52 protein-coding genes and 3 pseudogenes (1 of these 55 running past the window's edge) are annotated in these 56639 nt (G+C 69.2%); 21 read left to right on the top strand and 34 right to left on the bottom strand.

What is annotated here, in order from left to right; translation table 11 throughout:
- A protein-coding gene (locus tag FB457_RS20395; RefSeq protein ID WP_047016739.1) for a GNAT family N-acetyltransferase crosses the window boundary here: on the top strand, positions 1–327 show its 3' portion. Its footprint begins 231 nt before the window's first position; 327 of the gene's 558 nt are visible here — the last part of the coding sequence; its start codon lies off the left edge, out of view; the stop codon is at positions 325–327.
- A 120-nt stretch (positions 328–447) separates the two neighbouring features.
- On the opposite strand, the gene FB457_RS20390 is transcribed toward FB457_RS20395, so the two are convergent.
- The 3 genes from FB457_RS20390 to FB457_RS20380 form a co-directional block, all read right to left on the bottom strand.
- Complete coding sequence (locus tag FB457_RS20390; RefSeq protein ID WP_047020107.1) at positions 448–1119, bottom strand: HAD family hydrolase; 672 nt, start codon at positions 1117–1119, stop codon at positions 448–450.
- Between the two features lie 73 nt (positions 1120–1192).
- Positions 1193–1885: a response regulator transcription factor gene (locus FB457_RS20385; protein WP_047016738.1), complete on the bottom strand. Its 693-nt coding sequence runs from the start codon at positions 1883–1885 to the stop codon at positions 1193–1195.
- Positions 1882–3126, bottom strand: coding sequence for a histidine kinase (locus FB457_RS20380; protein WP_145782735.1), 1245 nt, complete (start codon positions 3124–3126; stop codon positions 1882–1884). Before FB457_RS20380 ends, FB457_RS20385 begins: the two co-directional genes overlap by 4 nt.
- A gap of 143 nt (positions 3127–3269) precedes the next feature.
- Here FB457_RS20380 and FB457_RS20375 point away from each other — a divergent pair, with 143 nt between their 5' ends.
- The 3 genes from FB457_RS20375 to FB457_RS20365 all read left to right on the top strand — a co-directional run bounded on the left by FB457_RS20375 (position 3270) and on the right by FB457_RS20365 (position 6686).
- Positions 3270–4211 (top strand): ABC transporter ATP-binding protein, encoded by a 942-nt coding sequence (locus FB457_RS20375; protein WP_047016736.1) that lies wholly within the window; start codon positions 3270–3272, stop codon positions 4209–4211.
- Between the two features lie 107 nt (positions 4212–4318).
- Entirely contained in the window at positions 4319–5851 is a 1533-nt protein-coding gene (locus FB457_RS20370; protein WP_145782733.1) for a DUF1349 domain-containing protein, read from the top strand.
- The gene (locus FB457_RS20365) at positions 5844–6686 is read left to right on the top strand and encodes an ABC transporter permease subunit (protein ID WP_047016734.1); all 843 of its coding nucleotides are present in this window, start codon (positions 5844–5846) and stop codon (positions 6684–6686) included. The genes FB457_RS20370 and FB457_RS20365 overlap by 8 nt, the downstream gene beginning before the upstream one ends.
- 307 nt (positions 6687–6993) lie before the next feature.
- Here FB457_RS20365 and pdxR read toward each other — a convergent pair whose 3' ends face one another.
- The 4 genes from pdxR to FB457_RS20345 all read right to left on the bottom strand — a co-directional run bounded on the left by pdxR (position 6994) and on the right by FB457_RS20345 (position 11041).
- The gene (pdxR, locus tag FB457_RS20360) at positions 6994–8544 is read right to left on the bottom strand and encodes a MocR-like pyridoxine biosynthesis transcription factor PdxR (protein ID WP_047016733.1); all 1551 of its coding nucleotides are present in this window, start codon (positions 8542–8544) and stop codon (positions 6994–6996) included.
- Between the two features lie 118 nt (positions 8545–8662).
- The gene (locus FB457_RS20355) at positions 8663–9403 is read right to left on the bottom strand and encodes a B3/B4 domain-containing protein (protein ID WP_047016732.1); all 741 of its coding nucleotides are present in this window, start codon (positions 9401–9403) and stop codon (positions 8663–8665) included.
- Between the two features lie 2 nt (positions 9404–9405).
- Entirely contained in the window at positions 9406–10017 is a 612-nt protein-coding gene (locus FB457_RS20350; RefSeq protein WP_047016731.1) for a LysE family translocator, read from the bottom strand.
- A 109-nt stretch (positions 10018–10126) separates the two neighbouring features.
- A complete protein-coding gene (locus FB457_RS20345; RefSeq protein WP_145782731.1) occupies positions 10127–11041 on the bottom strand; it encodes a LysR family transcriptional regulator in 915 nt (304 codons plus the stop codon).
- Between the two features lie 175 nt (positions 11042–11216).
- On the opposite strand from FB457_RS20345, the gene FB457_RS20340 reads away from it, so the two are divergent.
- Positions 11217–11972, top strand: a complete 756-nt coding sequence (locus tag FB457_RS20340) for a sulfite exporter TauE/SafE family protein (RefSeq protein ID WP_145782729.1) — start codon at positions 11217–11219, stop codon at positions 11970–11972.
- A 55-nt stretch (positions 11973–12027) separates the two neighbouring features.
- Here the strand turns inward: FB457_RS20340 and FB457_RS20335 are convergent, their stop codons facing one another.
- The 9 genes from FB457_RS20335 to FB457_RS20295 all read right to left on the bottom strand — a co-directional run bounded on the left by FB457_RS20335 (position 12028) and on the right by FB457_RS20295 (position 22510).
- Complete coding sequence (locus FB457_RS20335) at positions 12028–12837, bottom strand: HAD family hydrolase (RefSeq protein ID WP_047016728.1); 810 nt, start codon at positions 12835–12837, stop codon at positions 12028–12030.
- Positions 12834–14123, bottom strand: coding sequence for a serine--tRNA ligase (gene serS / locus FB457_RS20330; protein WP_078898321.1), 1290 nt, complete (start codon positions 14121–14123; stop codon positions 12834–12836). The genes FB457_RS20335 and serS overlap by 4 nt, the downstream gene beginning before the upstream one ends.
- Before the next feature lie 518 nt (positions 14124–14641).
- Positions 14642–15577 carry a prephenate dehydratase gene (gene pheA, locus FB457_RS20325; protein ID WP_047016726.1) on the bottom strand — a complete coding sequence of 312 codons (936 nt, stop codon included), beginning with the start codon at positions 15575–15577 and terminating at the stop codon, positions 14642–14644.
- A 235-nt stretch (positions 15578–15812) separates the two neighbouring features.
- On the bottom strand, positions 15813–17108 hold the full coding sequence (gene efeB / locus FB457_RS20320; RefSeq protein WP_145782727.1) for an iron uptake transporter deferrochelatase/peroxidase subunit: 1296 nt from the start codon (positions 17106–17108) through the stop codon (positions 15813–15815).
- Positions 17105–19384, bottom strand: a complete 2280-nt coding sequence (locus FB457_RS20315; RefSeq protein ID WP_145782725.1) for a copper resistance protein CopC/CopD — start codon at positions 19382–19384, stop codon at positions 17105–17107. Before FB457_RS20315 ends, efeB begins: the two co-directional genes overlap by 4 nt.
- Before the next feature lie 10 nt (positions 19385–19394).
- On the bottom strand, positions 19395–19907 hold the full coding sequence (locus FB457_RS20310; protein WP_145782723.1) for a copper chaperone PCu(A)C: 513 nt from the start codon (positions 19905–19907) through the stop codon (positions 19395–19397).
- Entirely contained in the window at positions 19904–20566 is a 663-nt protein-coding gene (locus tag FB457_RS20305; RefSeq protein ID WP_145782721.1) for an SCO family protein, read from the bottom strand. Before FB457_RS20305 ends, FB457_RS20310 begins: the two co-directional genes overlap by 4 nt.
- 90 nt (positions 20567–20656) lie before the next feature.
- Positions 20657–21433: a YcnI family protein gene (locus FB457_RS20300; protein WP_145782830.1), complete on the bottom strand. Its 777-nt coding sequence runs from the start codon at positions 21431–21433 to the stop codon at positions 20657–20659.
- Positions 21434–21604: 171 nt separating this feature from the next.
- Positions 21605–22510: a hypothetical protein gene (locus tag FB457_RS20295; protein ID WP_052770624.1), complete on the bottom strand. Its 906-nt coding sequence runs from the start codon at positions 22508–22510 to the stop codon at positions 21605–21607.
- 133 nt (positions 22511–22643) lie between these two features.
- On the opposite strand from FB457_RS20295, the gene FB457_RS20290 reads away from it, so the two are divergent.
- Entirely contained in the window at positions 22644–23099 is a 456-nt protein-coding gene (locus FB457_RS20290; protein ID WP_047016721.1) for an ATP-binding protein, read from the top strand.
- 85 nt (positions 23100–23184) lie between these two features.
- On the opposite strand, the pseudogene FB457_RS20285 reads toward FB457_RS20290, so the two are convergent.
- Both FB457_RS20285 and FB457_RS20280 read right to left on the bottom strand, forming a co-directional pair.
- Positions 23185–24497: pseudogene (locus FB457_RS20285) on the bottom strand (tyrosine-type recombinase/integrase).
- Positions 24490–25008, bottom strand: a complete 519-nt coding sequence (locus FB457_RS20280) for a helix-turn-helix domain-containing protein (RefSeq protein ID WP_145782719.1) — start codon at positions 25006–25008, stop codon at positions 24490–24492. The pseudogene FB457_RS20285 and the gene FB457_RS20280 overlap by 8 nt, the downstream one beginning before the upstream one ends.
- A 283-nt stretch (positions 25009–25291) precedes the next feature.
- Between FB457_RS20280 and FB457_RS20275 the strand changes: the two genes are divergently transcribed.
- The 5 genes from FB457_RS20275 (at position 25292) to FB457_RS20255 (ending at position 30983) form a co-directional block, all read left to right on the top strand.
- A complete protein-coding gene (locus tag FB457_RS20275) occupies positions 25292–25543 on the top strand; it encodes a helix-turn-helix domain-containing protein (RefSeq protein WP_145782717.1) in 252 nt (83 codons plus the stop codon).
- 254 nt (positions 25544–25797) lie between these two features.
- On the top strand, positions 25798–27306 hold the full coding sequence (locus tag FB457_RS20270; RefSeq protein ID WP_145782715.1) for a DUF3631 domain-containing protein: 1509 nt from the start codon (positions 25798–25800) through the stop codon (positions 27304–27306).
- A 243-nt stretch (positions 27307–27549) separates the two neighbouring features.
- Positions 27550–28383, top strand: coding sequence for a DUF2637 domain-containing protein (locus FB457_RS20265; RefSeq protein WP_145782713.1), 834 nt, complete (start codon positions 27550–27552; stop codon positions 28381–28383).
- Positions 28384–28743: 360 nt separating this feature from the next.
- On the top strand, positions 28744–29268 hold the full coding sequence (mobC, locus tag FB457_RS20260; RefSeq protein ID WP_186462019.1) for a plasmid mobilization relaxosome protein MobC: 525 nt from the start codon (positions 28744–28746) through the stop codon (positions 29266–29268).
- Between the two features lie 11 nt (positions 29269–29279).
- A complete protein-coding gene (locus FB457_RS20255) occupies positions 29280–30983 on the top strand; it encodes a relaxase/mobilization nuclease domain-containing protein (protein WP_486589088.1) in 1704 nt (567 codons plus the stop codon).
- 126 nt (positions 30984–31109) lie between these two features.
- Here FB457_RS20255 and FB457_RS20250 read toward each other — a convergent pair whose 3' ends face one another.
- The 9 genes from FB457_RS20250 to FB457_RS20215 all read right to left on the bottom strand — a co-directional run bounded on the left by FB457_RS20250 (position 31110) and on the right by FB457_RS20215 (position 38086).
- A complete protein-coding gene (locus FB457_RS20250) occupies positions 31110–31979 on the bottom strand; it encodes a zinc-dependent metalloprotease (RefSeq protein WP_145782707.1) in 870 nt (289 codons plus the stop codon).
- 206 nt (positions 31980–32185) lie between these two features.
- On the bottom strand, positions 32186–32494 hold the full coding sequence (locus FB457_RS20245) for a hypothetical protein (RefSeq protein ID WP_145782705.1): 309 nt from the start codon (positions 32492–32494) through the stop codon (positions 32186–32188).
- A 77-nt stretch (positions 32495–32571) separates the two neighbouring features.
- On the bottom strand, positions 32572–33375 hold the full coding sequence (locus tag FB457_RS20240; RefSeq protein ID WP_186462018.1) for a class I SAM-dependent methyltransferase: 804 nt from the start codon (positions 33373–33375) through the stop codon (positions 32572–32574).
- A gap of 193 nt (positions 33376–33568) precedes the next feature.
- The gene (locus tag FB457_RS35310; protein ID WP_186462017.1) at positions 33569–33775 is read right to left on the bottom strand and encodes a hypothetical protein; all 207 of its coding nucleotides are present in this window, start codon (positions 33773–33775) and stop codon (positions 33569–33571) included.
- Complete coding sequence (locus tag FB457_RS20235; protein WP_145782702.1) at positions 33772–34644, bottom strand: zinc-dependent metalloprotease; 873 nt, start codon at positions 34642–34644, stop codon at positions 33772–33774. The genes FB457_RS35310 and FB457_RS20235 overlap by 4 nt, the downstream gene beginning before the upstream one ends.
- A 516-nt stretch (positions 34645–35160) precedes the next feature.
- The gene (locus FB457_RS20230) at positions 35161–36270 is read right to left on the bottom strand and encodes a methyltransferase domain-containing protein (RefSeq protein ID WP_145782700.1); all 1110 of its coding nucleotides are present in this window, start codon (positions 36268–36270) and stop codon (positions 35161–35163) included.
- Positions 36267–37262: an ATP-grasp ribosomal peptide maturase gene (gene tgmB, locus FB457_RS20225; protein ID WP_145782698.1), complete on the bottom strand. Its 996-nt coding sequence runs from the start codon at positions 37260–37262 to the stop codon at positions 36267–36269. The genes FB457_RS20230 and tgmB overlap by 4 nt, the downstream gene beginning before the upstream one ends.
- Before the next feature lie 5 nt (positions 37263–37267).
- Positions 37268–37522 (bottom strand): putative ATP-grasp-modified RiPP, encoded by a 255-nt coding sequence (tgmA, locus tag FB457_RS20220; protein WP_145782696.1) that lies wholly within the window; start codon positions 37520–37522, stop codon positions 37268–37270.
- Positions 37523–37840: 318 nt separating this feature from the next.
- Positions 37841–38086, bottom strand: a complete 246-nt coding sequence (locus FB457_RS20215) for a hypothetical protein (RefSeq protein ID WP_145782694.1) — start codon at positions 38084–38086, stop codon at positions 37841–37843.
- A gap of 247 nt (positions 38087–38333) precedes the next feature.
- Here FB457_RS20215 and FB457_RS20210 point away from each other — a divergent pair, with 247 nt between their 5' ends.
- The 8 genes from FB457_RS20210 to FB457_RS20185 all read left to right on the top strand — a co-directional run bounded on the left by FB457_RS20210 (position 38334) and on the right by FB457_RS20185 (position 47169).
- On the top strand, positions 38334–39599 hold the full coding sequence (locus FB457_RS20210; RefSeq protein WP_186462016.1) for an NsdA family TPR-like regulatory protein: 1266 nt from the start codon (positions 38334–38336) through the stop codon (positions 39597–39599).
- Entirely contained in the window at positions 39596–40153 is a 558-nt protein-coding gene (locus FB457_RS20205; RefSeq protein WP_145782692.1) for a GNAT family N-acetyltransferase, read from the top strand. Before FB457_RS20210 ends, FB457_RS20205 begins: the two co-directional genes overlap by 4 nt.
- Before the next feature lie 118 nt (positions 40154–40271).
- Complete coding sequence (locus tag FB457_RS20200) at positions 40272–40976, top strand: FAD-dependent oxidoreductase (RefSeq protein WP_486589087.1); 705 nt, start codon at positions 40272–40274, stop codon at positions 40974–40976.
- On the top strand, positions 40894–41214 hold the full coding sequence (locus FB457_RS36290) for an FAD-dependent oxidoreductase (protein WP_486589086.1): 321 nt from the start codon (positions 40894–40896) through the stop codon (positions 41212–41214). Before FB457_RS20200 ends, FB457_RS36290 begins: the two co-directional genes overlap by 83 nt.
- Before the next feature lie 1106 nt (positions 41215–42320).
- The gene (locus FB457_RS20195) at positions 42321–44417 is read left to right on the top strand and encodes a DEAD/DEAH box helicase family protein (RefSeq protein ID WP_145782691.1); all 2097 of its coding nucleotides are present in this window, start codon (positions 42321–42323) and stop codon (positions 44415–44417) included.
- Positions 44418–44438: 21 nt separating this feature from the next.
- Positions 44439–44603: a hypothetical protein gene (locus FB457_RS35305; protein WP_186462015.1), complete on the top strand. Its 165-nt coding sequence runs from the start codon at positions 44439–44441 to the stop codon at positions 44601–44603.
- Entirely contained in the window at positions 44600–46663 is a 2064-nt protein-coding gene (locus FB457_RS20190; RefSeq protein ID WP_186462014.1) for an AAA family ATPase, read from the top strand. The genes FB457_RS35305 and FB457_RS20190 overlap by 4 nt, the downstream gene beginning before the upstream one ends.
- Positions 46660–47169 carry a DNA phosphorothioation-associated protein 4 gene (locus FB457_RS20185; RefSeq protein ID WP_145782686.1) on the top strand — a complete coding sequence of 170 codons (510 nt, stop codon included), beginning with the start codon at positions 46660–46662 and terminating at the stop codon, positions 47167–47169. Before FB457_RS20190 ends, FB457_RS20185 begins: the two co-directional genes overlap by 4 nt.
- Before the next feature lie 202 nt (positions 47170–47371).
- Here FB457_RS20185 and dndE read toward each other — a convergent pair whose 3' ends face one another.
- Genes dndE through dndB form a run of 4 tightly spaced genes read right to left on the bottom strand, consistent with a single transcriptional unit; the run spans position 47372 to position 52343 of the window.
- On the bottom strand, positions 47372–47755 hold the full coding sequence (dndE, locus tag FB457_RS20180) for a DNA sulfur modification protein DndE (RefSeq protein ID WP_145782684.1): 384 nt from the start codon (positions 47753–47755) through the stop codon (positions 47372–47374).
- A complete protein-coding gene (gene dndD / locus FB457_RS20175; RefSeq protein WP_145782682.1) occupies positions 47745–49739 on the bottom strand; it encodes a DNA sulfur modification protein DndD in 1995 nt (664 codons plus the stop codon). The genes dndE and dndD overlap by 11 nt, the downstream gene beginning before the upstream one ends.
- Complete coding sequence (gene dndC / locus FB457_RS20170) at positions 49726–51216, bottom strand: DNA phosphorothioation system sulfurtransferase DndC (RefSeq protein ID WP_145782680.1); 1491 nt, start codon at positions 51214–51216, stop codon at positions 49726–49728. Before dndC ends, dndD begins: the two co-directional genes overlap by 14 nt.
- On the bottom strand, positions 51213–52343 hold the full coding sequence (gene dndB / locus FB457_RS20165; RefSeq protein ID WP_145782678.1) for a DNA sulfur modification protein DndB: 1131 nt from the start codon (positions 52341–52343) through the stop codon (positions 51213–51215). Before dndB ends, dndC begins: the two co-directional genes overlap by 4 nt.
- A 77-nt stretch (positions 52344–52420) precedes the next feature.
- On the opposite strand from dndB, the gene dndA reads away from it, so the two are divergent.
- Complete coding sequence (gene dndA, locus FB457_RS20160) at positions 52421–53563, top strand: cysteine desulfurase DndA (RefSeq protein ID WP_145782676.1); 1143 nt, start codon at positions 52421–52423, stop codon at positions 53561–53563.
- 3 nt (positions 53564–53566) lie between these two features.
- On the opposite strand, the gene FB457_RS20155 is transcribed toward dndA, so the two are convergent.
- The 3 genes and pseudogenes from FB457_RS20155 to FB457_RS20145 all read right to left on the bottom strand — a co-directional run bounded on the left by FB457_RS20155 (position 53567) and on the right by FB457_RS20145 (position 56286).
- Positions 53567–54994 carry a DNA phosphorothioation-associated putative methyltransferase gene (locus FB457_RS20155; RefSeq protein WP_486589085.1) on the bottom strand — a complete coding sequence of 476 codons (1428 nt, stop codon included), beginning with the start codon at positions 54992–54994 and terminating at the stop codon, positions 53567–53569.
- 362 nt (positions 54995–55356) lie between these two features.
- A pseudogene (locus FB457_RS20150) lies at positions 55357–55491 on the bottom strand (hypothetical protein); the annotation flags it as partial.
- A gap of 183 nt (positions 55492–55674) precedes the next feature.
- The gene (locus FB457_RS20145) at positions 55675–56286 is read right to left on the bottom strand and encodes a hypothetical protein (protein ID WP_145782670.1); all 612 of its coding nucleotides are present in this window, start codon (positions 56284–56286) and stop codon (positions 55675–55677) included.
- Positions 56287–56353: 67 nt separating this feature from the next.
- On the opposite strand from FB457_RS20145, the pseudogene FB457_RS20140 reads away from it, so the two are divergent.
- Positions 56354–56639 (top strand): annotated as a pseudogene (locus tag FB457_RS20140) (hypothetical protein); the annotation flags it as partial.

Genomic DNA, 56639 nt, shown 5'->3' with positions numbered 1-56639 from the left:
CTCGTCGGCGGCGTCCTCTTCCGCGTCTTCGACGCGCGGCAGCGCACCTGCGAGGCGGGTTGCTGGCTGGAACCCGCGGCGGCCGGCCGCGGGCTGGTCACGCGCGCCGCACGCGTGATCATCGACTGGGCGGTGCACGAGCGCGGCGTGGAGCGGGTGGAGTGGCTCGTCTCCGCGGAGAACACCCCGAGCATCAAGGTCGCCCAGCGCCTCGGCATGAGCCGCGAGGCGGTGCTGCGCGCGAAGCACCCCTACCGGGGGGTGCGGCAGGACACGGAGGTGTGGTCGGTGCTGGCGTCCGAGTGGGGCAAGGGGCGGGAGGCGTAGAGGGCTTCCTGCTCGTACGTTCTGCCGTCCGCGCCGTCCGCGCCGTCCGCGCCGTCCGCGCCGTCCGCGCCGTCCGCGCCGTCCGCGCCGTCCGCGCCGTCGGCCTCCGCCCTCGCGCCGTCAGTCCGCCGTGCCCACCGCCTCCAGCAGGACCGGCAGCTTGCGCATGTCGTCGAAGAGCACGGTGTCCGGCCCCGCCAGCCAGTCGGCCGGGGACAGCCCGCCGGTGAAGCCGTACGCGCGCATGCCCGCGGCGCGCGCCGCCTGGACGCCGTAGCGGCTGTCCTCCACCACCGCGCACGCCCGCGGCGCGTAGCCCATCTCCCGGGCCGCGTGCAGGAAGAGGTCGGGCGCGGGTTTGCCGCGGCCGCCGACGTCGGTGGCGGAGTAGATGCGTCCGGCGAAGCGGTCGTACAGCCCGGTCCTGCCGAGGGTGCGGCGCATCCGCTCGTGCCCGCCGCTGGACGCGACGCAGGTGGGCAGGCCGGCGGCGGCGAGCGCGTCGAGCGCGTCGACGACGCCCGGTACGGCTTCGAGGCGGTCGAGGCCGGCGAAGAACTCCTCGTAGTAGCGGGTGCGCCAGGTCTCGTCGGTGCCCGGGCCGAGGCGTTCGACGACCATGGCGCCGACGGATTCCTGGGACTTGCCCATGAAGAGTTCGACGGCGTCGGCTTCGGTGAGCGGCCAGCCGAGTTCCGCCCCCACGGTGACCTGGGCGGCGGCGGCGATGCGCTCGGAGTCGACGAGGACTCCGTCGCAGTCGAATATCACGAGTTCGATGGCTCCGGGCATGGTCACGAGGCTAGCCGAGCCGTGCCCGTACGGGCCGGGCGGCCGGAGCCCCCGGGGCAGTGGCCCGGGGGCGTCAGCGGGCGCCGGGGACGACGAGGCCCGTTTCGTACGCCATGACCACCGCCTGCGTGCGGTCCCGCAGCCCGAGCTTCGCCAGCAGCCGGCTGACGTGCGTCTTCACCGTCTCCTCGCCGACGTGCAGGCGGGCGGCGAGTTCGGGGTTGGACAGGCCCTCGGCGAGGAGCCGCAGCACCTCCGTCTCGCGCGGCGTCAGCGCGGCCAGCGGCGCCGCCGCCCCGTCGCGTTCCGGCCGCGCGGCGCGCAGCCGCGCGAACTCGGCGATCAGCCGCCGCGTGACCCCCGGCGCGAGCAGCGCCTCGCCGGCCGCGACCACGCGCACCGCGTCGAAGAGCCGCTCCGCCGTGACGTCCTTGAGGAGGAAGCCGCTGGCGCCGGCGGCGAGGGCGTCATAGACGTACTCGTCGAGGTCGAAGGTGGTGAGGATCAGCACCTTCGGGTGTGGCGGCTCCGCGGTGAGGCGGGCGGTGGCCTCGATGCCGTCGACGCCGGGCATACGGACGTCCATGAGCACGACGTCGGGCCGCCGGGCGCGGCAGACGCGGACCGCGTCGGCGCCGTCGTGCGCGGTGCCGACGACGTCGAAGTCGGGCTGGGTGGCGAGGAGTCCGGCGAAGCCGGCGCGTACGACCTCGTGATCGTCGGCGACGACGACGCGCACGGTGTCCGTGTCCGCGGTGCCGGTCATGCGGCGGTCTCCTCCCTGCTCGTACGGGTCCGTGCGGGGAGCGTCGCTTCGAGGAGGAAGCCGCCGCCCGCGGCGGGGCCGCTGCGGAGCCGGCCGCCGACGGCGGCGGCGCGTTCGCGCATGCCGGGCAGCCCGTGCCCGCCGCCCGCGAAGCCCGGATCAGGGCCGTGGCCGGGATCCGGACCCGGACCCGGGCCGTTGTCGCGGATGCGCAGGCGCAGGGCGGTGCCGGTGTAGTGGAGTTCGACGTCGACGGCGGCGCCGGGGGCGTGCCGGCGGGCGTTGGTGAGCGCTTCCTGCACGATGCGGTACGCGGTGAGCTCGATGCCCGTGCCGAGGGGGCGCACGGCGCCGCTGACGATGAGCCGGACGGCGGCCCCTGCGGCGTCGCGGGCGCCGTCGAGGAGTTCGTTGAGCTGGGCGAGGCCGGGCGGGGGGCGGCGTTCCGCGGGGGCGGCGCCGGCGTCTTCGCGCAGGACGCCGAGGAGGCGGCGCATCTCGGTGAGGGCGGTGCGGGCGGTGTCGCCGATGTCGCGGAGCCGGCGGGCGCCTTCGTCGGGGAGGCCGGGGGTGGTGAGGCGGGCGGTTTCCGCCTGCACGGAGATCATCGAGATGTGGTGGGCGACGACGTCGTGGAGTTCGCGTGCGATGCGGGCGCGTTCGCCGCGGGCGGCGTGCTCGTAGAGGGCGTGCGCGATGGCGCGTTCGGTGGCGCTGTGCGCGGCGGCGGTGCTGCGGGTGCGGTGGGCGAGGCCGGTGGCGGTGGCGGCGGCGAGGAGGACGGCCGCGGCTACGGCGAGCAGCCGGCCGGCGGCGTCGAGCCGGCCGCCTGCCGCGGTACCGGGGTCGCCGACCGCGTAGCCGGCGAGCGGCAGCACGAGGAGGACGGCGAGGGTGCGGGCGCGGCGGGTGCCGTGGCGGGCGAGGCGGTGCAGGAGGAGCGCCTGGGCGGCGACGCCGGCGGCGACGGGGGCGCCGAGGAGGGCGGCGAGCGGGGCATTCGCGGCGGTCGTGAGGACGGCGGCGGGGGCGGGGTGGGTGCGTAGCAGCGCGACGGGGGCGGCGGCGCCGAAGGCGAGGAGCAGGGCGGCGGTGAGACGGTCGCCTGCGCCTGTGCGCAGGACGGTGTCGACGGCGGCGAGGAGGGTGAGGAGCGCGGCGGCGGCGACGGGCCCGTCGGGGGAGGAGGCGAGGCGGCGCACACCCCTGCCCCCCGCCCACTCCCCCCGTGCTCCCGTCACCCCGTCATTGTCCCTGCGTACGCCCCTTCCGGCGTCCCTCCCGCCCTGGACGATCGTGTCCCCCACACGAGCTACCCCGCCGCCCGCAAGACTCCTCCCCCGCGTGACGACCGGCCCGCCGCCCGGTTCGTAGCCTCCTCACCATGGCAGCGTCAGAAGCAACCATCGAGGTCCGGGAGCTGCGCAAGCGCTTCGGTCCCGTCGCCGCCGTGGACGGCCTGTCGTTCACGGTCGTGCCCGGTCAGGTCACCGGGTTCGTCGGCCCCAACGGGGCCGGGAAGTCCACCACCATGCGCGTCGTCCTGGGCCTCGACGCCCCGGACGCGGGCAGCGCGCTCGTCGGGGGCCGCCCGTACGCGGCGCTGCGCCGCCCGCTGCAGCACGTCGGCGCCGCGCTCGACGCGGCGGCCGTGCACCCCAGCCGGCGCGGGCGCGACCACCTGCTGTGGCTGGCGCACTCGCACGGGCTGCCGCCGCGCCGCGTCGACGAGTTGCTGGAGCAGGTGGGTCTGGCATCGGCGGCGCGGCGGAGGGCCGGCGGCTACTCGCTGGGGATGCGCCAGCGCCTCGGCATCGCCGCCGCGCTCCTCGGCGACCCGCCGGTGCTGCTCTTCGACGAGCCGGTCAACGGCCTGGATCCGGAGGGTATCCGCTGGATACGCGGCTTTCTGCGCCGGCTGGCGGCGGAGGGCCGGGCGGTGCTCGTCTCCAGTCATCTGATGAGCGAACTGGAGGACACCGCGGACCACCTCGTGGTCATCGGACGCGGCCGGCTCGTTGCGGACATGCCGGTGGCCGAGGTGCTGGCGGCGGCGTCCGACAGCAGGGTCGCGCTGCGTACGGGGGCGCGGGAGCGGGCGATGACCGTGCTGGCGGCGGCTGGGGCGACGGTGGCGGCGACGGGCCGTGAGTCGCTGACGGTGTCGGGGCTGCCGGCGGAGCGGGTGGCGGAGCTGCTGGGCGCGGGGGCGGTGCCGTTCTCGGAACTGGCGGCGCACCGGGCGTCGCTGGAGGAGGCGTACATGGAGCTGACGCGCGGTGAGGCGGAGTTCGCCGCCGGCCCGGAGGGGGAGGGTCCGCTGTGAGTACGGGTATCGGTTCCGGTACGGAGACGGGCGCGGGTTCGGGGACGGGCGCGGGCGCGGGTTCGGGCGTAGGCGGCGGTTCGGGGGCGCGGGCGGGTGCCGGGGGTGTGGCTCCGTACCGCTCGAAGCTGCCGCCCGCGCGTGCCGGCTTCTGGCAGTTGCTGCGCGCCGAGTTCACAAAACTGCGCAGTGTCGACCGGTGGCTGCTCACGCTGCTCGCGGGCGTGGTCGTGACGGTACTGGTGTCGCTGGTGTCGGCGGGCGGCAGCGGGACGGCCACGTCCGACGACGGCGGCGGCTCCGGTACGGAAGCGGCGGCACGGGTCGCGGATTCGTTCCGCTTCGTGCACCGGCCGCTGGCCGGCGACGGCAGCGTGACGGCTCGGGTGACGGACCTGACGCTGGGCGAGGGCACGGACGCGCCCTGGGCGAAGGCCGGTGTGATCGTGAAGGCGGGTACGGAGCCGGGGAGTCCGTACGTGGCGCTGATGCGCACGGCCGGGCACGGGGTGCGGCTGCAGTACGGGTTCGAGCACGACGTCGCCGGCGGCGCCGTGGCCGGGGACGCTCCGGTGTGGCTGCGGCTGGTGCGCGAGGGCGACCGGCTGACCGGCTACGAGTCCGCCGACGGTGAACGCTGGCGCGAGGTCGGCAGCGTGCCCGCGGCCGGGCTGCCGGACACGGCGCGGGCGGGGCTGTTCGTGGCGGCGCCGGAGACGGTGCGGGTGGAGCGGTCGTTCGGGTCGCTGAGCATCGGAGCGGGGCCGAGTGCGGCGACGGGGGTTTTCGACAACGTACGCCTCGAAGGGGGCGGTTCCGGCGGCGCGGGGAGCATTGAGGGGCGTACGGACTGGCGGGACGAGGCCGTGGGGCCGGCGTCCGGACCGGCGGCGGGAAACGGACCGGCAGGCGGCACCGAGCGCGCCGGCGGCACGTTCACCGTCACCGGCTCCGGCGACATCGGCCCGCTCCCGCCGGCCGGGGACCTGACGTGGATGAGCCTGGCGGGGGCGCAGGTGGGGCTGATCGCGTTCGCGGCGCTGGGCGTGCTCTTCATCACCGCCGAGTACAAGCGCGGCATGATCCGTACGACGTTCACCGCCGGGCCGCGCCGCGGGCGGGTGCTGGCGGCGAAGGGCGCGGTGCTCGCGGCGGTCGCGTTCGCGGCGGGGCTGGTGGCCGCGGTGGCGTCGTTCCTGGTGGGGCAGCGGGCGTTGCGGGCGGGCGGGCACCGGCCGCCGCAGTTCCCGGAGGTGTCGCTGGCGGACGGTCCCGCGCTGCGGGCGGTGGTGGGCACGGGGCTGCTGCTGGCGCTGGTGGCGCTCTTCGCCCTGGGTCTCGGGGCGCTGCTGCGGCACACGGCGGCGGCGGTGACGATCGTGGTGGTGCTGTTCGTGCTGCCGCTGGTGCTGGGCGGTGGACTGCCGCTGGGGGCGGTGGAGTGGCTGTTCCGGGTGACGCCGGTGGCGGGATTCGGGGTGCAGAGCACGACGCCGCGGTACGAGCAGGTGGGGACGGTGTGCCTGCCGGAGGACGGGTGCATGCCGCAGGGGCCGTGGGCGGGGCTCGGGGTGCTCGCCGCGTGGGCGGCGGTGGCCCTGGCGCTGGCGGCGTGGCGGCTGCGGCGGCGCGATGCGTGAGGGAGGGCTCGGGCGGCGGGGGCGGCGGCATGGGCCCGGTGCGCGGGCGGTGTGCGGGGGCGTACGGGACACGGGGTACGCGGCGCGCGCGGAATGGACCAAGCTGCGTACGGTCCCCAGCACCTGGTGGCTCCTCCTCGCCGTCGCCGCCGTCACCGTGGCGGTCGGCGCGGGTGCGGTCAGCGGGCTGTCCACGGCGCACTGCCCGCCTGCCGGCTGCCGCGAGGACGTCGTGAGGACCAGCCTGGTGGGCGTCTGGGCCGGGCAGGCGGCGGTGGCGGTGCTCGCGTCGCTGGCGTTCACGGCGGAGTACGGCGCGGGTACGATCCGCACGACGTTCACCGCCGTACCCGGCCGGCTGCGGGTACTCGCCGCGAAGTCCGCGGTGGTCGGCGCCGCGGTGCTGGTCGCGGGCGGCGCGGGGGTGCTGGGCGCGCTGCTCGCGGGGCGGGCGCTGGTGCCGGCCGGCTTCACCGCGTACGACCCGGGGGCGGGGCCGGTGCTGCGGGCCGGCTTCGGGACGGCGCTGTACCTGGTGCTGGTCGCGCTGCTGGCGCTGGGCCTGGGCGCGGCGCTGCGCGACACGGCGGGTGCGGTCGCGGCGTGCCTGGGGGTGCTGTACGCGTCGCCGCTGGTCGCGGGGATGCTGTCGGATCCGGAGTGGGTCGAGCGGTTCCAGCGGTACGGGCCGGCGTCGGCGGGTCTCGCGGTGCAGTCGACGGTGGACACGGCGGAGTTGCCGATCGGACCGTGGGCGGGCCTGGGGGTACTGGCGGCGTGGTCGGCGGCGGCGCTGGCACTGGGCGCGGCGGTGCTGCACCGCAGGGACGCGTGAGACGGGACCGGCTCCGGACGCCCGGGACCCGGGCGTCGTCGGCCCCGGCCGCGCGCCCGGTTCACGAGTCCGGCGGCCCGGGGCGTGCGCGCCTGTGGCCCTGGCCGTACGGAGTCCATGGGCGCGTACGAGCCCGGCCGTCATCGACCCGTACGAGCCCGGCCGCCACCCCCACGTCACGCCCGCACCCCTCCAGGAACCCCGTCACCGCCTCCCCGAACTCCGCCGGCGCCGGCGGCCACGGCAGTGCCCGCCCCGGACGGCACCGCCCATCTCCGCACGCTGTCCCCGCCGTTGCCCGGCCCGGTCACCTCCCCCGCAGTGCCCGACCCAGCAGCCGCACCCCCTCGGTCACGGCGTCGGGGTGGCTCGCCGCGTAGCCGAGGACCAGGCCGGGCGGGCCGGTCCTGAGGCGGTGCCAGGAGAGGGGCTGCACCTTGACGCCGCAACTGAGCGCCGCCGCGGCCAGCTCCGTATCGGTCACCCCCGTCAACCCCGCATCGGCTCTCCCCGCCGGCCCCGCGCCGACCGCTTCCGCCGCCGTCTCCCCGCCCGCCCCGTCGAACGTCACCGTCAGATGCAGCCCGGCCGCCGCCCCGTGCACCACCGCGCCCGGCAGATGCTCCGCGATCGCCGCGATCATCGCGTCCCGCCGCCGCCGGTGCCGGCCCCGGAGCAGCCGCAGGTGCCGCTCCAGCTCCCCCGACTCCATCAGCCGCGCCAGCACGAGCTGCGGCAGCACCGCGTTGCCCAGGTCGGTGAAGCGCTTGGCGTTCACCAGCGCGTCCCGGTACCCCGGCGGCGGCACCACCCAGCCCACCCGCAGCGCAGGCGCCAGCAGCTTGGACACGCTGCCCATGTAGCAGACGCGCTCCGCGAGCATCGCCCGCAGCGCGGGCACCGGCGGCCGGTCATAGCGGTGCTCGGCGTCGTAGTCGTCCTCGAGCACGAGCCCGCCGCCGTCCTCCGCCCAGCGCAGCAACTCGCGGCGGCGCTCGCCGCTGAGCACCGCCCCGGTCGGGAACTGGTGCGCCGGGGTGAGCAGCACCGCACGCGCTCCGGTGGCGCGCAGCGCGTCGACACGTATGCCGTCGGCGTCGACCGGCACCGGGACGATGTCCAGCCCGCCGTTCTCCAGATGCTGGCGCGTGCCGAGCGAACCGGGGTCCTCCACCGCCACCGCCCCCACGCCGTCGGTGCGCAGCACCGGGTGGAGCAGGGTGAGCGCCTGGGCGGTGCCGGCGACGATGACGACGTCGTCGGGATCGGCACGGATGCCCCGGTTCCGGGCGAGCCAGCCGGCGACGGCCCGGCGCAGCGCGGGGGTGCCGTGCGGGTCGCCGTAGCCGAGGTCGGCGGCGGAGAGCTCGCCGAGGACGGCCCGCTCGGCGCGCAGCCACGCGGCGCGCGGGAACGCGGCGAGGTCCGGCAGCCCGGGGGTGAGGTCGATCGACGCCGGGGCGGCGCGGAGGACTTCGAACGCCTCGGGCCCGGGCGCGGCGGGAAACAACACGGCCGGCTGCTCCTGCCCGGCCGCCCGGGGGCCGGGCCCCTCGTCCACCGGGGCCGCGACCACCACCGTGCCCCCGCGCCGCCGCCCCTCGACGTGCCCGTCCTCCGTCAGCCGCCGGTACGCCTCCGTGACCACCCCGCGCGACACCCGCAGCTCCGCCGCCAGCACCCGCGTCGGCGGCAGCCGGCCGCCTACCGCCAGCCGGCCGTCCGCGATCGCCTCCCGCAGCCGCCACGCCAGCCAGTCCGCCATCCCGCCCGCCGGTGCGTCCCCGACGTCGAGCTGCAGGAAATCCGACCCGGACGCTTTGGACCTCTCAGAGGTCCATTTCTCCACCCCGTTCATGGAGCCATCGTGCCACGGCCCACTGACAACGGCCCCGCCGAAGCCCGCTGCCCCGGCTCAGACGGCGTTCTTCAGCCGGCGCCGCACGCCGCACTCGCCCCGTGCCCCACTCCGCGCCTCACTCCCCGAACACGAACTCCGGCTCCGCCGCCGTCAGCAGCGCCGCCTTCGGCGCCACGCCCCACAGCCGCTCCAGCTCCCCCTGAACCGCATCCGTCAACTTCGCCACATCCGCCGCGGCCGTCTCGTGCACGCCCTCAGCCACCACCAGCACCCGGCGCGTCGCCTCGCCGACCGCCGAATACCCGCTCTGCCGGTTCGTCCAGCGCCGCGCGTGCGCCCGCCCCGCCGAGTCGGCGAACGTCACCTCCCCCGCCGCCGGATGCTCGCTCCCGCCCCCGAACGTCGTGTACGTCTCGTCGCCCCGCGCCCGGCGCACCTCCAGCCACGGCTCCGCGATCCGGTCCACGTCCAGCACGGCGACCGGAATCGCATACGCCACGGAGACCGCGTTGCAGAGGTCCACCACCGGGTGGATCCGCGGCAGCGACCCCTCCCGCCGCAGCCGCCGCAGCAGCGACTCCGACGCGCACCGGTACTGCGTCGGCCGCAGCCCCAGCCGCGTGTACGTCCGCCGCCAGGCCCGTACCTCGGGGAACTCCCCCTCCGTGCCCGCCGCCAGCCGCTCCCGCGCGACGTCCGTGTACGCCGCGACCCGCGCCTCCAGCTCCGCCCCCGCCGCAGGACCGGGAGCCCCGCCGGCGGGCCCGACGGCGCCGCCGCCGAACTCCCCGTACAGCACCCCCGCCACCAGCTCCGGAAACTCCGCCCGCAGCTCCCGCGCATGCCCGAACCGCATCGTCACGCCACCGCCAGCTTCGCGCCCAGCCCCAGGAAGGACACCGCGAACACCCGCCGGATCCCCGCCATCACCCGCGGCCGCCCCAGCACGTGTCCCCGTACGGCCGCCGCGCACAGCCCGTACGCCACGAACACCGCGAACGTCATCCCCATGAACACCGCGCTCAGCCGCAGCATCGCCGCCACCGACCCCTCCTGGCCCGCGGGCACGAACTGCGGCAGGAAAGCCACGAAGAACATCGTCAGCTTCGGGTTGAGCACGTTGAGCAGCACGCCTGAGACGATCACCCGCCTCACCGGCTGCGGCCCGGCCGCCGCGGCGTCCTCGACGACGAGGGCCTCCTTGGCGCGCAGCGTCGACCACGCCATGTAGAGCAGGTACGCGACCCCCAGGTACTTCACCACCTCGAACGCCACGGCGCTGGCGTGCAGGAGCGCCGCCAGCCCGGTGACGGTCGCGACGACGTGCGGGACGGTGCCGAGCGTGCAGGCGAACGCGGCGACCACGCTCGCCCGCCGCCCGTGGGACAGCCCGGCGGCGAGCGTGTAGACCACGCCGGTGCCCGGCGTGACGACCACGACGAGCGTGGTCAGCAGGAAGGCGATGCTCAAGGAGGGCCTCCGGCGGTGACGATTGCGGCTACGGCGGAACGCCACCCAGCCTTGCCCACCGATGGCCTGTCAGGCAGAGCCAAAGAGGGCCGAGATCATGGGTCCATAACTAGGGCGCCCCTTCGGTCTCCACTTCGGTCTCCACCCCCGCCGCCACCATGTCGGCGAACGCCCGGGCCAGCGGCGACAGCGCCGCCCACCGCCGCACCGCCCACCCCGCCCACAGCGGCGGCAAGTCCGGTACGGGTACCAGCCGCACCCCCGGATGCCGCCCGTCCCGCCACCCCGGCAGCTCCGGTACGACGGCGTAGCCGAGCCCCAGCTCCGCCAGGAGGATCGCCGTGTCCCAGTCCGCGACCGACGTGTCGAACGCCGGCAGCCGCACCCCCGACTCCGCGAACCACGCCTCCAGATGCGCCCGCGAGCTGGAGTTCGCCGGCAGCCCGATGAGCCGCACCGCCGCCAGGTCCGCCGCCCCCACCGCCGACCGCTCCGCCAGCGGATCGCCCCCCCGTACGGCCAGCACCCACCGCAGCTCCGCCGCGCGCCGCAGCTCCACGCCCCGTACCGGCGCGGCGATCGTGATCCACGCCAGGTCGGCGCCGCCCGCGGCCAGCGCGGCGACGCAGCCGCGGCTGGAGTTCTCCGTCTGGAACTCCAGGCTGACCTGCGGATACCGCTCGCGGAACGCGACGACCGCCGCCGACATGAAGTGCCGTACGGTCGTCGCCCCCGTCGTCACCCGCACCGAGCCGCCGTCCCCGCGCGCCAGGTCGCGCAGCCGCCGCAGCGCATGGTCCACGCCGCCGATGCCCTCGGCGGCGGCGCCGCGCAGCAGCTCCCCGGCGTGCGTGGGCACCACGCCGCGCGGATGCCGCTCCACGAGGCTGAGGCCGACCTCCCGCTCCAGCCGCTTGACGTGCTGGCTGACGGCCGACTGCGTACAGCCCAGCTCCCGCGCCACCGCGCTCAGGCTCCCCGCCCGGCACACGGCGACGAACACCCGCAGGTCGTCCAGAGTCATGCGCGTCAAGTTAGCCCTTGGGGACGTGCAAGAACACCCGAGGATTGACTTGGAGGGACCGCCGCGCCCACGATGACCACGATCTTCGCTGTACGCACCATCCGGAACGGGCACCGCCCCGCACCCCGCCGGGAGCACCCCGCCGGAGCCGAACCAACGGAACGAGGACGCCGCCGTGGAACCGCTCGAAGCCGCCGCGCTCGCCGGCGCCGGACTCGCCGCCGGCGGCATGAACGCGGTCGTCGGCTCCGGCACCCTGATCACCTTCCCGACGCTCCTCGCCCTCGGCTACCCGCCGGTCCTCGCGAACGTCTCCAACACCGTCGGCCTCGTCCCCGGCGTCGTCGGCGCCGTGTACGGCTACCGGCGCGAGCTGCGCGGCCAGCGCCGCCGCATACTGCGCTTCGGCACCGCCTCCCTCGCCGGCGGCCTGGCCGGCGCGCTGCTGCTCCTGCAACTGCCCGCCGAGGCGTTCCAGGCCGTGGTCCCCGTGCTGATCCTCACGGCCTGCGCCCTGGTCCTCCTCCAGCCCGTCCTCAGCCGCCGGCTCGCGGAGCGCAGCGAGGACGACGACAAGGACGGCGGCACGCCGATGTGGTTCGGCGTCCTCGGTACGGGCGTCTACGGCGGCTACTTCGGGGCCGCCCAGGGCGTCATCCTCATGGGCCTGTTCGGCACCTTCGTCCGCGACGACCTCCAGCGCCTCAACGCCGTCAAGAACGTCCTCGCCGCCCTCGTCAACGCGGTCGCGTCGATCGTCTTCATCATCGTCACCGACGTGGACTGGACGGCGGCCGGCATCATCGCCATCGGCTCCACACTCGGCGGCTTCCTCGGCGCCCACCTGGGCCGCAAGCTCACCCCGGCCCTGATGCGCACGATCATCGTCACCGTCGGGACCACCGCCGCCCTCACGATGATCATCCGCTGACGACGGGGCCGCCGCTGCCCGGAGGCCACGGGGGCGAAACCCAGCCGGTAAGCGCCTAGCCGAAGAGCCGGTCCAGCACCGTCGCGATGCCGTCCTCGTCGTTCGACCCCGTCACCTCGTCCGCCACCGCGAGCAGCTCCGGGTGCGCTCCCGCCATCGCCACCCCGTGACCGGCCCAGCGGAACATCGGTATGTCGTTGGGCATGTCCCCGAAGGCGATCGTCTCCGCGCCCATCACCCCGAGGCGGCGGGCCGCGAGCGACAGACCCGTGGCCTTGTTCAGCCCGTGGGGCAGCATCTCGACGGTGTCGGCGCCGGCCAGCACCACCTCGACGAGGCCGCCGACCGTGTCGCGGGCCGCGGCCGTCAGCGCGTCGTCGTCCAGCTCCGGGTGCTGGATGTAGAGCTTGCCGATCGGCTGGGCCCACAGCTCGGCGCGCTCCGCCACCCGGCGGACCGGCAGGTCCTCCCGGGCCACCGCGCGGAAGCCGGGGCCGAAGAGCACCTCGCCCGCGAGCCCGTCCGCGCTGGCGGCCACCGCGACCTCGCCGACCTCGGCCTCCAGCTTCGCCACCGCGTCGGCGGCGAGGCGCCGGTCGAGGGTCACGGAGGTCAGCAGCCGGTGCGCGCCCGCGTCGTACACCTGCGCGCCCTGGCCGCAGACCGCCAGACCCTCGTAGCCCAGCCCGTCCAGTATGTGCCGGGTCCAGGCCACGGCGCGGCCGGTGACGACGATGTGCGCGGCGCCCCGGGCGCACGCCGCCTCGATCGCCGCGCGCGTGCGCGGCGAGACCGTCTCGTCGCTGCGCAGCAGCGTGCCGTCGAGGTCGGTGGCGACGAGCCGGTACGGAAGCGCGTCGCTCATTTCGCGACCGGCTCCAGCAGCTCGCGCCCGCCCAGGTACGGCCGCAGCACCTCCGGCACCACCACCGAGCCGTCCGGCTGCTGGTGCGTCTCCAGGATCGCCACGATCGTCCGGGGCACCGCGCACAGCGTCCCGTTCAGCGTCGCCAGCGGGCGGGCCGCCTTCTTCTGGCCCTGTCCGTCGCGCATCCGCACCGACAGCCGCCGCGCCTGGAACTCCCCGCAGTTCGACGTCGACGTCAGCTCGCGGTACTTGCCCTGCGTCGGAATCCACGCCTCGCAGTCGTACTTCCGCGCCGCCGACGCGCCCAGATCGCCCGAGGCCACGTCGATCACCCGGTACGCCAGGCCGAGCGCCGACAGCCACTGCTTCTCCCAGTCCAGCAGCCGCGCGTGCTCCGCCTCCGCGTCCTCCGGGGCCACGTACGAGAACATCTCGACCTTGTCGAACTGGTGCACCCGGATGATGCCGCGGGTGTCCTTGCCGTGCGAGCCCGCTTCGCGGCGGAAGCAGGGCGAGAATCCCGCGTAGCGCAGGGGCAGCCGGTCGGCCTCGATGATCTCGTCCATGTGGTACGCCGCGAGCGTGACCTCCGAGGTGCCGACGAGGTAGAAGTCGTCGCGCTCCAGGTAGTACACGTCCTCGGCGGCCTGGCCGAGGAAGCCCGTTCCCTCCATGGCGCGCGGCTTGACCAGCGCGGGCGTGAGCATCGGGGTGAAGCCGGCGGCGGTGGCCTGGGCGATCGCCGCGTTCACCAGCGCCAGCTCCAGCAGGGCGCCGACGCCCGTCAGGTAGTAGAACCGCGAGCCGGAGACCTTCGCGGCGCGCTCGGTGTCGATGGCGCCGAGGATGCGGCCCAGCTCCAGATGGTCGCGCGGCTCGAAGCCCTCGGCGGCGAAGTCGCGCGGGGTGCCGACGGTCTCCAGCAGCGCGAAGTCGTCCTCGCCGCCCACGGGCACGTCGGGATGCACCACGTTCGCCAGGCGCAGCAGCAGGGCCTGCGTCTCGGCCGCGGCCTCGTCCTGCGCGGCGTCGGCGGCCTTGACGGCGGCGGACAGCTCGCCGGTGCGCCGCAGCAGTTCCTGCTTCTCCTCGCCCTGCGCGCGCGGGATCAGCTTGCCGAGCTGCTTCTGCTCGGCCCGCAGCTCGTCGAAGCGCGTACTGGACGACCTGCGCCGCTCGTCGGCGGAGAGCAGCGCGTCGACCAGGGCGACGTCCTCTCCACGGGCGCGCTGCGACGCGCGCACTCGGTCGGGGTCCTCACGGAGCAGGCGAAGGTCAATCACGCGAGCCAGGTTACCGGGGTACGCGGACCGGCTCGACGCCGATTTCCACCCCTGTGGATTTCTCGGCGCTTTGCGGTGAATAGCCGGTTTCGAGGCCGCTGCTTCCCGGTGCATGGAGAAAAGGTGCGGAAACGTCTATTCTGGACATAAAGGCAACGTACACCCGCGGTGCGCGCGGCAGTTGAGGAATCCTTTTCCACAGGTGGCCGGGGATCCCCCAAGTTATCCACAGGCAAGGGAGGTGGGCTGTGGAAGTAGGGGAAGATCGTTCCGCCAGGCCGGTGCTGGCGCAGGAATTCCCCGATACGTCCCCGGCTACACACCCTTTGGAGCGGAATTGCCTACCGCCTTAGAGTGGATCAAGGGAATTGCCGTGACGAGTAACCATCTGAGCAGTTGGACGCCGGAAATCAGTCACTAGACAGATTTGTCGACATTGCCCGTCCGGGCTCCGGAGTTATACACAGCCGACATCGACAACCTGTGGATAACTTTGCGAACTGTGCACAGACCCCAGGTCAGGCCCGGCCGTCCAGACACCGCGTCAGCCAGTCGGACGCCTCCGCGAAGGCCGTGTCAGACGTCCCCGCCCGCAGCGGCTGCACGTCCGCCGGCGACAGCCCCGCGCGCGGGTACGAACCGAGGAACCGCACCCGCGGGCAGATCCGCTTCAGCCCCATCATCGCCTCGCCCACCCGGCGGTCGGTGATGTGCCCCTCGCAGTCCACCGAGAAGCAGTACCGCCCGATGCCCTCGCCCGTCGGGCGCGACTCGATGCGCAGCAGGTTGACGCCGCGCACCGCGTACTCCTGGAGCAGCTCCATCAGCGCGCCTGGGTGGTCGTCGCCGAGCCAGATCACGACCGACGTCTTGTCCGCGCCCGTCGGCGCCGCCGGCCGCGCCGGGCGGCCGACGAGGACGAACCGTGTCTCCGCGTTCTCCGCGTCGTGGATGTCGGAGACCAGCGGCTCCAGCCCGTACACCGACGCCGCGAACTCGCCCGCGAACGCCCCGTCCACCCGCCCCTCCTGCACCTGCCGCGCGCCGTCCGCGTTCGACGCCGACGACTCCCACACCGCGTCCGGCAGGTGCCCCGCCAGCCAGCGCCGCACCTGCGGCTGCGCCACCGGGTGCCCGGTGACGGTCTTGATGTCCGCCAGCTTCGTCCCCGGCCGCACCAGCAGCGCGAACGCGATCGGCAGCAGCACCTCGCGGTAGATCATCAGCGGCTCGCCGAGCGCCAGCTCGTCGAGCGTGGCGGTCACACCGCCCTCCACCGAGTTCTCGATCGGCACCAGCGCCCCCGCGGCACCCCCGCCGCGCACCGAGTCCAGCACCGCCGGCACCGAGACCATCGGCACCAGCTCGCGCGTCGCCGCCTCCGGGAGGGTGCGCAGCGCGGCCTCGGTGAAGGTGCCCTCGGGGCCGAGATAGGTGAAGCGGCTGGCGGACATGGGGGCGGCTCCTCGTGGGCGGTCGGCGAGACGGCCAGCGTACCCACGGGCGCGGGGCGCCGGGTGCCGGTCCGGGGAACGGACGATCATGGAGCGGGCCCGGCGCGGAAGCCGGCTGCCCGTGCCGTACGGGCCGGGCGTGCCTGCCCGTACGGACCGGGCCCTGCCCGTACGGGACCGGGCCCTGCCCGTAAGGAGCGGGCGCCCCTGCCGTACGCCCCTTACCGGGCCCCGCTCAGCCCTCCAGCAGCCGCTGCCCCACGTACTCGCCCTCCGCCGCCCCGCCCGGCACCGCGAACAGCCCGCTCGCCTCGTGCCGCAGGAAGCGCGACAGCCCGTCGCCCCGGTCGAGCTTGCGCTGCACCGGCACGAACCCCTTCAACGGATCCGCCTGCCAGGCGACGAACAGCAGCCCGGCGTCGGGCACCGGTCCGTCCTTCGTGTCCAGATAGCCGTCGTGGTACGAGAACGAGCGGCGCAGCATCGTCGCCCCGCCGTTCGACTCCGGCGCCGCCACCCGTACGTGCGCGTCCCCCGCGATGGCGAGGGAGCCGTCCGCGAGTTGTTTGTTCATGTCGACAGGCGTCGTCTCCTCCCCGCCCGACAGCGGGGCACCGTCCGACTTGCGGCGCCCGATGACGCGCTCCTGCCGCTCCAGCGACAGGTGGTCCCAGGTGTCGAGCAGCATCCGGATCCGGCGGAACACGGCGTACGAGCCGCCCGCCAGCCACTCCTGCCCGCCGCCCGCGGACGCGGGCACGAAGACGTGCTCGTCGAAGTCCGGGTCCTCGGGCTTCGGGTTGTTGGTGCCGTCGACCTGCCCCATCAGGTTGCGGGCCGTACGCGGTCTGTCGGTGGCCCCGGGGGTGCGGTTGAAGCCGCTCATCTGCCAGCGCAGCACCGCCGCGTCGCCCGCCCGGCGCTGGAGCGTGCGCAGCGCGTCGAACGCCACCAGGGCGTCGTCCGCGCCGATCTGCAGCCACAGGTCGCCGTCGCTGCGCCGCGCGTCCAGCGCGTCGGCGGAGAACGGCGGCAGCGGGGCGAGCCCGTCCGGACGCCGGCCGGTCAGTCCCGTGCGGTCGAAGAACGTGCCCCCGAAGCCGAACGTCACGGTCAGCGCCGCGGGCCCGGCGTCCAGCGCGCTGCCGGTGCCGGCCGCCGCCCCCTTGCCCTCGCTCAGCTCGCGGGCCGTCGCCGACCACCGCTTGAGCAGCGCCGCCGCCTCCTTGCGCCCCGCGCCCGGTGCCAGGTCGAAGGCGGCGAAGTGGCCCGCGGCCTGCAGCGGGGTGGTGATGCCCGCCTGGTGCGTGCCGTGGAACGGCACCCCGGTCGCGCCGATCGACGTCAGCGGCGCGGGGGGCGCGTCCCGCAGCGCCTCGGCGGCGGCCGCGCCGGAGGCGCCGCCGGCGAGGAGCCCCGCCGCCCCGGCGGCCCCCGCCGCGCCGACGAGGCGGCGGCGGGAGACCGGGTGCCGGGGGGCTTCTGCCGTCTCTGACTCCGGTGCGGTACGGGTGGAACGTGTCGAACTCACGGGATCGTCAACTTCTTCTCTTCTGTCACCTGGTCGATGGGCGAGGTGCGCACGGTGATACGGAGTGTCCACTCCCCGGGCATCGGGAGCTGCACGCCGGTGGCGGCCCAGTGCCCGTTCTCGACGGGGGTGGGCGTGACGTCCAGCGGGCCGACGTTCTTCTCCTCCAGGGTGAAGGAGAGTCGTACCTCGGGGACGTTGAGGAGCTGGTTGTTGGCGTCCGTGAGGTAGACGTGCAGTTGGTTGTCGCCGGTACGACCCGGGTCCACGGTGATCTCCGCGGTCCCCGTGCCGCCCTGCCCGCCCGTGTCGTACGGGATCTTCACCTTCACCGGCCCCACCGGCTGCCGCTGCGCCGACTCGGCCGCGGCCTGCTCGGTCTCGGCCCTGCCGGGCTGGGTGCCCGTCAGGAGCGTCACGACGGAGAGTAGGACGACGGCGAGGACGGTCTCGACGAAGACCGACTGGCGCAGTCCCCGGCGCACGGGGTCGGAGTCGCGCTCCTTGCGCGCGCGGGTCGCGTCGACGGCGGCCCGCTGGCGGGCGAGCTGCGCGGCACGGTCGGGGTCGTCGTCCGCGCGGGACCCGGCGTCGCCGCCGTCCCCGGCATCGGCCCCTGGCCCGTCGCCGGAGGCGTCGTCATCCGGTTCGCAGCCGGAGCCGGAGCCGGAGCCGGAACCCGCGCCGGAGCCCTGGGCCGGCACCGAGACGCCGTCAGACGCCCCGCCGGGGGCTATCGCCGTGCCGGAACTCCCCGTACCGCCCGCCTCCGCGGTGGCGCCGGCGGGCACGAGATGCGCCTCCGCCGGCTCGCCCTCCCCCTCCGCGCGCGCCGTGAGCCCCGAACCCGCCAGCCGGTGCGTCCAGCGCCGCGACGTCCAGCCCGCGGTGACGAGCACCGCGACCAGCCCCAGCTTCACCAGCAGCAACTGCCCGTACGAGGTGTCCGTCAGCGCGCCCCAGCTCCCCAGCCCGCGCCACGCCTGGTACAGCCCCGTCGCGGCGAGCAACGACACCGACGTCAGCGCAAGCCGCGAGAAGCGGCGTATGACGTACGACGGGACCCGCGGCCCGAGGCGCAGGCTCAGTGCCAGCGAGGCGAGGCCGCCGAGCCAGACGGCGACGGCCAGCAGGTGCAGCATCGTCATCGGCACGGCCAGCCACGGCTGGATGCCGGTGGAGGCGTGCTCGGCCATGCCCCACGTCGCGGCGAGGCCGACGGCGACCACGCCGCCGCCGAGCCCGAGGCCGATGGCCAGGTCGCGGCTGCGCGCGGCGTCGTCGCCGTCGCCGTCGGCGGCGGGCTCGGCCTGCCCGGTTGCCGGCTCGGCGGCGTCCGGCCCCGTACCCGTACCGGAACCCTCACCGGCATCCGCATCCGCATCCGCATCCGCGCCCGCGTCCGCTTTCGCCTCCGCGCGCGCGCCCTTCGCGCCGGGCGCGGTCTCGCGCCCGTACACCCCGAACAGCACCGCCAGCACCACCGCCGCCGCGCCCAGCAGCAGCAGCCGCGACAGCAGCGCCGTGCCCGGCCGCGTCTCCAGCACATCGCGCAGCGAGTCGAGCCCGAAGTCCGCGCCCGTGTACGGCCCGCGCAGCAGCAGCAGCGCCACGGTGGCGGCGAACAGCAGCGCCCAGCCTCCGGTCGCCACCCGGCGCACGACCCGGTTGCGCCCGCCGCACACGCCCGCGAACACGGCGCCGCCGACGAGCAGCACGAAGCCCGCGTACGCCATGTAGCGCCCGGTGTCGTAGAGCGCCTTGGCGCTGCCGTTGTCCTCGCCCGCCTCGGACACCGTCACCGTCGTCTTCGACGGCTTGCCCACGGAGAACGTGAAGGCGCCGGAGATCGGGTGGCTGTCGGCGGACACGGTCTTCCAGACCACGGTGAACGTGCCGTCCGGCAGCCCGGGGCGCAGCGCGGTCGTCGCCGTCTTGGTGTTGCCGTCGGCGTGGGCGGCGCCGCCCTTGGTGACGTCGTTGCCGTCGGGGTCGAGGACGCGGATGGCGTCGTCGGCCAACTGGACGCCCTCGGAGAAGTCGAGTGTGACGGCCTGCGGCGCCTCCTGGACGACCGAGCCCTCGGCGGGGTCGGTGCCGGTGAGCGCGGCGTGCGCCGCGGCGGGGGTGGCGCCGGGCACGAGGACGCACAGCACGGCGGCGACCGCAGCGCACAGCGCCCCGAGCGCACGCCTGCGATGCGCGCCCCTGCGGTGCATCGACCGCCGGCGGATCGGTGCACGAAGGGCTCGGTGGAGCTGTCCGGTTGGTGTCATGACACGCCTCTCACTCCGCGGGGCGGTACGTCGTCGGCTGCACCGGCACCTCGACCTCGATCGGCTCCGACTCGGCGAAGTGCAGCACGAAGGACACCTTCTCGCCAACCTCCGGTCGGCGATCCAGCCTCTCCAGCATCAGGTGGGCGCCGCCGCGGGCGAGGGTCAGCTCGCCGCCCGCGGGCACGTCGAAGCCGTCGACGGCGCGCATCCGCTCGCCTTCCGTGGTGTGCAGGGTGACGTCGTCGGCGAGGTCGGTGCTGACGGCGGTGAGCCGGTCGTCGGCCGCGCCGTCGTTGCGTACGGTCAGATAGCCGGCGGCGAGGTCCTTCATCACCGGCTGCGGTACGAAGCCGGGCTCGGCGCGCAGCCGGGGCCCGGAGCCGGGTCCTGCGGCACCGCCGCCGTCGCCGGACTCCGCCTTCGTCCGCGTACCGGAGTCGTCACCCGAACACGCGGCCAGGCCGAGGGCGAGGGACAGGGCGGCAGCAGTAACTACTGATGCCCGGTGCCCGCGCCTCACGGGTTCTGCCCCTTCACCAGCTTCGGCATGTCCTTCGCGTACTGATCGGCCGTCACCCCGGCCAGATACAGCACGTGCGCCTTGTCGTCCTTCGGCGAGTACGCCAGCACCTCCGCGCCGTGGCTGACGGTGATGCTGCCGTCCTTCTCCTTCACCGGCTTCTCCAGATGCACGCCCACGCTCCGCGCGGCGTCCTTCACCGCGGCGAAGTCGCCGGTGAGGCCGATGAAGTCCTTGTCCTGGGCGTCGAGCCACTTGCCCATCCGCTTCGGGGTGTCCCGCTCGGGGTCGGTGCTGACCATGACGACCTGGAGTTCGTCCTGCTCGGCGCGGGGCAGCTTCTGCTTGGCGATGGCGATGTCGCTCATCGTCGTGGGGCAGACGTCGGGGCAGTTGGTGTAGCCGAAGAAGAGGAGGGTGGGCTTGCCCGCCGTCTCGGCGACGAGGTCGTACTCCTCGCCCTCCGTGTCGGTGAGGACGAGCTTTGGTTTCTCCTTCGGGGTGTCGAGGACGACACCCGGTTTGCTGCCGCCGGAGATCTCCACGGCGGGTTTGGCGCCGTCGTCGTCGGAGCCGGAGCCGCAGGCGGTGAGGGTGAGGGCCGCGGCGGCGGCGAGGGCCGCGGCGGCGTAGGCGGTGGTCGTACGGGTTGTGCGCATGCTGTGTGTTTCCTCGGGGCTCGCGGGTGGCCCGCCCGGTGCTGCCGGCCGGGCCACCCCTTGCGTATACGTGCCGGGTGCGGGTCGCGCCTACTGCGCCGCGGACGAGCCGCCCGCGCCGCCGCCGCTGCCCGCGCCGCGCCGCGACAGCACGCCGAACGCGACGCCGCCGGCGCCGAGCACGATGCCGACGATGCCCAGCGTGCGGGCCATGGTGTCGGAGGAGCCGTCGTCGTCGGCGGCGCTGTCCTCGGTGCCCTCGCCCTCGGCGGCGGCGGGTTCCGCGTCGTCGCCGTTCCCGGCGTCGTCGGCGTCGTCGTCATCTGCGCCGCCGTGGCCGCCGTCCTCCGCGGGCGTCAGGGCCAGCACGGGCGCCGGGCTCTCCGGCTCCTCCGCGCCCTCCCCGGGGACCTCGATCCAGCGGACGACCTCGTCGTTGTCGTACGTCTGGACCGCCTTGAACACCAACTGGTCGGCGTCCTCGGGCAGCGCGCCCACGGAGACCGGGAACCGCTGGAACGTCCCCGGCTCGACCTTCCCGCCGGACCACGTGACCTTGCTGACCGCCTCGGTGATCTTCTCGCCGTGCGACTCGATGGGGGTGTCGAGCTCGGCCTGCTCCACCTTCACGTCCCAGCCGGGCACGGGCTCGGGCATGACGGACGTCAGCGGGTGGTCGGTCGGCAGGGTGACCTCCAGCTTGATCGTGGAGGCGTTGTCGCGCTCGTTGGGCACCTTGAAGCTGACGGTGGCGTACCCGCCCTGCTCCGCCTCGCCGGGGTCGACGCTGACGTGCGCGGCGGCCGGCCCGGCGAGGATCAGGACGGTGCCGGCGGCGACGGCGGTGCTGACGGACATTCGCCGCATACGGGATGACTTCATGACTGACACACTCCGGTGGGTGTGGATGGATTGGGGGTTGGCGCGCGTGCGGCAGCGGCGCGACCACCCGCTCACCCGAAGCCCTGCGCCCGCGTTCGCCCGTGTCACAGGGGGCGTGCGGCGCGTGGGCCGTAAGCCGGAAGGGGTGCCGTCGCGTCAGGCCGCGAGGGCGAAGGCCGGGGGCCCGCGGCGTACGACGGTGTGCTGCAGTTCGCGTACGGTACGGGCGCTCCGCTCGTCGTACGCGGTCGCCGCCCCGGGGCGCGCGGCCGGGCGGCCCGCGCCGTCGAACCCGGCGTCGAGGGCCCGCCGGTAGCGCACGGCGGCCCGCAGCGGGGCGAGGCCGGCGCCGGTGGCGAGGTGCAGCAGGGTCGTGATGGCCGCGTCGCCGCGGCGCAGCAGCCACCCGGCGGTGAGGGCGGCGAGGAGGTGGCCCAGGACCATCGGCAGGGAGTACGTGGACAGGTCGAACGCGGCGCCGAGTCCTTCGCCGATCCCGCCGCCGTGCGCGGGGTGCGCGGCGTCCGTACCGCTGCCCGTGCCGGCGTCCGGGTCGAGCCCGGCGTTGGTGACGATCTCCCGGGCGCGGCCCTCGGTGAGGTTCATCGCGGCGTCGTTGCAGAGCAGCCGCCGGGCGAGATCGACGGCGGCACTGCCGCCCTCGCCCCCGGAGCCGCCCGCGTGCGCACCGCCGTGGCCCCCGGCGGCGGCGCCGACGGCGCAGTGCTGCCCGAGTCCGAAGACCCCGTGCAGCCCGATCTGCCCCACCGCCAGCAGTGCCGCGATCCCGGGCAGCGACCGCTCCCGCCCGGCCAGCGGCACGGCCACCGCGAACACCAGCGCCGCGGCGATGCCGAGCGTCCACAGCGGCACCGTCTCGTTCGAGGCCAGCACGTGCCCGCCCGCGGACAGCACGACGCAGACCGCGGTGAACACCGCGGCCCGCAGAAGGCGCAGCTCCACGGTGGCGGGAGCGGGAGGGGCAGCCATGGCGGGCGCCATCATCTCACCGCGCGCCCGTACGGACCCCGCCGGGGCGGCGATCGGCCGGACCCGGGCCAGGACATCTCCCACCCCGAAAGGCGGAAGAAACCCCTCCGCCGAATGAGGGTTCTCACGCAACTCGCGTGCTTACGGTGCCGACACAAGGGTTATACGTACCGTATGTCGGGGTGGCGGCCAGGAGGCTGAACGCATGAGCATGTGGTGGTCCCTGCGACTGCGCCGGGAGGCGGCCAGCGTTCCGCTCGCCCGCCGCCTGCTGGTCGGCGTGATGGAGACGGCCGGGGTGGACCCGGACGTCGCCTTCGACCTCTCCCTCGCCCTCACCGAAGCCTGCGCCAACGCCGTCGAACACGGCGGCGCGGCCCCCGGCGAGGACTACCGCGTCACCGCCTGCTTCGACGGCGACCGCTGCCACATCGAGGTCATCGACTCCGGCCCCGGCTTCGCCACCCCCGACCCGGCCCCCGGCTCCCCCGCCCCTTCCCCGCCCCTGACCGACACGGGCGCGGAGGGCGGCCGCGGCCTGTTCCTCATCGCGGAGCTGAGCGACCACGTCGACATCCGCGACCGCCCGGGCCGGGGAGCGGTGGTGAGCTTCGACAAGATTCTCAAATGGCGCGAGGACGCGCCGCTGCAGGCGGCGTGACTGACAGGCTGTCGCTCTGACCTGCTATTTCAGCCGGATCGGGTCGTGAAATCTGGGGCTTCGGGGCGCCGTGAACGACCCGGAATCAGGCCGCCAGGGCACATTGAGGGCACAGGTGTGCGTGATCTTGCTTCGCTGTGCCCCCGCCCGGTGGCGATGCGAAGGCCGCGTCGATGGCCTGGCGGGTGCGGGCCTCGCTCTGCGGCATGAGATGGGTGTACGTCCGGAGGGTGAAGCCCGGATCGGAGTGCCCGAGGTACTCGGACAGAGCCTTGATGCTCTCCCCGGCGTCGAGGAGCACGGAGGCGTAGGCGTGACGCAGAGCGTGCATGCCGTCCTCCGGCGCCGCGGCGTAGCGCGGTGAGCCCTTCTCCCGCGGCGGTATGACGCCGGCCGCGGCGAGGGCCGCCTTCCAGTCGTACTGGTTGAAGACGCTGCGGTGGTACGCCTTGCCCTCGTCCGTGGTGAAGAGCAGCCGGTACGTACGCTCCTCGCCATCCGGGACCCGCCACGGCAGGGCGACCCGCCGCGGCGGGAACTCCTTGATGTGCTCCTTCAGCACCTTGGTCAACTCGTCCGGCAGCGGGATCGAGCGCAGTCTCTCGCCCTTGGGCAGCGCGAAGACCATCGTCGACCGAACCAGCTTGACCTGCCGGTTCACGTGCAGCAGTCGACGCTTGAAGTCGATGTCTTCCACCGCGATGCCGAAGACCTCGCCCTGTCGCAGCCCGCAGCCGAAGGTCAGCTTGCCGCCCGCCCGGAAACGCTCGGGCAGGCCGGCGATGACGGCGTGCACCGATCGACGCTCCATGGGATGACCTTCTTCTTGGGTCGTGTGGGCACCTTGACCGAGCTGGACTTGCACGGATTCTTGACGATCAGCCCGTCCTCGACCGCGGAGTCGAGGATCGCGGTCAGGATGGAGTGCACCCAACTGATCGTGGACGCTTCCAGATCAGCATCCTGGAGCGTCTTCAGCCATCCCTGGATCAGCGACGGCTGCATGATCGATCGCAACTGGCGCCCGCCGAGGTGCGGCTTGATGTGGTTGCGCACCACGCCTTCATACAGGTCGACCGTGCCCATGCCCGCCGTCGCCGCTTGGAGCCACTGCTCCGCGTACGTGGCGAGGGTGACTTTCCCGGCGTTCGGGTCCACGAAGGTGCCACGCTGCAACTCGGTCTCGACCGAGGCCGCGCGGGCTTCGGCCCTCGCCTTGATCTCGAAGTTCTCTTTGCGCTGGTGGCCATTCAGGTCGCGATAGCGGACCTGCCAGCGCTTGCCTGTGCCGTGATCCTTGGTGGGCACCAGACGCCGGGTGCGGCTCTTGTGCTTGCCGCACTCCTCGTCGTCCTTCTTCGGGTGGGATTTGTGCCAGCGGTCGTAGACGTCAGCCATCGAGAAGAACCTCCTTGAGGTCGTCCAGAAGGTGGATGAGTTCGGTCTTGGTCAGACGGCCGAGCGGCGTCGGGGCTGACGCATCACCTCCCTTCGCGACGAGGTGGTCGGTGCGCCGGCCTTCGGGGCGGGTGCGGATGGCGTGGTCGAGCGCGCTGTCGTCCTCGCGCGGGAGCAGGGTGCGGATGCCGTCGGCCCAGTCCCAGGCGTCCGCAGTGGTGACCTCGCCGGCGCCGGTGACGGTGGTGGTGGTCTCGTCGGCGACCGGGGGCAGCAGCAGGGTGGCGGGGGAGACACCGAGGGCGATGGCAATGGCGACGAGGTCGTCGACGTCGCAGCGGCGGTCACCACGCTCGATCTTGCTCAGCGCGGTTGAGGGGATGGGGCGGCCCAAGTCGGTCAGGCGCTCGGCGAGTTCACGCTGGGAGATGCCCAGCAGGGAGCGGATGCGTTCGATGTTGGTGGCGGTCTGACGGCCGGTAGGGCCGATCTCCACGGGGCGGGTGGCCATGACCGCGATGTTGACCTAGTGCACGGCGCTTGGGCAAGTCCCGGTCCATGCCTTCGGGGCGTGGGCTGGCGGCGCCACGCGGCGGCGCGCCGGGCAACATAGACGGCGATCGCCGGTTAGGCAAACCGGCGTTTCTGCGGATCATTTGAGGAGTCGCCTTACACCAGTCGACGTCGTTTGGAGGTGTTACATGGTTTCCGCGACAATGCCGCTGGATGTGTCCCCGATCGTGTGGCACTCTTCGTGCCCCGCGGCGTCGCCTAGTCATGATGGAGAGTGTTGGATGCGTTCATCCCGTACCGCCCAGTCCGCTGACGTGACATCCCGTACCGCCTCGTCCAGCTCCGAGCGCAGCCCGCTGGCCTCCCCGGAGGAGCTGTCCGCCTACCTCGGCATCCCGCTCGGCACCCTCTACTCCTGGAACCACCGCGGTATCGGCCCGAAGGCCACCAAGGTCGGCCGCCACCTGCGCTACCGCTGGCAGGAGGTGGAGGCATGGCTCGACGCCCAGACGACGGATCACGACGTGGCCTGACCACGGGTACGAAGCGGCCCCCGGTGCGTCAACACCAGGGGCCGAAGACACCTCAAGAAACCGCCCTGTAAGCGATCTGCCACACGGTGAGGGTCGGGTTGCAGCCCGGCCCTCGCCGGAGAGGACTGTCTATGGACCCACAGACTAGGGCTTCCTCCGCCCCCGGTGCATCCCCACCCGCAGCCGATCGGCCGGGGCAGCATCTACTCGATGCGGCTGCGGCCAGCAACCACCGGCAGAGCCACGTGGCGCCCATGTCCCGCAAGGAGAAGCGACAGCATGTGCGCGCCCAGGCGCTGACTGAGCGAGCGGCGGCTAATGCGCGCCGTGCGGCAGCCCAGCAGCCCGATTCCGCCGAACCGTCCGGGGCCGCGTCAGCGGCCGGCGACGGGCCACGACTGGGAGACGCAGATGAGCCGGAGGACCGAGAACCTGCCGAGGCCGACGACCCCAGGACCGCGGCGGTCCCGGCCGACGAGAGCCCGGCGTCGCTGACCGCCTCCGGGGAAGGAAGCGCTCGCGAAAGCGCAGATGAGCCAGCGCAGAACGGAGACGAGGTACTGGCCGAGCTGCGGTCGGTGATCGCGAAGTTCGTGGTGCTGCCCGATGAGCAGGCACTGACCGCGGTCACCCTGTGGGTGGCGGCCACCCACCTACAGCCCGTCTGGCAGCACGCTCCCCGCCTCGCGGTGGTCGGCCCGGCCAAACGGTGCGGCAAGTCCCGCCTGCTGGACGTGATCACCGAGACGGTTCACGACCCCGTCATCACGGTCAACGCCTCCCCGGCAGCGATCTTCCGCTCCATTGGCGAGAAGGAGCCGCCGACCCTTCTGGTTGACGAGGCGGACACACTCTTCGGCACGCTGAAGATGGCCGAGAAGAACGAGGAGCTACGCGGCCTGCTCAACGCCGGACACCAGCGCAACCGCCCCACCCTGCGCGCGAGCGGCCCGGAGAACGGGGTACAGAAGTTCGCCACCTTCGCCATGGCGGCTCTCGCCGGGATCGGCGATCTGCCGGACACCATCATGGACCGCGCGGTGGTGATCCGGATGCGACGCCGGGGGCAGGGCGAGAAGGTCTCCGACTTCCGCTCCAGCCGCGACATCCCGCCCCTGCACCAATTGCGCGGACACCTGGCCCGATGGATGCACGCCCAGCGCAAGGACGCAGCCTCGTACGCTCCGACGATGCCGGTGGCCGACCGGGCGGCGGACACCTGGGAGCCCCTGGTCGCGGTGGCCGACCTCGCCGGTGGACCGTGGCCCACCCTGGCCCGTAGCGCGTGCAAGACGATGTGCGAACGGGAGGCCGGACGGGATGAGGACAGCGGACTGAAGACCCGCATCCTGCTCGACATCCGCGCCGCCTTCGCACAGCACGACGACCCCGAGGCGCTGTCGACCGCCACCCTGCTCCGCACCCTGAAAGCCGACCCCGAGGCGCCCTGGGCGGAGTACGGCACGAGCGGGCTGAGCCCGCGCGGACTGCAACTGCTGCTGCGGGACTACGGCATCTCCTCCGCCAACCGTCGCTTCCGCGACGGAAGCCAGGCCAAGGGCTTCACCCGAGCCCAGTTCGTCGACGCCTGGGACCGCTACACCCCCACCTCACCCCAGCCCGGGCAGGAACCGACGGCCGCCACCGAGCCGATCCCGATCGTCCGGCAACCTGCTCCGCCGCCACCGCCCGCCCTGCTGCCACGACCACCCGCACCGCCGCCGAAGCCGACGGGAGGAGCGGGATCGGCGCGCGGCCGGTAGGCCCGCTTCTGGCCGCGGCCCTGCACCCGTAGCCACTCGTCCCACCCGTCCCTGCGCAGCTCACACCGGGGCCGGGTGGCGTGGCCGGGACGAGTCAACCCGTCCCGCGTCTATCACCCGTACCACGCTGACCAGCCGTGCAACGAGTGGGACGAGTGGGACGGCATACGGCCCACATGCTCTCTCCAGCCACCTCACATCGTCGGCACCAGCCGCCCGCCTTACCCGTGGAGTCCTGCTTTGATGACCGAAGCCCAGCTCGCCGCTACCCACTTCGTGCCCGGCAGCGTCGCCATCCGGCTCAGCGTGGCCGCCCTTGGCGCCATCGGCTTCGCCCTGTCGTACGACGCCCTGCGCCAGATGGCCGTCGCCGTCCACATCGCCGGGCCGCTGACCTACCTTTTCCCCCTCCTCATCGACGGCTTCATCGCGATCGGCGTCTGCGCACTGATCATCCTGCGCACCGCCCCGACCCGGGCTCGTCTGTACGTATGGGCACTGGTCGGCACCGCCACGGCCACCAGCATCTGGGCCAACGCTCTGCATGCCGTACGCCTGAACCAACTCCCCACCGGCCAGCGCGGCCTGCAACTCGGGGACCTTCCGGTGGGGCTGCTCTCCGCGGTCGCCCCGCTCGCCCTCGCCGGAGCCGTACACCTCTACATCCACATCGCCCGCCACAGCCGCACCGCCCACCCGAACGAAACTTCCGCGCAGCACCCGTCGGATCCCGCCGCATCCAACGCAACTCCGCGCACGGGCTCGGCCCCCTCCGAGCACGCGAACCAAACCACAGGCGCCCCGACAGCGCCCAACACCGGCCACCCCGATAAGCCAGCCCTTCCGCCCTCCGATCAGGCGCGACAGCGCCGCACGGGCCGCCCACCGGGGGCCGACCTCGACCGGCTCCTGAAGATCGCCCGCAACGCAGTCGCCAGCCAAGGCAAGGTCTCCCGCTCGGTGGTCGAAACCGCCATCCGCGCCGAAGGGCTGCCCCTCGGCGGCGAATGCCTCACCGAGATCATGAAGATCGTGCGCGCCGAGGCCGACACCCCTTCCGACCACCTCGTCGGTTGACCTCCGCCTGCCCATCGCCGAACCGACCAGGGACGACCGGAGCCGTTGCGACCAGCCCGTGAGAGATCACGATGCAGCTACCGCTGGCCTCGTACCACGCCTGGGGCGTCGGAGCTGACAGCACACCTCGCCACCGACGCCGCCCCTTCCGCCCGACCCAATCCTTCCGGCATCTCTGAGGAGCGCAGAACCATGCCCGATCCCAAGCCCGGTCGCGAGACCTTCGGACTCGAACCGGCAGCCGATACGCCATCGCCCCAGAGCGCTCTGCAAGCCTCCCACCTGGGCGACCACCGGCCAGCAAGGTATCCCCCTGGACCGTCCAAGATCGGCTCCAGCGGGGGTGTCTTCACCCCGGGGGTGGCGGAGACAGTGGCCCGGCTCCAGGGGGAGCCGGGCCAGAACAGGACGGGCAGCGAGTCCGCCGAGCCGCTGCCGATCCGCGCTGCGATTGCCGCCGCCGTGCACCGCGCTGCTCGCCGCCGGCGTCGCGATACCCGTCAGCGCACCCGGCGGTTGACGGTCCGCTTCAGCCGTGCCGAGGAAGCCCAGATCAAGACGCGGGCCAGGGAGCTGAACATCGCGGTCGCGCACCTGATGGCGGACGCCACCATGGCCGTGGTCGACGACACCATCCCGCTCGTGGGGCAGCGCACCGCCACCGACGACCTGATCGACGAACTCGCGGCCCTGCGCACCGCCCTATCCCGGGTCGGCAAGAACGTCAACCAGATCGCCAAGCGCCTGAACTCCCGCGGCCCCACCCACCCCACGGACGCGGCTGTGCTGGCCGCCGCAGTGCAGGCCATCACGCTCATCCAGGAAGTTCTGGAGTCCGTGGACGCCTCGGCCCACCGGGCCGCCACCGGCCGGGCCCGCCGGTGATCGCGAAGATCATGAAGCCGGGTCACAGCACCCGCAACACGATCGCCTACCTGTACAAGACCGGCCGCAGCCACGACCACACCGACCCGCACCTCGTCGTCGCCTGGGACGAGCTGGTCCCCGACCCCGGCCGCACCGACAACCCCCAGCAAGCCCTCGGCCAGTTGGTGCAGGCCCTTGATCTGCGGGTGAAACAGGCCGGCGACCGCGCACCGAAGGGCCACGTGTGGCACTGCGCGATCCGGGCCGCACCGGAAGACCCGATCCTTACCGACGAGCAGTGGGCCCAGGTCGCCCGCCGCATCGTGCACGCCACCGGCATCGCCCCTACCGGAGACCCGGACGGCTGCCGCTGGATCGCCGCCCGCCACGCCGACGATCACATCCACATCGTCGCCACCAAGATGCGCGGCGACCTGCGCCGCCCCCGCCACTGGAACGACTACCACCGCGCCGACACCGAACTGACGAAGATAGAGACCGAGTGGGGGCTGCGTGTCTACGACCGCGGCGACCGCACCGCCGCCAAACGCCCCACCCGCGCCGAAACCGAGAAAGCCACCCGCCGCACCGGCAGCCCCGTCACACCACGGGAGAAGCTACGCGCCACCGTCCGCACCGCCGCCGCCCACGCCCAGAACGAAGACCACTTCTTCGCCCTCCTGGTCGGCGCCGATGTCCTCGTCGACAAACGCATCGCCCCCTCCGGAGACACCACCGGCTACAAAGTCGCCCTCGCTGGAGACACCAACGCCGCCGGAGAGCCGATCTGGTTCCCGGGCGGCAAGCTCGCCCCCGACCTGTCCTTGCCGAAGATCCGCGCCCGTCTCACGGGACCGTCCTCTGACACCCCCACCACCCGCCAGGTCCAGCCCGCCGAGCGCTGGCGCCAGGCAACCTCAGTGCTCCGCAACGCCCTCCGCACCCTGCACGAGAACGGCAACCCCTCTGCTGCCCAAGCCGAGCTGGCCGCCGCCGGCGAGCTGCTGGACATCCTGTCCGCCCTCACCACCGGCCCCGCCCGCCGCGAACTGTTCACCGCCGCCCAGACCTTCGAACGCGCCACCCGCTCGGCCATCCGCTTCGACTACGCCCAAGCCGCCGAACTCCGCACCTCCGCCAAACACCTCCTGCGCACCGCAGGCCAACCCATCCCCGACGCCACCGCCCTCGACCTCCTGCTCACCCTCACCCTCCTGACCATCGCCGCCGCCCGCTGGCACCGCGCCCAACGCCACACCCAGCAAGCCGCCGCAGCCCGCGCCAGCCTGTCCCATCTCCGTGCCGCTTACCGCCACACTGCCGCCCCGGCCCTGAACACCCTCGCCCAGCGGGCCCCGACACCCGAGTCCGTCGACCGCTACGCCGTCCTCGTCCGCGGGGCCCTCCCAGAGCGCGCCGAGCAGATCCTCACCGACCCCGCCTGGCCAGCCCTGGCCACCACCCTCCACGAGGCCGAGGCGGACGGTCACCGTCCGGCGGAGGTTCTGACCAAGGCCGTCGACGGCCGCGAGCTCGACACCGCCGATTCCGTCGTCGAGGTCCTCGTCTGGCGTATACACAACACCGCCGATCGACAGCCCCGACCCGCCGAAGGCGCACAGACCCGCACCGCCACCCGCAGCCGCACCAGCCAGCAGCCCGTGCAGGCCCCCGGTAGCCCGCGCTCGATGGCGCCGCATCACCGTCCGGACAACCCCCGGCGGCAGCGATGACAGCTTCGCTGCCTCCACCTATCTGCCCGGACGTACCGAAGCCGCGCCCGGCCCTGTCCTGACGGTGAGGGGCGGCCCCTCGGGCTGTTCTGCATGGGTGAGCCCGGGTGCCGCTGGGCCAGCGCGTCAGTTGAACCGCGGGGTCGGTCGTGCCGAAAAGGGTTCACGCACGGGGTCGCCGGCTGCGAGCAGGGGGTAGATGCGCGTGACCCACTGGATCGGAGTGCCCAGTTCGTCGTGGGTCGGGGCAAGGTCGAGGTGCTGCCACAGCCTGTTGAAGAGAGCGGTCCCCAACTGGCCCATCACGTAGGTGACGAAGTCCTCTGCTCGGTGGGCGACCGCTTCTGCTGCCGGCCAGGTCCGCGTCTCGTGCCTGCGATACGCCCAGGAGGTCTTCGGGGTGGCTGGCTCGGTCAGCGGGGTGCGCAGGAAGGTGGTCTGCACCCGCCGTCCGGCCCACATGGCGTGCCCCGCGGTCAGGTCCTCTAGGGCGAGGCCGTCAACGCCTCGCGCATGCGGAAACGGTGTGTCGATCAGAACGAGTGCCGTCCCTTGGGAAGCGCGGTGTTGGGCTGGCCGGCACAGCGCCTGAGCAAGGGTCAGGTGCAGCCAACTGTCGTCCTCGTCGCGTCTAGCGCGGCGTATGGCCTTCGGAGTCATCAGGATTTCGGCGCCGCCGTCGGCGGTGAGGATCGTCTGCGCAGTTACTCCCGGTCGGCGTGCGGGGCCATCCTTTTGCTGCTGCGTCTGCTTGCGTGCCGCGTGGACGTGGGGTGCGCGCGGGAGGAGTTCCCGTACTTCGGCGGTGAGCAGCCGCTCGTAGTGCGCCTGGCGGGCGGCGCGGAGTTCGGCGGGAGCGACCAAGCGGATGACTACCCGCGGGGGGAGCAGCAGGCCGGTGATGTCCTCGACGTGTGGGGCGCACGCAGTGGCTATGTGCTCGATGCGGTGGGCGAGGGCATGGTGGCGGCGGCCGGCTTCGTTCTCTACGTGCATATAGCTGGGGGGTGGCATGAGGGATGGATGCTCCGGTTGAAAGCTCGGTCGTGGATTGGCGGTTGGCGGATGCCCCCTGCACGGTTCGAACGGCCGAGCACATCGGGCCCCAGACCGCTGCCCGCCGTGGGCGGGCAGGGCGTGGTCCGGGCGGCATGGCCGCGCAGGGGCAGGACGGTGCCGGTGGAACAGCGGCTGGTGGTCGGTTACGGGTTCTGGGTGCTGGTGAACGCGGGTTCGGCGGTGTGCTGGCCGCCCCGGCCGTCGTAGACCAGTCCGTGTTTGCGCAGGCGACATACGAACTTCGGCACCACGCGTTCGTGGGACTCGGAGACGGTCATGGAGAAGGTGAGCCTCACCAGGCACGTGGGGCACTGCAGGTAGATGTGATCGCCCCGGGTCGCCCCCAGTTCGAAGCCCTGTTCTCTGGCGGTTTTGGCGACCTTGCGCAGGCCCTTGTGGCGTATCGATTGCAGGACCTTCTGCGGTGAGATCGTTTTGCGCTTCTTGGGCACGTGCGTGCGCCTTCACTCTCGTGGGTCATGGGCTTGCTTCGGCCCGGGGGCGGTCGGGTCCTACTGCTGGTGGCAGATCACCGGGCGTCGCCGCGGCGCGCGATGAGCAGGTGGGCCTGGCTGACTTCGCGGAACCGTCCGGTCGGCTGCCAGGCGCGCAGCAGGGTGCGAAGGTCGGCCTCGTAGGCCGCCAGTCCTTCCCCCAGCAGCGGCAGTGAGGAGTGGGCCTGGGAGACCTGCCAGGTGATGAGGCGGTCGAGGTCGACGTCGATCGTGTAGTCGGTGGTGATCCGGGTCAGGTGCCCGAACGCCGAGTCGCGGAAGACGCGTTCGTGATCGGCTTGCGGCCGGGTGAATTCGCCGGTCGGTCCTGCGTGCCGGTTCGGGCCCAGGTGCCGGCTGCGGACCTGCTCAAGGAGGGGGGTCCACGACGGCTTGGGGTAGCCGGGCCAGCGGTGCGACAGCAGCGCGATGCACCCGTCCGGCGTGATGAGCTGGAGCAGGACGCGCAGCACCCGGTCGCGGTCCATCCAGTGGAAGGCGTCCCCGATCACGGCCAGGGCGACCGGCCCCAGGCTGCTCGGCAGCTCTTCGGCGGTCCCTTCCCGCCACTCGATGGAGTCGTGGCCGCTGGCCGCCGCCAGGCGGCGGGCTTCCTCCAGCATCTCGCGGCAGGGGTCGACCGCGAGCACGTCCAGGCCGCGGGCGGCCAGCGCACGTGCGACGACGCCGGTACCGGTGCCGAGGTCGAGCACCCGGGCGCCGGGCCCGCCGGCGAGGCGGGCGATGCGGTCCAGCAGCTCGTCCGGGTAGCCCGGCCGGGCGGAGTAGAAGCTGGCGGTGCCGGTAAAGATCTCACCCGGATCGGCATATAACGACACGATATTTCCCCTATTCGTGGTGCAGTTGATGGCCGCGGCCCGCGGTGTTGGGGCGGGCCGCGGCCGTGACGTGGTGCTCAGGGCCGGGCCGCCGGCTGGTACGAGCCGGCGGCCCGGCGTTCCGCCGTCGCGACCGCCCCAGGAACGAACGGCGGAGTCTGGGTGCCCACCACGGGTAGGCGCGGGCGGTGCGCTACCAGCTATCGGCCGTGTTCTCGACGGCGGGCGCGGCGCTGGTGCAGGTGGCGGCGGGCTCGGCGCCGCGGGCCGGGTCTCCGAAGACGAAGACGGGGATGGCGATGACGATCGCGGTGAGCCACAGGAGCGGCCACAGGCCCAGTCCCGGCAGATCATGGGATTCGCCCTGCTCCTGGTCTGGGACGCGCTTGTGGCGGCTCACCGCTCGTCTCCCGGGCGGGTGTCGGCCAGCAGCGGGCGGACGCGCTTGAGCCACTGGCGCGGGTTCGACATCTCCTCGGTGGTGGGGAAGCACTCGATGTCCGACCAGACTCCGTTGAAGCGCTCGATCCCCAGTCCCGGCTCTGCGTCGGTGCCTTCGATGACCTGGTCGAAGAACCGCAGCGGGTCCTCGAAGCGGGCCTTCCGCTCCTGGCCGAACACCTTTCCCCAGAAGCGGGACTGCAACGATTGGCCCTGGCGGGCCTTGCCGTCCGCGTGGGGGGTGTGGCCGAGGATCTTGGTGGCGATCCGCGTGCCGCCCCAGGTGGCGTGCCCCCCGGCGAACGGTACGGCCGCGCGGCCGGCCCAGCCCCGCTCGTGCTGGAAAGGGGAATCGACGGTCGCCAGGAGCGGTGAGCGAAGCTGCTGCGCGTGACCGATCAATCCGAAGGCGAAGCACAGCGTCAGCTCGTCTTCGTCGTGGTAGAGACCGGTGTGGCGAAGGGATTCCGGCGCGAGCCAGATCTCGGCAGCGCCCTCCGGCAGCCGCACCGCCCGGGGCCCGAGCTGCATCCACACCAGGCGCAGTGCGAAAGGCTGGAGCGCCGCCTGAAGGTTTGCCTTCTTCACCGCGCCAGCGTCCGGCGCGAGATCGCGAACCTCCGCGGCAATCCGCTCTCGCGTGTTGCCCACGACGCGCTTGCGCCAGGCGGGCGGGGTGAGCAACCGGATCGTCAGGGCGGAGGGCAACTCCATCCCCACGGCCCCGGCCACCTCGGGCACGCACCGGTCGACGATCGTCTGCACCCGGCCGGCCAGCTCGCCGTGGTGTAACCCGGCCTTGTTGTCGATGTGGATGTCGGTGGACATCGAAGAAGTGCTCCTTGCAAGTACAGGGGTTCTTGCGAGTACGGGGTTCTGCGGGCGCAGGGGTGCGCCGATGTGCCCGTGCGGCTGCACAGGAATTCCTCGTTCTCTCCTCGGCGGCCGTGCCCCGCCCCGGGGCCTGCCCTTCGCCAGGGCTCGCGATGGCAGGTGCGTCCCGGGTCGCGTGATCTCGTCGGACCCGGTGAGCGGGGCGCCGCCACGGGTCGATCACGAACCCGGCATGTGCCGGCAGATCCGAGGCGGAAGGGCACCCAGAGGACCTGGCGATGGGGCAGGCCGCCGGAGCCGACTGAACGGCGACCCGCCCCGCCCGACCGGCCCGCACGCGCGAAGTCAGGGCGCCGGGTCGGTCGGGGGCTTATATGGCGGTCACGGGCAGCGGGTGGAGGTGCCGCGCCATCAGATGGACTGACCTTGCCGACCGAAGTAGTCGGAGGTTCGGACTGGGCCACCCCGTACTCGCTGCCGTCAGGCTCGTAGTCCGCCCTTCGGCATTGATCACGTTGGCAGGCGGTTTTCGCGCGGGAGGTGCCAGTGCGGGCCGTCTGGGGTCTTGAACCACACGCATTGGCTGTCGCGTGTTGCCGTGAGGCCGAAGTCGTCGCGGTCCGGGGGTGCGGCGCCGAAGAGGTCGTGGATTTCTTCGGCGGTGCGCCAGAGTTGACGGGGGCCAGCTTGGCGTACGGTCCCGTTTGTCTCGGCGCGAACCACGGAGCCGTCGGGAGTCCAGATGCCGATGGCTTCGAGTTCGCCTGTGGCGTCGCTTGTCCAGGTGCAAGAGGAGTAGCCGCCCAGCGCCAGGGACAGGGGGAAACCCAGATGGTCGAGGACGTTAGCGACGGGAATCTCGGTATGGCTCGGAGTGGCTGTGCTCAGCTCCCCGAATCGGGGAGCGGTGGTGGCTTCGGCGGCGGGGGCCTGGCGGCGGGGCATGAACTGGACGCCTCCCGCCTGGAAGCGTCCTTCTGCGCGTTGCCCGTGCACAGCCAGGCGAGCGAGGCCCCAGCCGATCGGCACGACGATGACCGCGCCCTCAGCCGCTTGTCCCAGCCAGGCGTGCGGCACACTGCTGAGCTGGCAGGTGGCGATGATCCGGTCGAACGGCGCTCTTTGTGGCACGCCTACGGCGCCGTCGCCGGTGTAGACGGCGGGACGGTATCGGCTCTGGGCGAGTCGGGCTTCGGCCAGGCCGGTCAGTTCGGGGTCTACGTCGATGGTGGCGATCTGGCGGTCACCAATCCGATGGCAGAGCAGGGCGGCGTTGTAGCCCGTGCCGGTGCCGATCTCCAGCACGCGCTGTCCGTCGTGGATGTCGAGGGCGTTCAGCATGGTCAGCATGACGCTGGGCTGGCTGGTCGAGGAGGTCGGTTCCCCGCCGTCGAGCTGTGTCGTCAGAGCCTGGTCCGAGTAGATCTCCTCCAGGTAGCCCGGGGCGCTGGCGCCGACTGGCTGCCACGTCCGTTGGCGGTTCTGCTTCCAGAAGGTGGGGACGAAGAGATGCCGGGGCACCTCGGCGAACGCCAGGCGCCAGGGATCGCCGCTTTCGGTGATCGTCTCTGCCATAGCCTGCCGCAGTCGGCTGGCGGTAGCGGGATCGGCGACGGTCATGCGTGGCTCCTAGCGGTGGTCGGTCCGGCGAGAAGTTCTGCGTGGGCCTGGGCGATGGGTAAGCCGGTGGCAGCGGCGATGAACTGCCACTGCCCGGCAGGGTTGATCTCGTAGAAGCGCCATCGGCCGTCTGGGGTGACGCCGAAGTCGATGGCGCCGTAGTTGAGCTGGTAGTGAGCCATCAGCCGTCGTACGGCCGCGGCCACAGGCACGGGAAGGAAGGTCGGCTCGTAGGTCAGGGCGTCGTAGTCAGCCCGCCAGTCGGTGCGGGCCGCGTCGCTGTGCGCGTGGATCGCCACGGGGAACATCGTGTCGCCGACGACGGTCAGCCGGACCTCGTAGGCGGTCTCGACCCACTCCTGAAGCAGGTGGCAGGTCAGTTCCAAGGTGTCGTCGAGGTCGTCCGCACCGATGCGGCGGGTGGGTAACAGTGTCGGCCGCTGGTGCGGCAGGGTGATGGTTCCGGCGGTGACCGGCTTGCACGCCAGCGGGCCGCCGATGGTCTCGGCCCAGGCGCGGGCTTCCGACAGACTGTTGGTGATCAACGTGCGTGGAACGCTCAGGCCGGCGGCTGCGGCGGCGGCCAACTGGCCGGGCTTGTGCGCGGCGGCCCGATACAGGTCGGGATGGTGCATCCACGCCACCGGCAGGCTGGACAGCACCTGCACCATGCCGACGAGCGCCTGGGCGCGAGCCCAGTCTCGGTACTCCTCGGCGACCACTGGAGAGAGCCGGGGAAGGCCGGGCCGCCGGTAGTAGACGGCCCGGACCTCCTCCAGCCGGGTGCTGCGGCCCGCGGTCGCCCGGAGCGTCCCTTGCCAGCCAGAGGCGTTTCCGGCGTGCATGGCAGCGAGGGTGATGTGCTGAGGGAAGTCCGCCAGGTCGAACCGGATCACAGGCACTTCCCGTTCGGCGAGGGCGGCCACGACCAGATCCGCGGTCGCATCCAACTCCTCGGCTACGACCAGGACACTGCCAGGCGAGGCGGGCACGGCTGCTACCTCTCCTCGTCGCCCGGGAAGGCGTAGGGGTCGGAGTCCTCGTCCGGCGGAACACCGGGCTGGGTGTCGTTGTTTGTGGCGGTGCTGGACGCAGCCACGGCCGTCTCGGCCCACAGCTCGCCGTCCGGCATCACGTTGACCTGCCGCTCGGAGTCGTAGGTGAACTCGTCCGGATTGATGTGCACGGTGTAGGCCGGCTGGAGCCCACGGGCGCCGAAAGGCACCCGTTCGGCCTTGAGCGTTGCTGTCATGAAACTGCCTCCTCACTGAGTGGTGCACGGTCGTTCTCCCCGTCCGCCGGGCAGATGGACGGCCTCGTGAACGTCGAGGCAGGCCCACCGAGACGGCGGCGGGAGCTCTACTTCGGCCGAGGAAGGGGCCCTCACGGGCGCCGTCCTCGGCCGACGCGCTATCCGGTGCGTACACCGACGGCACAGGCCCACCGCGGGCCTCCGCACCGACGACGAGGACGGCTGCCGGGGCGTCGGCTCCGAGGACGCCGAGCGGCGCGACCTGGCGCCATACGCCTAATCGGATGGGCTCAGCAGGACGTGCATGCCGTGGCGGTGTCACTGGGCTGCCTCCTGGATCGCGGTGAGGCTCGTGGTCCACTCGCGGCCGCCGCCGTGCTCTGGAGCCAGCCATGCGACCGGCGGCGTGCTCGGCACCGCCACGACGGGCTCCGTGCGAATGTCGTTCACATCGGGCGCGACGGCCCGTAGAACGCCCACGCGGTCGCCGTGTTCGGTGTCGACTACGCGGCGGCCCAGCCATGGATGCGATCGATGGCCCATCCCCAGGTCTCTGGCGCTCATTGGCATCTCCGCCTCTGCGGTTGGTACGAGGTGTGCCAGCGCCCAGCACGCACGGGTGAGCCGATGACACCGCGGGCAGGCGGTATCTCTGCTCCCGCTTCGGTGCGTGGGGGACTGGCACCACCTAGACAACTGGGCAGAGATGGTTGTGAACAGGTCGAAGTGCCTCGCGGTAGAGCCCGCAACACCGGACGACTTGACGTTCTCTTTACTATTGCCGCAGGCCGCGAAGTCCTAGCGTGGAGCTATGGCCCTGAACACGGCCTTAGCCACTTATCTCGCCGAAACCGGCATGACCGAGACCGAGTTCGCCGAGGACGTCAACGACGCCATCGGCCAGCTAGCCGGTCGTCGGGGAATGCTGACTGACCGCAGCGTGCGCCGTTGGCTGCGCGGCGAGGTCTCCTGGCCCCAAGCCAAACAGCGCGTCGCTTTGGAGATAGTGACGGGCAAGTCACCCGAGGACCTGGGATTCGTCCGGCGAGGGAAAGACACCCGCCCTGCACCACCGGAGGGTCCCGTGCGGCGACGCACCTTCATCACCGCCAGCGCCGGCACAGCGGCCGTGCCCTTGGCAACCACGAGCAGCCCTATACCGCGCATCGGAAGCTCGGACGTGGACCGTCTCACCGCCAAACTCGCCGATCTTGTGGCCTCGGACAACCGTCACGGAGGCACCCAGGCCGTGGAAGCTCGGGCCGCCCGCCTGGCCGCCCAGACCCTGGACCTTCAGCAGAACAGCATCGCCAGCCAGCGCGTACGCGGTGAGCTGTACTCCCTCGCTGCCGCCTTCACCTCATCCGCCATGTGGGCCGCTATCGACGGCCGACGCCTGGACGAGGCCACACAGCACCTGAACAAGGCCGTGACCCTCGCCGGGCTGTCCGCCGATCCTGCGGTGCAGTTCCGCGTCTGGGGCCACGCAGGAGCGCTGTACCGCCAGCTCGGTCGCAGCACAGACGCTCTCGCCGCGGACGACGCCGCTCGCAGCACCCCCATTACCCGCCGCGATCCGCTGTACGCCTCCCTCGCCCACGCCCGCACCGCCGTCCACCGTGCCGACGACGGCAACACTCCCGCCGCCCGCCGCTCACTGGACCACGCACAGCACGCCTTGGACCGCGCTGACCCCGACGCCCACCGACCACCCTGGATGGCGTTCTACGACCAGGCCGAGCTGGAACTGCTGGCGCTGACCACCCATCTGACCCTGGGTCGCTGGGCGGAAGCCGAAGCACACGCCCACCGCCACCTCACCCTGCTGCGGTCGGGCTTCCAGCGAAACCGAGCCCTCGCACTCGCCCACCTCGCGCACGCCCAGCTCGGACAGGACGACCTGGAACCCGCTGTCGCCACGGCCCTAAAGGTGCCCGCAGAGACCCGGCACGGCCGCGTTTCCGGTCTGCTGGATGCCTTCGGCAAACGGCTGACCAAGGTGGCACCCCACGCCGCCGAAACCCGCCAGTGGCTCGAAGCGAAAGCCGCCCGAACGGAAAAGAGCACAAGCCCGTGACCGTCGAATTCCAGCGCTACGACCAGAGCCGCATCGAGGACGTACGCCAGACGATCTGCGACATCCACATCGAAGTCCGGGCCGGCGACCTCGGTCTGACCGGACCGTTCTACTCCCGCGAACGCTTCAACGAACGCCTCACGGGCCATGCATCAGCTCCCGGCTGGGAGGCGGTCATCGGCTATGAAGGCGACACCCCAGTCGGCTTCGCGTACTGCGTCCCACTCGCGCCGGGCACAAGGTGGTGGACGGCCATGACCACCCCGCTGCCGGACGGCTACACCACCGAGGACGGCCACCGCACCCTGGCCCTGAACGAGATCGTCGTCCGCAAGTCCTGGCGGGGCACCGGCACCGCCAAGGCCCTCCACGAACACCTCCTCGCCCCTCGCGCCGAACAGCGCGTCACTCTGCTGGTCAACCCGAAAGCCGGTGGCGGGAAGGTCCAAGCCGTGTACGAACGGTGGGGCTACGAGAAGATCGGCGAACAACAACCCTTCCCCGACTCCCCGGTCTTCACCGCCATGATGCGCGCCCCCCTGCACAGGGCGTGAACTGCCCTCCTCTGCCTCTACATTCCGCCGGCCCTCGCAACCTTAGTTCCTCGTCTTGAAAACAGGCCCCCATTTCCAATACAACTCGACCGTCTTCGCGATCAGTTAGAGCACAAAAATGACACTCCAAGGCGACAATGTTGTACTTGACGCTGGGGTCGTTGGCCTCACCACGGCCGTCGTCCTGGCCGAGGCAGGTCTGGCCGTGCGAATTATTGCGGAAGAGATCCCCGGCGTGACCTCAATGGCCGCTGGGGCGATGTGGGGCCCGTACCTCGTAGAGCCCAAGGAACTGGTAGACCAGTGGAGCCAGTACTCGCTGGAGACTTTTCGCGGTCTTGCAGCCGACTCGGCAACTGGAGTCCGGGCAGCGTCCGGCATCGAGGCGTCCCGCAGCGCTGACGAGGCACCAGACTGGGCAACCGCGCTACCATGCTTCCAGCCGGTCCCGCGCGCCGAACTCCCGTCCGGCTTCGCCTCCGGCTACCGCTTCACAGTCCCGCTGATCGACACGCCTACGTACCTGCGGTACCTGGAGCACCGCCTGCGAACGGCCGGCAGCGCGATCGAGCAACAGACGGTACCCACACTCGATGACGCCCCCCAGGCGTCAACGATCATCAACTGCACGGGCATGGGCGCGGCGCACCTAGCCTCCGACGCGACCATGCGACCCCTCCGGGGCCAACACGCCGGGCCTGCCCGACTTCTTCTCCGAAGACACCGGCCCATCACCGGACTTGCTCTGCATCTACCCCCACGGCGACACCGTGGTCCTCGGCGGCACCGCCCTCGATGGCGACGGCAGCTTGGAGCCGGATGAGAAGGCCGCAGCCGACATCCTCGCCCGCTGCACTGCCGTGGAGCCCCGGCTGGCCCAGTCCACGGTTGTCGACCACCGCGTCGGTCTCCGGCCGACCAGGCCCAGAGTACGAGTGACGGTCGATCGCCGAACCGACGGGACTCCGGTGATCCACAACTACGGCCACGGCGGCGCCGGCGCCACCCTGTCCTGGGGATGCGCTCGGGAAGTCCACCGTCTGCTCGCGAACGAGCAGTAGCCTCCTCCACTCGCGTGATCGCGAACCGCAACTGCAAGGATCGGGTGAGGACGTAACCAGGCTGAAGCTGGAGGCGCACTTCGGGGTGCCGGATGCCAACATCCCCACAGCTGCGAAGCCGTGGTCAGTCCCCACGCTCGACCCGATGGCCGACGAGCTGCGGTTGATCGAAAATCTCCGTCCCGTCGGCGTCCCACGTCCGCGCAGAGTGGTCACCTCGTACAAGGCGCGCGCCACCATGGCAGCGAACGCCCCTACCGCGCGGCTTACTACGGCGGCGTCACCGGATCCACTACACCCCGGTTCTCGCGTTGGACCGTCAGATATCTGATCTCGCTCAGAGCAGGCCAGGCGCGGAGGTGAACGTTGGCCACCTACAGGGGCGAGTTCGAGTCGCAAGAAGCGGATCCGGGGCTCGGAGGAGCGGGCTGCGTCGAACAGCAAGAACCGAACTGACGTCCATGTTGCCCGCGAGACTTGGCCGCCCAACTGACCTCTACGGCAAGTAGCAGGGAGCGAACGTGCCCTGACCCGCAGCCACCAGACGGCTCATCAAGACGGGCCCCCCGTTGCTACCCTGGTCACGCAGGACTGCGTGGCCAATGCGGAGTCAGGACTGGGGGCGGCCAGTTGGAAGGATTGAGCCTGGAAGCAGGGTCACCTGTGTCCGCACTCGTGAAGACAACCTCCACCTCGGGGCGCAGATCTCTGGCGCGCTCCATAGCAGAACAGCTCACCCCCATAGAGAGGGATGAACCGATCAAGAGGTTACTCGGTGTCGGGTCGGCACCGGCCCTCGACGTGCGTACCTATTGTGAAACCCCCAGGGCTCAATCCGTTCTTACTGTGAACGGGTTGTGGGGCACGAGGGCACTGCTCCAAAGCTCAATTCCCGATCTCAGCAACCTTCATCGGTGTGGGCCTATCACGGTTCGGGACATTCTAACTGCGCTTCTAGTGGGACTCACGGAGCCTACAGCCCAAGAGTGTCTGCCGCTCAACGACGAAGACGAGAAACGACTTTCCGTTCGATACGTGCCATCCTGTCGCGAGCCGCTGACGGCCCAAGGTTTCATGGCTGCGATCAGAGGAAGAGGGTCTCCCTCGTGAAAAATCTTCGCTTAGTTTCCATCGCCGACCGCTATCGCAGCAATACACATGATGTCGCGGATGACTTCTACAACCCATGCCTTCAGCAAGCGGTTCGCTACGATCGGGCGGTTGGGTATTTCACCAGCGGATCCCTCGCCATAGCGTCCCAGGGGATCACTGAACTTGAAGCGTCGCAAGGCCAGATACGACTCATTGCCAGCCCTCACCTCAATGCAACAGACGTACGGGCGATTGAAAAGGGCTATGAGTACCGCAAGGTAGTGCAGGGAGCCGTCACGCGAGAACTGGAGGACCTTGAGGGCCTTCCTGACAGCGATTTAGTGCGGCTCGGTGCTCTCGGACGACTGATCGCTAAGGGCCAGTTGGACATCAAGATCGCCATCGTCAAATCCAAAGGTGGCATCGGTATCTACCACGAGAAGATTGGAACTATCACAGACGCGCTCGGAAACCAGCTCGCGTTTACGGGATCTCTCAACGAAACCGCCTCGGCTATGCTGGACAATTTTGAGTCTATTCAAGTGTTCTGCTCCTGGGAAGACGGGGACGTCAGACGGGTTCGATCGATTCAACAAGATTTCGATCAGCTTTGGGAAGAGAAGACACACGGGCTGCAGATACTCGAATTTCCGGAGGCGGCCCGCCGGAAACTCATCGAAATAGGCCAGGGGGCATCTAAAGGAACTGGTACCAACAAGCTGGAGACCTCCAGCTCAGGATGGCTATCTCTTCCGAGAGAAATCAATCTCCACGGCTACCAGAAGAAGGCAGTTGAGCAATGGCTCGCCGCCGAGGGCCGTGGTATCTACCAGATGGCGACAGGCACCGGAAAGACAATCACGGCTCTCGCGGCTGGCGACCAGCTCGGTCGACAGCTACGGGCTGCGGGTAGCCCATTGGTCACGGTAGTCATCGTTCCGTTGCTCGGAGTGGCAGACCAATGGACAGATGAGCTTAGGCGATTCGGCGTAACCCCTATCCAATGTAGAGATTCATGGCAGGTCTGGGAGCCAGAGCTGCTTGACGGCCTGGCTGCACTGGGTGGGGATGACCAGGCGCGCCATCTCGCAATCGTCGTAACCAACGCTACCCTAGCGAGCGAACGATTCCAGAACATCCTGAGCAGTATCGAATGGCCGCTATTCGCAATCGGCGACGAGATGCACAACCTCGGCGCGTCGCGGCTATTGAGATGCCTCCCAGGAAATGCAACATTTCGACTTGGGCTCTCTGCAACACCCGTACGGCATCTCGATCCAGACGGAACCGATGCTCTCGTCGACTTCTTCGGTGAAGTCTGCATCGATTTGGGGATCAAGGAGGCCATCGAAATGGGTTCCCTTACTCCATATCGCTACTTTCCGATCCTGGTTCCTCTCACAGAAGACGAAGCAGACTTCTATGCGGAACTCACGAGCGAGATTAGCCGTCTGTACGCGAGGGGTGAAGCAGGGGGCGATGTCGAGGAGAGGATGAGTCAGCTACTGGGCAAGCGCGCCAAAGTACTTGGCCACGCGGAAGGGAAGATCGCGGCCCTGGCAACGCAGCTGAGCAAGCGCAGGAACTCGACGCACCAGCTCATCTACTGCGCAGAGGGCGCACGCCCGACGCGGCAGGGAGTTAGCGAGGTTCGTCAGATCGATGAAGTTACCGCACTGGCTGGATCTGTGCTCGCAATCCCAACGCATCCGTACACCGCAACAGAAAACGCTGCTACCCGCCGTGAAGTTCTACGGAGTTTTGCTAACGGACAGGAAATCCGCGTTCTCACCTCCATGCGCTGCTTGGATGAAGGCGTCGACCTCCCGGATGCGCGAATTGCCTACATGTTGGCCAGCAGCACCAATCCACGACAATTCATCCAAAGAAGAGGGCGCGTGCTTAGACGCACGGACGGAAAGACTCGGGCCGATATCGTCGACTTCGTCGCCGTGCCCCCGGGCACACCCGAGTTGCGGAAGGTCGAGAGACGATTGTTTCGTCGAGAGCTAGAACGATGCATAGAATTCGCTCGCCACGCAGAAAACCAAGGGTTCGCACTTGCTGAGCTACGCGATCTCCGCGAGCAGTACGAACTAATGGATGTCTAGTCTGAAGGGAGATCGCAAGCCATGGACGAATCTGAGGAGATTACGAAGATCTTTGAAGAGCTGAGCGAGGAAGCGCGGCTCCTCCTCAGTCGTGTTCTCGAGATCGAGCACGAACATCTGAATCTAGAGAAGCCAGAAGGTATCGCCAACGAGATCGTATCAGCAGTGGAAGGAATCGTGAAGTGAAGCTGCTAGACATCGAGCTCGTCAACTTCAGGACCTACGGTGGTACGCAATCAGCGGAATTCTCGACGTCAGCCGACAGGAACGTAACTACGTTCTATGGGACAAATGGCGGAGGGAAGACCACCCTGCTTAATGCCTGCCTCTGGGGGCTGTATGGAAAGACCAGCCCCGACTTCGAGGACGCCGAAGTCCTTATCAACTCCGAGGCTTGGAGCACCGCTACAGAAGGTGCAGAAGTTGAAGCGTGCGTAGCTTTACGCTTTGAGCATCGTGGACGGATCTATCGAGCTACCCGAAGGCGGCAGGTTAGTAAACAAGGGCAAGAGCAAGGCACAGGAAAAGATCAGTTCGATCTCTTCATGGAGGATGGTTCCGGCGCTTGGAAGAAGGTGCCCAATGCATCCAGCACCATTGACAAGGCGCTGCCCAGCCAACTTAGGGACTTCTTCTTCATCAACGGTGAGCGCATCGAGCGCCTTGCGAAGCAAGAGGCATACGCTGAGATTCAGTCTGCGATCAAGACGGTGCTCGGCATCGAGCCTCTCGTACGAGCAACGCGTCACTTGCCGGCAGCGATTAAAAGGATGCGTCACAAGCTCAAGTCGGAGGGCGGGGCTGGTAGCGACATTGAGCAGGTGAACGCCAAAATCGACTCCCTGGAATCCAGGAAGAAGGACCTGCAGGAGGAACGAGGCGAACTCAAAACGAACATCGGCCACCTCAATGACGAAATCGCCAGCATCGAGTCAAGGCTGCGCACTCTGGACGGCACTGCTGCGATCCAAAAAGACCGAGATCGCGCGGTGAGGGACAGAGATGAGGCCGAGGCCCAGCTGGACTCCGACGTCAAGGCGCAAAATGCGCTGGTTCGCCAAAAGGGCTATCTCACGCTGCTGCCCGAGATGCCTGCGCAGGTTACTGCAGCCTGCGCCAGTCTGCACGAGCGTGGGGATCTCCCCGCTCCGTTGAAGAGGACCTTCGTTAAGGACCTACTCGACGCTGCAGAGTGCATTTGCGGGACGCACCTTGGGAACGGCAGCCCTGAGCGTGGCCGTATCGAGTCATGGATGCAGAGGGCTGGACTAGCCGAAGTTGAAAGCGCCTGGGCCCACCTTGAGGGTGCCCAGCCCGGAATAGAAGACCGCTACAAGACGACCATTACAGAGCTAGCGGCTCTCGACTCCTCCATCGCGACGAACAGGCAGAAGCTTCGTGAGCTGAACGCCAAGTTGGACGAACTCAGCGCCAAGCTAAAGGACGCGCCCGGTGAAGACCCCGCCAAACTTGAGTCGCGGCGTGATGAGTTGACTCTCGCAGTTGGGGATGGGAACCGGAAGCTAGGTGGTGTTGAAGCCAAGATCAGTCAGCTGACCAGTGAGCTGCGTCAGAAGATCGAGGAGCTCGACACACTTGAGATGAAGGATAAGAGTAATCAACTTGTCCTCAGGCGAATTCGTGTGTTGCAGGATGCGGAAGAAGCTCTCCGGCGTTCACTCGATCTGCTCTCTGAGCGTACGCGCAGGAGCCTTGACGCCAGGATTAAGAAGGTGTTTGAGGAGGCATCGTTCAAGGATTACGTTCCTGAACTGACGTCAGACTTTGTGCTGGAGCTCTGGGTAGGCAGCGGAGATGAGCGGCGCCGTCCTCCGAAGTCTACCGGTGAGAATATGCTGCTGGCGCTGGCGTTCGTGGCTGCACTCGCAGAAGAATGCCGGAGTGTCGCTCAATACGACGAGTTGGCCATGAGTGACATGTCTGATTTTCCAGTCGTCCTCGATGCCGCATTCGGAAATCTAGATGCGGATTATCGACGTCGCGTCGCTACGTTCCTTCCTGACATGACATCACAGGTGGTTGTCCTGACGCACAAGGCGCAGATTGAGGGTGCTGCGGAAGATCACCTGGCTCCGCGAGTAGGTCGTGAGTACGTGATCACAACTCATTCGCGAAAGAAGGTCCAGGATATCACCGGCGAGATCACTGTCGGAGGTCGGGAATACGCATATCAGGTTGATGAAGCCGAGTTCGATGGGGCTCAGCTAACGGAGGTGGAGCAATGACAACCGAGGGCGAAGTTGAAGTCTCGGGTGACCCGCGTGTCCGACGCCCACGTGCTCATGAACCTCTCATCGAACAGCTACTAGCCGGCAATGATGGAGTCTTTGAGAGCAAGGCAGAGGTTATGCTCTTCGCCGCGGCTCTGGGTTGGTCCCATGAGCGAAGTGAACCCTTTGAGCGAGGCATTGACCCGATCCGGTTCAGTGTCTTCGAAAAGATGTACCAGGCGGAGACGTTCATCGAGAGTCTTGCTGTACTTAATGAGCCGGGCAACCCCGAAGTCTTGAGTGAGGAGAGCCTGCCCGATCGCATTAAGATCTTCGAGGAGTACGCCAACGGTGGATTGATAATTCTTCAGGGCAAGATTAACGCAAGCAGATCAACGGTTCGAGACGTGCTTGTGAGTCTCGTGCGTGAAGCGGCGAACGCCGGCAAAGAGAAAACAAGTAAGGTTCATCCCGACATCCGGAAGTTGCTCACGGTACCCGACTGGTCATCGTCGGAATGACGCGAACCGATGGCGATTTGAAGAACGGTCTGCTGGTAAGAATGGTTTCAACGTGAAACCAAGGCGAGCCCTTAGATGACGGCCGTTTGGTCGACACCAGATTGGCGATCAACCTGGGTGATCGCAGCATACGCCCTCACAAGTTCGACCTTGCAAAGACCGGGAGGGAGAGGTCCGCTTCTCCCTCCCGGTCTTTGCCTCATCAGGATGCCTCGACCGCTTCCGCCACCAAGTCCTGGATGGTACGAAGATCTTTCCTCCCTGCGAGATAGCCAACGCCACGCTGGAGGTGGATCATAAGCACTCGGCTTACTCCTTCTTCGGTGGGTGAGTCGCCATCACTCGCGCAGCGTTGCTTCAGCAAGGCGAGGTAGAGGTCACCGTAGGAACCGGTGAGCGTCTTCCAAGTCATCTCCACATTGGAGTCAGAATGTACTTCCTTAACCAGCGGCGGTGATGGATCTTGGAGCGATATGGCGAGGGCCCATCGGCACAAAATGTTCCAGTTCTTAATGCCCGTGGTGCGCTTTAGCCGAATCAGTTGATCCTTCGACTGCTGCGAGAGGCGAACTGTGTCAAGCGACATGCGCCGAACCTCCAGCCCACCAGTAGCCTGGCTTCACGGACGTGGTGAACGAGTCGTCGTCGTGCACGAGCATGTACGTGTGCGCGATCCGCGGCTTCAGTCGCTTAAGAAGCCTTTCATCGATCTCTTCGTCGGTCGAGAGCAGCAAGACTTGATGGCTCGCCTGGGGGAAGTATCTGTCAACAAGATGTTCACGATGTTTGCTGTCGAGGCGGCCTAGCGGAGTATCGATGACGGTGGGCAGCCAGTTGCCGGCTACCCGGGCTAGACCCCATAGGAGTGAGATGGCCAGCAGCTGCCGCTCACCGGCGCTCAGCCGTCCAGGGTCGAGGTCATTGCCCTCTCCGTCGATGAGTGTGAGACGAAACTTGTCAATGTCGATCTGAAGGTCGTGGACGAGTCCGTTCTTCCGCATCAAACGGTTGAAGCTATCCAAGACAGCAACTTCCAACCTGCTGATATGTCGTTTCAGTACTGCATCTGCGAACTTCTCTAGCGTGCTCCTAGTCTTGTCGGAGTATGCGATCAGCCGGGCCGAGTTCTCTACCTTTTCCAGACTCTGCACACGGCCTCGATGGGCGCGTTCAAGGTCTGCCTTGAGGCTCTCTTCTCGGCGCAGGCTAGTACCGAACTGGTCCGCCGCTGCTGCTACCCGGGCGTCGAGGAGGGCGACGTTCCGTAGCGCTCGATCGCGACGCTCGAGACGCTGGGCGATGGCGTCCTCATCCGGGACGCTGGCGAGCATGCGATCGATGGCTTCCAGCCGCCTCGAATGCGCTCTGGTCTCTTCAAGGAGGCGGCGGGCACGCTCCTGTTCCTGAGCGAGGACATCTTCGAGTTGCTTGATCTGGTCCATCGCCGGTGCCGGAAGATCGAGGATCCGCTCAAGGCCGGCGGCCGCCTCCCGTTGTGCCCGGTCCTCGGCGAGTCGCTTGATGATCGAGTCGCGGCTTCGTTGGGACAGGGTGGTGGGCAGGAGATCGACCAGCCATTGATCGCGTTCGTCGAGAACAGCGACGACCTGTGCTGCCTCCGCAGCTGTGTGCTCGTGGTTGGCCTGCTCGAGTACGGCAGCCAGTTGCTCTCGGAGCAGGCGTAGGGGCAGGGGACCTGCTGCGACATCGTGACGCAGGGCATCTGTAGCTTCGGCGAGTTGCGCGGATACTGTCTTACGCTCCTCTTCGAGTGCTCCTTGGCGGCGGAAGAGGTCGCCCCCGTCTTTCTCGAATGCGTGGTCAGCGTCGGCCAGCTCCTTCATTGCCGCGTCGAGTTGACTCTGCGTGGCCGCTCGCTCCTGAGCTGCCTTGGCAGCATGCTGGCCGGCTTCCTCGATGTCGGCTTGGAGCTTACCGATCCGGTCGAGCACCTTCTGGTCTTCGTTCGAGAGTTTGTGTCGCCGCTGGAGTCCAAGCAGATCGGACCGAAGCTGCTCAATCGTGTTCACGCCCAGCAACGAGTGCACGGCGGACTCGATGACGGCAGCTGCGCGGTCGGGATCCGCGAGTGACTCAATCCTCTCACCATCAAAGAAGAAGAGTGAAGCTACTTCGAGAGGCAAGAGATCTTCGACGTAGTCTGCCCAATTCTGACCAGCAACAGGATCAAGTTTTCCATCAACGAAGACGCTGACAAACTCGTTGAGAGATTTTCCGCTTGCTTTCCAGCTCCGATGAACGTCAAACATTCTCTCCTCGCCCTCGACGGTGATCGAAAACTCAAGGGCGATGCTGGCCCCCTTGCTAGGGGACGCTCGTCGGTTAATGCTCTCTCGGAGGTAGGTCTCGTATGGACGTGTTCCGCGTCCGCTGCATCGGGCTCGCGCGCCGTAAAGCACCAGCTGGATAGCGTCCAAGAGCGTCGTCTTCCCGCAACCGTTGAGCCCGCCAATGAGGATGATGGGTCGGCTGGGCTGGGTAGCGAGCTCAAGCGTATGAGTGCCCCGATAGGCTCCGAAGTCGTTAAGTGTGAGGTTATGTAGAAGCATCGGTGCTCGCTTCGCTGGCGGTGAACAGGGGGTTGTCGCGGCGCTGACGTCGGCGGCGCGCGTACTCTACGGCGTCTTCTTCATCTTCATAGAAGCCCTTCTCAATCGCGGACTCCAGAGCTTCAAAGAGTCCGGAGCGTCGAGTCATTGTTCGGAATCGGCGTTCGACAGCCAGCAGCTCCCGGACTGTGGAGAAATGAAGATCGTCGTTCTCGCAGACTTCTCGGAGCAGGTCGATTTCATCGGCTCCGATGGCCAGGTGTTCATCGAGCGGTCGCCCAGGGAATTCCTCTCCGGTTTTCTCTTTGTAGATACGCGGGAGCGAGTCTTCTACCTCGTGTTTCTCGAACACCCATAGGCGCCGGATCTCGTGCAATTCCTCCATTGTGATGAGCTCGATGCTGCGCACGTGCTCAGGCACCTTGGGATTGCGCCGGATGTATGTTTGCGCTTCGAGGAGCTTGCGAAGCCAGTTCTCCCGCGACTCCTGGGTGTACGGACCTGGCACGTTCCGATCGTTGAACAATTGGATCGTGCCGTTCATTTTGCGGAAATCCCGGAGATGACGATCATCTGCAACGTCCAGTTCATTTCGGAGCTTGAGGAGGGGGCGCATCCAAACCTTCTCCTCGTCATTCTGGATCATTGCAGACATTGACTTGTCTTGCTCAACAAGTGTGCAGGTCCAACATCCGAAGCGACTGTCGCCACAGGATGGGGTTGTGTCGTCGACAACCAAGGGGCACTCGCCATCCCCGGAGGCCCCTTGGTACATCGTGAGCAGGTCCTCGTTTGGGGGGCCCCACGGATTGTCCTGCTGCATCAGGAACATCCATACGTCATCGTTCGTCCAGTCCTCAACCGGGCTGTAGACGAGTGAGTTCGGCAGATTACCGTTGGGTGAAAGGCGATCTCGCACCCGGCGCTGCTCGTGCTTTGCCATGGTCTTGGCCCGGGCTTGGCTCTCGGCCTTGCGAATGCCCAGAACGAGGATCGCCTCTCCGTGCTTGCGTACGACGCGCCGGATGAAGCTGTTTGAAGGCCTGATCTTCAGCCGCTCAGTGCACCACCGGAACTTGGGCCGAGGAGCGGGGTAACCCCGCCCGATCAGGCCCACCCAGAAGGTGTCCTTTACATCTGGAATGAGGCGATGGGGTTCGATTGGCAGCCCTTGTGCCTGGGCAGCCGTGCGCATCGTCTCCAGGGATTGGGTGACCCAACGTGCGACGATGGGGTTCTCGACGAGGGTGTCGGTGCTGATCACATGCACTGGCTTGGTGAGCTGATCCTCTGGCATTCCCTGCAAGGCGAGCCATACCAGCTGAAGTACAGCTGTGGAATCCTTGCCGCCGCTATAGCCGACTACCCACGGGACCTCATCGGCAGTGTATAGCTCGCGGATCTCTGTGGTGAGTTCGCTAACGACTTTGGCGAGGCTGCGGCCCTGGAATGGCTTGTGCCGCGTCGGGGTGCTCATGACTCTCCTCGTAGGTGGGCGTCCTCAGCCTTCTGCTCGTCAGCCGAGAGCGGGAGCCCGAGATGGTTGCGCAAATAGTTCACTGTCAGCGTGATGTGCCGCTCACTCTTCTGAACTCTGCCGGCTGTCATGGCCCGACCTTCCCAGTGCGAATTGCTGCGGGACCAGTCGACCATGCGGAGCTGCCTGAGGCTGCTACGCCACCGGACTGGACTACTCGACTCCTTGATCAGTGTGTTGCCCAGGCGTCCCAACGCGTGCAACGCGATGCCGTGGCTGTGGATGTAGTCCTGGCGGATGTCTGGGGCAGACAACGTGCGCTGACGGACCAATCTCCAGTCCGGTATCTGTGCATCGACTACTTCCCAGTAGGCGCTCGCGATCGCGGCGGCCTGCTCCTTCTCGAGCTCGAGACCTTGAAGTAGGCATCGGGTGCCGGAGTGCAACGCGCTCAAGGTGAACAACTTCCGAGACCGCTTCGATAGGTTGCTGCTCTCCATTTCGATGTGGCCCTTGAACACTGGTGAGCGCATGGCCAGGAGCCGGGCGATGTGAGCGAGGTCATCGCGTTGGTCGTAGAGCAGCCCGATGGACCGCGAGGGACGTACAGCGTGTCGGTTTAGGTCGGCGAACATCTGCTGGCAGCGCTGCAACCCGGCGTCGTGGAAGAACACGACCGCAATCGTCTCGTGGCCGAGGTCGGGGTTCTCCCGCAGCGCCTGTTCAATCGCAGCACGACGGTGTTGTCCATCGTTGATCAGGAACCGGGCAGACATCGGTATGTGGATCTGGCCAGCGCGCATGCCAGGACCGTCGGCGGCGATGCTCTCGAAGCGGAGGTCGCCGTCCACCGATGCAGTCAGGGCGCTAAAGACATAATTGTCTGGATTGTCGAGAAGGTAGCGAGTGAGTGCCGGCAGCCTGCCCTTGTTCAACACACGTTGGGCTCGAACCTCTGGCGAAAGCTCGTCGTCGTCGAAGAGGAAGATGCGAGGGATGAGCCGCAGGGGGCACATGGACACGTAGAACTCGCGCCTTGCCTGGATGCCACGGATGGCCGGGAAGACGTAGTCGAACCCGGCGGACGTAGCCTCGTCAGCAGCCTTCGAAGATGTATGTGGGCCCACGGGAGCCACGCTATCGTACGTATGCGAAATGACGTGCAGGGGTTGCTGAAGTTACGTTCGAAAGTTTGGTGGGTCCCGTGGTGACGTACATGGATGCTGCAGCGACGACGCGGGTGGTCCCGCGTGTGGCGGACGTTGTCCTGCACTGGATGACGGAGGAGTTCGGCAACGCTGGCAGCCGGACGCACGCGTACGGGACGCGCGCGAAGAAGGCGGTCCAGGGGGCGCGCGAGTACCTTGCGAGCACGGTAGGCGCTCAGCCCGATGAGTTGATCTTCACGAGCGGCGCTACTGAGAGCAACAACATTGCTCTCCTCGGTCTCGCCGGCCATGGTGCGAGGTGTGGCCGTCGCCACATCGTCACCACAGCGATTGAGCACAAGTCTGTGCTTGAGCCCTTGGAGCATTTGCAGAGTCGCGGGTTCGAGGTCGATTTCCTTGAGCCGGGGCCATCAGGTCGCCTCGCTGTCGAAGCCATCCTGGCCAAAGTGCGATCGGACACCCTGCTGGTTTCCATCATGCACGTCAACAACGAGACGGGCGTCGTCCAGCCGGTCGCCGACCTCGCGGATCGTCTGCGCCGCACCGCGACGTACCTGCACGTCGACGCCGCGCAGGGATACGCAAAGGTCCCCGACGATCTCAGGGCTCCGATAGATCTGATCAGCATCAGTGGGCACAAGATCGGAGCGCCCAAGGGGGTGGGGGCGCTGATCATGCGGCAGCGGGGCTTTGAGGACGTACCGCTGGAGCCGATCATGTACGGGGGCGGCCAGGAGAGGAAGCTGCGTCCCGGCACCCTCCCCGTACCACTGATCATGGGTCTTGCCGAGGCTGCCAAGATCTTCCAGTCGGAGCAAAAGGAGTGGCACGCCCAAGCTGCCGAGATTAAGGACCGGCTGCTCGCAGCGCTCCAGCGGACCAGGTTTGAGGTACATGGCGACCAGGACCACGCGGTGCCGCACATCCTCAACGTCCACTTCGATGGTGTGAGTGCAGAGGCACTGATTGTACGACTCAAGAACCAGGTAGCCGTGGCGACGGGATCTGCGTGCACCAGCGCCTCGTACACCCCCAGCCACGTCTTGGCGGCGATGCGACTCCCCGAAGAGGCGGTAAAGAACGGCCTGCGACTCTCTTGGTTCCCTGAGCAGGCGGCCGAACTGGATGTCGAGCAGCTCGTGGAAGCGATTGTTGAGCTTCAGCCTGCATCTGCTTGACTCTCATTCCGGCGTGCGCCGCACGAGCCGATGCCCCCGCAAAGTACGCCCGCAGCGTTGCAATTCCTCCTCCCATCCCTGCTCGGTTCCGATGAGGTGCAGATTCTCGTACAGCCCAGCGTTGACTTCAGAACGAGTAAGACGCTCGTACCGTGGGACATCTGGGTCCTCGGGCGCCAAGAACTCGTGCTTGCGATGGAGCAGCGGTCGGTTGGGGGAAGTTTCGTAAGAGATGTACGACGTTTCCAGGGTCTTCAAATGGACTAGGTACGAAGAGGAGATCCTGGGGTGGGGATCGTTGTCGAAGTCGGGGTAGTGGAGCCAACTGACCGCTCGACCCTGGTGTTTCAACTTCGCGAGCGTCCACTCCTGCGGGCGGCCAGCAGCGATGGACGCGCAGTGCTCGTAGAGCCGGAGCACCGTCGGCATCCGATCGATTGCTCGGCGGTGTACGTATAGTGCTGTGGGGGTCAGCTTGCCTACGGCGGAGGCACTCATCGCACCACGGATATACACATCGTCATTAAGCTTCAGGAGGAGTCGGTCGGCTCGCCTACAAGCCTCCTTGTAAGAGGAGAAGAACGCCCGGATGTCGAGCTGTACGCTCAGGGGAAGGCTACCGAAAGGGCCGCGGCCGTTGAATAGCTCAACGGCGAGGAAAAGCAGGGTATTTAGCGTGCTGCGCTTAGCCCCCTCTTCGATCTTGCTGGTGTCGGCAGAGACCCGGACGAGGCGCTTGATCTCATTTGGGCGAAGGTGAGCCAACAGCTCGGCCATGTGAAGTGGCAACTCTTCGACTCGTGGAGGTCGCCCTCTTTGTTCGACGTGATCGATGAGAGCCGTGACGGCACTGGTGGTGTCCTTTGAGGCGAGCCACTCCGCATCCGGGACGATCCGCCGGGCGAGGAAGCTGAGACGGGCCGCGTCGTCTTTGAAGGCGTACACCACGCCGGGAGCCGCCGAGACGCACCGTGTCCCAATGGTTTCCTCGACGTAATTGCGGATCTCACTCGCTCCGAAGAGTCGCTGGAAAGTACGTCGTCTCGTGATCAGCCCGTCGCCGAATCCATCACCTTGGACCTTGGACCTTTCCCACGTCAGGCGCGCAGAGACAACCAGGACTATGTCGGCAAGGTCCCACGCCTGTTTGAGTGTTGTTCGGCGCTCCTCGGGATCTTCGATCACATTCAGAACATAGGTCAGCAGCACGACGTCCGCCGGCCCGAGCGTCGCATCGGCATAGTAGTGCGGGTCCCAACCCGTAACCTGACAGTCCAGTTGTTGGAGTGCTCGGACATCGCCACCTCGGCCGCAGCCGAAGTCAAGGACGGTACGATCTGGTCCGAGCTGTCGGTCTGCAAGAGCCTGTCGGGCAGGGACCGACAAGCCGGCTCGGCTGATAGCCGTTAGGCGACGATCGATATTCCACATGCTTGATGCCATGTCGACGCGCGGATTGGGGGCACCCGTAGTGTAGCGAGGGTGTTCGGATGCGATGGTGATCTCGGCGGGGGCGGTGGGGCAGGCTCGCCGGTCTCGGATGCCAGAGTGGTGACGATGAGCTCGATGGGCACTGGTAACCCACGTCGAGTGTGATCGGCCAGCCGTGCTCAGAGTACAGCTCGCTGCCCGTGAACCGAGGTAGGACCTCGGCGGTGTAGGGCGCGCAATCTGTAGGCGGACGGCCCCGGATGCCCACGTCAGACCGGTGTGCCGGTGCGGTTCCGCGTTGAACGGCTCATCGCGCTACTTCTGCGCCGTGAACACCTGGCCGTGTGGGGCGAGGTAGTGAATCAGGTGACAGAAGTCCAGGTCGTCGGAGCGAGACCGACGCCGATCTCGTCGCTGGCTTCACGAGAGGCACCGGCCCTGACCTGTTCACCCGGCCTCCACATGCCGCCGACCATGCAGAGTCTGTCGGGCGGTACGCGCCGGAGAAGAGCAGGGCATGGCCGTTGGCGTGGAGTACGACGAACACGTCGAGCACGTGGGGGTGGAGGCTAGTGCCTCGACGCCGTCAGCGTTGAGTTGCTCGAGCAGTGAGTCCAGGCGGTGCTCCGTGGAAGAACTCACGCAAGCGCGGTGGCCGTGGCCGATCTCGGAGGGCTGAATCAGTAGCCACCCCAGCGGGAGCGGTGTTCTTCCGGTCCGTACGGGCTCCAGCCGGTGAGGTATGGCTTCAGCTCATCCGCCTTCGGTTCCCGGGTAGCCGGCATGGTGGGCAGATCTCGCAGCGGGTCTGTGGCTTTGATGCGGCTGCGTATCCACTCCAGCCACTGGCGTGCTGAGCCGACCTTCGACTCGTCGGTCTCCTCCGTCGTGGCGAGGCGGTGCTCCAGGGCCTCGCAGTAGGCGCGTAGCAAGGCCGTCTCGCGCCAAGCGTTGGCCTGCTTCCGGAGAATGTCGTCGTACTGGGCCTGGACGGCCTGCTCCTTGGCCGTCTCCATCGCTGCTTGCCAGCGAATCTTGCGCTCGGCCTTGGCGCGCTCCTCATCCGCCTTGCGCTGCGCATCTTCAACTGCCCGGGTCTCAAGCTCCAGGAGCACGGCGCCAAGGGTGTCTTCCAACCGCCACCGCTTGCGGTCGGCCCAGCGGGACTGCCGACCGGAGCGGCTGTAGCCGAGATCGATGAGGAGTCTCGCTACCCGTTCTGGGTCTGCGGACTCTGGTGACTCCTGCTTCAGGGTCACCGTGTAGCTGAACTCGGAGATGGCCAGCTCCACCTCACCGTCGCGACGTGAGAAGCCGTTGTCTTTCCGAATGTGATCGTTGCGTTTTCACTGTTCAGGCATGATGTCGGTGGTTCTGCGGCAGGGACGGCACGTCGTGTTGTTTCGTCGGGGAGGTATGCGGGTGCCGTCGGTGATGGGGTTGTTGGAGGCTCGGGAGTCGGCTGCGCGGGTGCGGGTGGAGGAGCTGCGTGCCGAGGCGGACCGGGTTCGGGTCGAGCTGGTGGAGGCGGAGGCTGTGCTGGGCCGGCGGGTCGTCGCGCTCGCGGAGCTGGCCGAGGTCCTGGCTGCGGGTGCTGTGCTGCAGGAGCCGGTCGGGCCGGCGCCGGTTCCGGTCGAGGTGAAGG

This window comes from Streptomyces sp. CNZ287, from assembly GCF_007827615.1.
This window is presented reverse-complemented; position numbering and strand designations above follow the sequence as displayed.

Bases quoted from the DNA above. Each gene is read 5' to 3' on its own strand.
- FB457_RS20390 (WP_047020107.1), bottom strand. From the start codon at position 1,119: ATGCCCGGAGCCATCGAACTCGTGATATTCGACTGCGACGGAGTCCTC.
- FB457_RS20385 (WP_047016738.1), bottom strand. From the start codon at position 1,885: ATGACCGGCACCGCGGACACGGACACCGTGCGCGTCGTCGTCGCCGAC.
- FB457_RS20375 (WP_047016736.1), top strand. From the start codon at position 3,270: ATGGCAGCGTCAGAAGCAACCATCGAGGTCCGGGAGCTGCGCAAGCGC.
- FB457_RS20365 (WP_047016734.1), top strand. From the start codon at position 5,844: ATGCGTGAGGGAGGGCTCGGGCGGCGGGGGCGGCGGCATGGGCCCGGT.
- pdxR (WP_047016733.1), bottom strand. From the start codon at position 8,544: ATGAACGGGGTGGAGAAATGGACCTCTGAGAGGTCCAAAGCGTCCGGG.
- FB457_RS20355 (WP_047016732.1), bottom strand. From the start codon at position 9,403: ATGCGGTTCGGGCATGCGCGGGAGCTGCGGGCGGAGTTTCCGGAGCTG.
- FB457_RS20345 (WP_145782731.1), bottom strand. From the start codon at position 11,041: ATGACTCTGGACGACCTGCGGGTGTTCGTCGCCGTGTGCCGGGCGGGG.
- FB457_RS20335 (WP_047016728.1), bottom strand. From the start codon at position 12,837: ATGAGCGACGCGCTTCCGTACCGGCTCGTCGCCACCGACCTCGACGGC.
- pheA (WP_047016726.1), bottom strand. From the start codon at position 15,577: ATGTCCGCCAGCCGCTTCACCTATCTCGGCCCCGAGGGCACCTTCACC.
- FB457_RS20315 (WP_145782725.1), bottom strand. From the start codon at position 19,384: ATGACACCAACCGGACAGCTCCACCGAGCCCTTCGTGCACCGATCCGC.
- FB457_RS20305 (WP_145782721.1), bottom strand. From the start codon at position 20,566: ATGCGCACAACCCGTACGACCACCGCCTACGCCGCCGCGGCCCTCGCC.
- FB457_RS20300 (WP_145782830.1), bottom strand. From the start codon at position 21,433: ATGCGGCGAATGTCCGTCAGCACCGCCGTCGCCGCCGGCACCGTCCTG.
- FB457_RS20290 (WP_047016721.1), top strand. From the start codon at position 22,644: ATGAGCATGTGGTGGTCCCTGCGACTGCGCCGGGAGGCGGCCAGCGTT.
- FB457_RS20280 (WP_145782719.1), bottom strand. From the start codon at position 25,008: ATGGCCACCCGCCCCGTGGAGATCGGCCCTACCGGCCGTCAGACCGCC.
- FB457_RS20275 (WP_145782717.1), top strand. From the start codon at position 25,292: ATGCGTTCATCCCGTACCGCCCAGTCCGCTGACGTGACATCCCGTACC.
- FB457_RS20270 (WP_145782715.1), top strand. From the start codon at position 25,798: ATGTCCCGCAAGGAGAAGCGACAGCATGTGCGCGCCCAGGCGCTGACT.
- FB457_RS20265 (WP_145782713.1), top strand. From the start codon at position 27,550: ATGACCGAAGCCCAGCTCGCCGCTACCCACTTCGTGCCCGGCAGCGTC.
- FB457_RS20255 (WP_486589088.1), top strand. From the start codon at position 29,280: ATGAAGCCGGGTCACAGCACCCGCAACACGATCGCCTACCTGTACAAG.
- FB457_RS20250 (WP_145782707.1), bottom strand. From the start codon at position 31,979: ATGCACGTAGAGAACGAAGCCGGCCGCCGCCACCATGCCCTCGCCCAC.
- FB457_RS20235 (WP_145782702.1), bottom strand. From the start codon at position 34,644: ATGTCCACCGACATCCACATCGACAACAAGGCCGGGTTACACCACGGC.
- FB457_RS20230 (WP_145782700.1), bottom strand. From the start codon at position 36,270: ATGACCGTCGCCGATCCCGCTACCGCCAGCCGACTGCGGCAGGCTATG.
- tgmA (WP_145782696.1), bottom strand. From the start codon at position 37,522: ATGACAGCAACGCTCAAGGCCGAACGGGTGCCTTTCGGCGCCCGTGGG.
- FB457_RS20215 (WP_145782694.1), bottom strand. From the start codon at position 38,086: ATGAGCGCCAGAGACCTGGGGATGGGCCATCGATCGCATCCATGGCTG.
- FB457_RS20210 (WP_186462016.1), top strand. From the start codon at position 38,334: ATGGCCCTGAACACGGCCTTAGCCACTTATCTCGCCGAAACCGGCATG.
- FB457_RS20200 (WP_486589087.1), top strand. From the start codon at position 40,272: ATGACACTCCAAGGCGACAATGTTGTACTTGACGCTGGGGTCGTTGGC.
- FB457_RS35305 (WP_186462015.1), top strand. From the start codon at position 44,439: ATGGACGAATCTGAGGAGATTACGAAGATCTTTGAAGAGCTGAGCGAG.
- FB457_RS20185 (WP_145782686.1), top strand. From the start codon at position 46,660: ATGACAACCGAGGGCGAAGTTGAAGTCTCGGGTGACCCGCGTGTCCGA.
- dndE (WP_145782684.1), bottom strand. From the start codon at position 47,755: ATGTCGCTTGACACAGTTCGCCTCTCGCAGCAGTCGAAGGATCAACTG.
- dndD (WP_145782682.1), bottom strand. From the start codon at position 49,739: ATGCTTCTACATAACCTCACACTTAACGACTTCGGAGCCTATCGGGGC.
- dndC (WP_145782680.1), bottom strand. From the start codon at position 51,216: ATGAGCACCCCGACGCGGCACAAGCCATTCCAGGGCCGCAGCCTCGCC.
- FB457_RS20155 (WP_486589085.1), bottom strand. From the start codon at position 54,994: ATGTGGAATATCGATCGTCGCCTAACGGCTATCAGCCGAGCCGGCTTG.